Below are 57671 nucleotides of genomic sequence, written 5' to 3'. Positions count from 1 at the left end.
CGCGAACGATGTCGAATGCTGTTTACATTCTTGGAGGAGTTCAAACCGACTTTTCCAGCAATTGGACCCGAAACAATAAGAGCCTGTTCGATTTGTTTTCTGACACAGTCTTGAAAGCATTGGAGGCGACTGATCTCGACGCCAAAGACGTGGACGTTGGACACGTTGGAAATTTCGTCGCCGAGTTGTTTACCGGCCAGGGGATGCTTGGCGGATTCTTTGGGCATGTTCACCCTGATTTCTCGGGCATGCCCGCCTCGCGCCACGAGGGAGCCTGTGCGTCGGGCTCTCTGGCAACCATGGCCGCGATGGCTGACATTGAAAGTGGCCGCTACGGTCTAGCCTGCGTGGCCGGCATCGAGTTGATGCGCAATGTTGACGGCGACCTCGCAGCAGATCATCTCGGCGCCGCAGCCTGGCGCGGGAGAGAGGGTGTAGGCGCAAAATATCTTTGGCCGCGCATGTTTTCGGACCTCGCCGATGTCTATGATGAGCGCTACGGCCTCAAATACGAACACCTGATGGGGATCTCGAAAATCAATTTCGAGAACGGAAAGCGCAATCCGAACTCGCAGGCTCGAAATTGGCAATTCACGGAGAAAAGCTTCACCGAGAATGATGAAGCTAATCCGGTCATTGAAGGCTGGATGCGCCGTCAGGATTGCGGACAAGTAACCGACGGAGCAGCGGTCATCTTCCTAGCCTCCGAAGAGCGCGCCAGACAGTACGCTGAAGATCGCGATATTCCGTTCGAAACCATTCCGCGCATCAAGGGTTGGGGACACACGACCGCACCGATGCTGATGGAAACCAAGCTCGCAGAAAGTCAGGATGGGGAATATGTTTTCCCTTGGGTACGCAAGGCGATCACCGACGCCTATACGCGCGCGGGCATTGTCGGACCTGAAGAACTGGACGCTATCGAAACGCATGATTGTTTCTCCGTCACCGAATACATGGCGATTGAACACTTCGGCATCACAGCCCCCGGAGAAGCCTGGAAGGCTGTTGAAGATGGGCGCATCGCCTTTGACGGATCAATACCAATAAACCCGTCTGGTGGTTTGATCGGACTCGGGCACCCCGTCGGCGCGACCGGCGTACGCATGCTGTTAGATGCCGCCAAACAGACAACGGGCCGGGCTGGTGACTATCAGGTGGAAGGTGCGAAGACCGTCGCGACGTACAATGTTGGCGGGTCTGGCACCACGAACTGCTCCTTCGTCGTGGGTGTGTAAGGCTTAAGGGTTGGGATCCGTCTCCCAGAAAAGTCTAATACGCCCGACGGATTGGAAAGACGGGATAGGCGATCGTTCGCGATTTTCTAAAAGGCCTCGCTGCCGCGGCTCACTCGGCTGACACAAACTCTGCCGTTCGAGGAAATGGCTGCAACATCAAAGTCGGCTGGGACTCGATGGCATCTTCATCAGGACGTGCCAGAATTGCATCCGGCGCCTGCCCGTCTTCGACCCACGTTTCGAGTGCTGAGAGAAAGTCGATCTTACCTGGGCCATCGCCAATCATTTCCCAGCAATGCCCTAAGCCAGGGGCGAGATACAGGCGCGCAAAATCCTGCACCGACCGATCGTTGGGAGCGCCATCCAAAACGTTTTGATAGTAGCTCACCGATTGATCCGGAAGCACGAGTGGGTCTGACAAAGCGTGCCACATTATTAGTTTGCCCCCGGCTGCGTTGAACGCGCTCAAATCAGGGTCTAGCGCATTGTATAATTCACCCATCGCCTGCAGGCGTTGAGGATCGATATCGAAATCAAAGTCAGTCGCGCGATAATTCGGATCATCTTGTTCAAAACCCAGATCTCGCCCGTACCCGGTGGCTAGAAACATTCCGGGCGCCATCGCTTCCCCATTTCCGGTGTACCAGACCCTCCAGTACCGTTCTCCGCCGGGTGGCATCCCGGGAAACAAGCGCTCACCTTGACTGTTATGCGGCCCGCGATACCACGCAGTCACAACTCGTTTCTCCGCGGCGGTCAGGCAGTCGTTTCGCGACTCGTTATCAGCACAGGTCGTGATTAACGATACATCTACGGTGCAATTTCGCGGCGACATGATTAGGCCGTCGAGTTGTCCGTCCAGGTGATCACATTGTTCCTCTACCGCTCGCTCCAGAAAGGCGAGCTTAGAACCGAACTCATGGTCGATAATTGGGCGCCCATCTTCGCCGGAATTCGATTGAGCGATCCACGTTCCCATCAGGCCGCCGGCACGAGAAAGATCGATAACGCTACATCCCGCAACAATGCCATCAAACAACTCAGGATAACGCTGAGCGGCGATCATCGCCATCCGGCCGCCATTCGAACAGCCCGAAAAATAGCTGATTTTCGGAGCATCACCGTATAGGGTTCCAACCAAACGATGGCCTGCCTCAAACGTGAGCGGAACAGCTTTATGCGCATAAAGCTCTTCGGCAGCGCGATTGTCGAACGCCCATTCTGATTCGCCTACGTGCAATGATTGATGCCCACCATCTGTCGTGATCGCAGCATATCCGCGCCGAAGTGCAAAATTGATCGCGTTGGAATAACCGGGTTTGTCCGCCACCACCGTGCCGCAGAATCCACCGCAGCCCGATTGCAGATACTTCCCATTCCAGGAGTTCAGAGGCAAGCGCGCCTCAAATCCAATGGATGGCGCAATCGTCCCGGCCACCTGACAATATGCTGGTAGATCCGAATTCTCGGCGACTGGCCTGGAGACTTGTATGGTGATCTCTGAACCAGTAAGTTGCGAAGCCATTGAGGAGCATCGCTCGACTAAGGATATATCGGCGTCTACTTCCGAAGATACGGTTGAGTTCAAAGACGGAGCCGCGCAGCCGGCCAACATCAGTGAATGTACTGCCAAAATGGCAACTGCTTGCGTCAGCTGATTCAAGTCGCTCTCTCCCGGCAAATGGCCCTATTTGTAAGCTTAGCCTAAAACTCTGCGAGTCAGTTAGTCAATGCAAGTTAGTCGAACATTCTCGTTCATGCATCCACACAGACATTGCGATCCCCGCGCTGCCTCATACGGCCAGCTCAAGTCAAATTTGGCCTTAGAGAACCGTCTTCGAAGACACCAGTCAGTATGGTTATGAAACCCCGTTTGGACGTGATATGAGTTGACATTGCGACGCCAGCAAGCCTGAGCACGGAAATGATGATACAGATTATCCTACTAAATTTTTCTATCGCTACCGTGGCATTCTGTGTGTTGTGGGTTTTGGGCACGTGGCTGCGAAACGTGAGCATAGTCGATATCGCATGGGGGCCGGCTTGCGCGTTACCCGCGGTCACGACCTGGTACCTTCATCCGGTCACCGATCCCCGCGCGACCATCATAACACTCCTCGTAATATGTTGGGCTATTCGCCTGTGCGCACATCTTGCAATCCGCAATATTGGTCATGGCGAGGACTATCGCTATGCGCGCATGCGCGAAAAAGTCGGAGCGTCATTTACATTCTCCAGCATATATCGTGTGTTTGCCTTGCAGCTCGTCATGTCCTTCTTGATCTCACTCCCGGTTCAGGTGGGGCAATTTGGATCGTCGGCGGCATTTGGAACGGGAAGTGGGCAGATCGGCGTATTAGCGTATTTCGGCATCGCCGTTTTCGGGATGGGGATAGTGTTCGAAACTGTCGGCGATGCACAGCTTCAGGCCTTCAAAGCCAATCCGGAGAACCAGGGCAAGCTCATGGATCGCGGTCTGTGGTCGTGGACGCGGCATCCGAACTATTTCGGCGACTTTGCTGTGTGGGTCGGACTGTCTTTGATTGCGCTCGAAAGCGCCTATGGAGTGTTCACACTGTTCAGTCCCGCAATCATGTTTTACGTGCTCTACCGCTTTGCAGGCAAAGCCGTTCTCGAACGGTCTATGGTGCGCAGATATCCGGACTATGAATCCTATAAGCAGCGTGTCAGCGGGTTTTTTCCTCGCCCTCCGCGAGCAATCTCCCGAAAGCCCGACAATTGAATTGCGCGCCCAATGCCAGTTACACCTTTTCGTTGGCCTGAGCGAACCGGTGCGGCCGCCAGTTCGCCTCGTCTTCGCGATAATCTGACGAAAACCAACGAGGAAATCCGTGCACGGTTTGACCACCATCCACACGGATCTCGGCACCCGTGATGTACTCAGATTTCGGGCTGCACAGGAACGCCACCAGTTCTGCAACGTCGCGAGGCTGCCCTAGGCGACCAGCAGGCGTTTCCGCGAGTGCGGTGCCTTTAGTATCTGGATCATCCAGCAGCGATTTGGTCATCGACGTTTCTATGATTCCGGGCAGCACCGTATTCACGCGAATATTGTGGGCGCCGAGCTCCGAAGATAAACTTCTCGCCAACATCGCAATGCCAGCCTTGGATACCGCGTACGCACCCAGGAGGTCGCAAACATGTGTCGCCGCTGTCGACGCGTTGAACACAATAGATCCGCCGCACCCACGTTTGATCATGTCCTGGGCCGCAGCCTGAGCGATCAAGAAACCGCCAGTGAGGTTGATATTCATATGTCGCTGCCATTGACTGAGCGTGATGTCAGCCAATGCACCATATTGACCGTACCCAGCATTGACGAACGCGGCCTGGACGCCGCCGTCGGTTTCGACGCTCGCGAATAGATTTGCTACGGAATCTGGATCGGTTTGGTCACTGGCCACAGCTTTCACCACAAGATCTTCGCGGCGAAGTTGGTCGGCGACGCCTAATAACGCATCTTCGCGTCGATCGCTGAGCAAGACCCTATACCCGTTCTGACCCAATACACGAGCAGTCTCAGCGCCAATATCTCCTGCCGCCCCTGTCACCAGAGCCCATCCTGTCTTCATGTCTCTCAATTCCTCTCTAACGTGCTGATTCTGTGTCCCTTGGTCGGGCTCCATCGTGCCTTTCATTATCAAACTAATCTTGTTCAATTTGACGGCGCCGTCGAGTCAAACACCTCGATGTGCCTGGATGACTAGTAAGCGCGATCGATGAGGGAGCGCACAGCCCCTTTTTTTGGACCGATAGACTGATTGCACCTCGCCGACGAATTGGTGAACTTTACGGCACATGACGCAAGGAGGCCTCTTGGATCACAAACACAGTTCTGTTATGCAATTCACCTTCTGGCTGGCGCACGCGCACGAAATCGCCCGCCTGATGGTCGCGACATCTATTTTATCAACGAACAGAACGAGGCGAGTTTGAGCATCCAACCCATAGATCTGGCCCAACCTTTTTTTTCAGAAATCGCCAAGCGCGCGACAGAATTTGAATCGCAAGGCCACGTCTCTCAAGACCTGGTCGATCGTATCGCCCAAACGGGATTGTATCGAATTTGCAATCCGGCTGAATATGGTGGCCTCAGCGCGCCGCCAAGAGATTATGCGGAGGTGGTTGAGTATATCGCGCGCGCTGATGCGTCCTGCGCCTGGGTACTGTTTATCGGGAATACATCGGCGTTTAGCATCGCCGATCTCAGCGGGGATCTCGGTAAAGAAATAGCTGACGACCGCAACGCCTTCATCGCCGGTGTATTCGCTCCAATGGGGCGTGCGAGCCGGGTAACTCAGAATGGCGTTTCCGGGTATCAGCTGAGTGGGCGTTGGCAGTGGGGCTCAGGAAGTCCGAACTGCCACTATTTGACCGCTGGTGCATTCATTGTTGGTAAGGACGGTGCGCTCGAAACGTTGCCAAATGGGGCGCCACGGCATTGTAGCTTTCTAATCAGCCGAGACGAGCTGGAACTTCTGGATACTTGGCATGTTAGCGGTCTGAAGGGGACCGGCTCGACTGACTTTCAAGTCGAAAACCTGTTCCTCGCCGAAGACCGCCTGATTATCACTGAGGCCCGGCGCAGCGACAAGCCGATCTTCCGGTTTCCATACTTTGGTTTCCTGGCCATCGGTATCGCCGCCGTCGCATTGGGAATCGCGAAAGCGAGCCTCGATCATGTCATCGAACTCGCAGTCACAAAAAAGCCTCAGAGTAGCGCCAAATCTCTCGCTCAAAGGCCCGCTGTGCAAACAAAGATTGCGCGCGCCCACGCACGTTTGCGAGCGGCACGCCTGTTCATGTATGACGCCATCGATAATTGCTGGGGCGACGCGCAGAATGAAGGCGAGCCATCGATCGAGAACCGTGTGGATTTGAGATTATCCCTCACTCACGCGGTTCAATCCTGCGCTGAAATTGTAACAGACCTTTACACCCTCGCAGGTGGCAGCTCGGTCTACGAAAAAAGTCCGCTTCAACGCCATTTCCGCGACATCCACGTCGCCACACAACATATGATGGTTAATGAAGCGACACTGGAGCTAACCGGCCGACTGTTGTTGAAGCAGGAAACGAATATTGGTCAACTGTAGCCCCCGGATCTGGTGGAAAACCTTGTGGCACAGACAAATTCGTCACACTTTCAAACAATCGCATGAGCGCATCCGCAAGTTACTTGCATAAAGAAACTCGTGTGTTACCCATTCCTCTAGCCATTGCAATTTTGGGAGGAAATCAATGCTCAAATCCGTTCATCTGCTAGGTGTGTCTGCAACCGCACTACTGGTGGCGACAGTCCCCGCTCTAGCGCAATCCGAATCATCTGGCGACGATGAGCAAGGCGTTCGCAAGCTGAGCACCGTAACGGTCACCGCTCAAATTCGCGAGGAGTCGCTCCAGGACGTTCCAATCTCGATTTCCGCCGTCAGCGGCGACTTGATTGAAGACCGTTCCATCGATGATCTCGCGAGCCTTTCACAATCCCTTCCAAACGTGTTCATCAACGAAAACCAGATTGACTCGAACATCGGCGTTCGCGGCGTCACCACAGGAAACAATAAAGGGTTTGAACAATCAGTTGGTATGTATTTCGACGGCATATCATATGGCCGCAGCCAGCTCATCCGCACCCCGCTTGTCGACCTGGAACGCATCGAAGTCTTGCGCGGCCCCCAACCAACCCTGTTCGGCAAAAACGCCATCGCTGGTGCCGTAAATGTAGTCTCGGCTAAACCGACAAAAGAATTCGAAGCAAAGCTCTCAACCTCATACGAATTTGAGCACGAGGAGACGCAAGTCCTGGGCGTCGTTTCTGGTCCCCTCACGGATGCATTGAGTGGGCGCCTTACAGCATCCTATCGAGATATGGGCGGCTGGATCGAAAACACGCAGCTGAACAGGTTGGAACCCCAGAAAGAAGAATCCTATATTCGGGGCCAGCTTGCCTGGGATGATGGCGGCCCCCTGACAGTGAACTTCAAGGCCGAATACGCAGACTTTGATTCACTCGGTTACGCGATGGAAAACCTCAACCCGCAAGATGGTTACACCACAGTCTTCGCCGGACCGATCGCCGTAGATGTTACCGTGGATGACCGCCGTGCGAGCGAGGAAGTCTCCAGCACCAATGAACTAAAAAATGCGGTTCTCACCGCTGAGTATGATCTTGGCGGATTCGCCCTGACCTCAACCACGGGTTACGTTGAGTATGACACTGTCGAAATTCTCGACTTGGATTATACCAATCTCGATATCCTGGATGGCACCAATCAAACCGAAAGCTATGAGCAGCTGTCTCAGGAGTTCAGAATAGCTTCTCCAGGCGGCGAACGGTTTGACTACATTGCCGGCATCTATTTTCAATCCAGCGATGTGGATGTGACCGATGAAGTATTTCTCGGAAGTTTTTTAAATCTTGCCGGTCCGCCGGTCTCATTGCTTGTCGATTCCAGATGGGATCGGACATATACACAAAGCTCCGATCTGTACTCAGTGTTCGCGCAAGGCGATTTCGAACTCACTGACCGCCTCACTTTCACCGCTGGTGCGCGTTACTCCAGCGAAGAGAAATCGGGCGCGCGCGAACTGGTAATTCACGGCGCTCCAGGCGGCGCCGTGCCGCAAGCGACATTGGAAGCATTGTGGGCTGCAGTATTGAATGTTGGACCGCACCAAATCTCTGGATCGATCGACGAAGATTCATTCGACCCTCTCCTTCGCTTGCAGTATCAGGCAACGGATAACATCTCTTTTCACACATCCTTTACACAAGGATCGAAAGCGGGTGGCTTTGACATTCGAAGCAACTCAATTCCCGGAACGCCGGGCATCAACAATCCAGGAACGTTCGAATTCGATGGTGAGAAAGCCACGAACATCGAGATCGGAACAAAGATGGCTTGGGATCGCGCACAGATCAATGTGACCGCATTCCAAACCGAATACGAAGACCTGCAGACGAACATCTTTGACGGCGTTCTTGGCTTCCTAGTCCAAAATGCTTCCGAGGCAGAAGTCTCCGGCATTGAAGCCGACGCCCGTTTCTTGATAACCAATAATCTGGAGTTTTACGCCTCTGGTGCCTACAACAACTATGAGTACACGGACTTCCCGCAAAGCCAGTGCGCGTACCAAGAGCCCGCGACGTCCGTCGTAAACGGAGTAAGCTTTTGTGATCGGAGCGGACAAACCGCGCCTTATGCACCAGAGGTCACAACCAATTTTGGGATCAATTATGATCGCGCCCTCACCGACACGCTCAATTTTGACCTCAACCTGAATGTCGATACGGCTTCAAGCTACTTCCTAACCAGCAATCTCGATCGGAACCTCGAAGAGAATGGTTTCACAAAGCTGGGCGCTCAGATCGGAATTGGCAGCGATGATGGCATGTGGAGGCTATCATTAATCGGCGACAACATCACCGATGAACGCATTCGCGTCATCGGTGGCACGCTGCCACTTTCACGTACATTCGTTCAGCTGGCCTCTGGCGGTGCGCTTGATGGCGTGGGTTATGATGCCATCTTTGCCCGCCCGATGAATGTCACGCTAAAGTTGGATCTCAACTTTTAAGACCAAACCGAACCAAAACCGCCCTCACTATTTTATGAGGGCGGGAATGGGGATTGTCAGCGGAAAGTGAGCCTTAGCGGCCCCGCTCTCCGCTTGGCTCATGAACCAGACCCCATTTCGCGACTTCAAAACGTCGCCCGGAGTCATCCCGCTTGCGGTGATGATGTGTGTCCGGTTTCCACTTTCACTGCGCAATGTTGAAGACCTCCTCCGGTCTTGCGGCCGGCGATCCGTCGGCGTGAAATCAAAATTGTCAATCCAGACGGAGTGACGTTGCCAGAGGGCGAAGTGGGTGAGATCTGCGTCAGATCGGACTCCAACATGCGGGGATACAACAAATTACAACAGGCAAATGAGGAAACGCTCGTCGATGGCTGGGTGCGGACGGGTGACGCGGGATATCTCGATCCGGACGGCTATCTGTTCCTCAAGGACAGGATCAAGGACATGGTTGTGAGCGGCGGGGAGAATATCTACCCTGTCGAGGTAGAGAACGCCCTGGCGAAACACCAGGCCATCGCAGATATTGCCGTTATCGGCGTTCCGGATGACAAACGCGGCGAGGCTTTGCTGGCATTCGTTGTTTTGAAAAAAAGCGCATCTCTGACGCTTGACGAAATGATAGAGTTTTCGCGGGACAAACTCGCAGGATACAAAATCCCTCGCCAACTCGAAATTGTTCAGGAACTCCCAAGAAACCCGAGCGGAAAGATCTTAAAGAAAACGCTCCGCGCGCCGTATTGGAAAGACCGCGAGCGCGCCATTTCTTGATGTCGAAGACTTGAGGCGTCTGTCCTGCTAATCCCGATATTCGGAGTCGCGCATTACGTTGGTTTGCCGTCAACATTATCAATCTTCATTTGCCGCACAAATGGACATCATGGTCTGATGGAAGCCAGAGGCCAGGCTGAGCAAGTGAGGTCGGTCGATGTCCGGAGGATCGCCTGATGAAACTAAAAACCGTCGCTGCAACATTCGCCCTTGCGGTCAGCTGCACCGCTCCAACCGCATTTCCTGAGCAACCGAAAAACGTCATCATCATTCTGACCGATAATCAGAGCCCTGGCTTACTCGCAGCTTACGGAAACCCCGACATTCGGACCCCTCATATTGACGCCTTAGCCCGCTCTGGCGTTACCTTTATGTCGGCGCACGCGAGCAGCGGTGTGTGCTCACCAAGCCGAGCAACCTTATTGACCGGCCTTCTTCCGTCGCAAACCGGCGTCCACAATGCCCTGCCATCGCAGCCGGGCCTGGAAAACTGGTCTGCCATAGCCGAGTTTCAAAACTTGCCCGGGCAACTCAGTTTTGAGGGCTACACCACTGCCCTTATTGGGAAATACCATCTGGGGCGACATGATCAGGCGCAACTTGGATTTGACACCTGGGTCACGTTCCCTTCAGGACACACAGAGCGGTTTTTCGACGTCGAGATTATTGAAAACGGTCAAACATATGTGACCGAACAACACCTCACAGATTTTTGGACCGACAAAGCCGTCGAGTTTATCGAATCTGCTGCCGCAGAAGAGGCGCCTTTCTTCCTATTGCTTTCATATAATGGTCCGTATGGCCTGCCGCCCGTGGTCAATGCGGATTACGAAAACAGGTACACTGACTATTACCAAGCGAACCCGCCTCGGCTCCCGCAACGTCCGGTTGGAACAAATCTCAAAAACTGGGCACAGGAAGGCGACCCCGCAACCTATAGTGAGCGCCATGGAATTACGCCCTGGTCCGCCATTGAAGCCCTCAACAACCAAAGGGCTATGACCAATTTGGCGGCCGAAACCAGCATGATTGATGACGGCGTTGGTGACGTCATGGCAGCGCTCGAGCGGAGCGGCGAATTAGACAACACCCTTGTCATTTACACGTCTGATCAAGGCGCTTCGATTGGCCAAAGAGGGCTATGGGGGAACAGTTCCTGGTCTTGGCCGTTCGCGGCTTATGAGGCCAATTCACTGGTCCCGCTGATCGTCTCAGACAATGGCAATTTGATCCGCGAAAACAAAACGGCGGACGCGATTGTTAATCAATATGATGTTTACCCGACCATATTGGACATTCTGGGCCAAGATGCTGAGGTGCCGCGCTCGCCTGGCAAGAGTTTCTTCTCGATGCTGACAGGATCTGGAGACGCCCCTGAAAGCGCATCGGCGATATTCGACTATATGACCGTTCGCAGCATCCGGACCGATCGATTCAGATTTATCAAACGACTTCTCACCGGCGAGGTCGAACTCTACGATCGACACCAAGATGCCGAAGAACTCAACAATGTTGCATCTAATCCCGATTACGCTGATATCCGCGCGGCGCTTGAGAATGATATGGAAGAGTTTTTCACTGAATATGCCGACCCAAAATACGACCTTTGGCGCGGCGGCGCCGCTAAAGCTCGAATGTTGGACGGTGGACGTCTCGATCAGTACCGCTCCCTGTTTCCCGGTTGGGACAAAACTGAACTAGCCCACAGCGAAGCGTATAATTATCAGGCTGGAATTGTCAGCGGAAAGTGAGCTTTAACCGCTCTGCTCTACGCTCGGTTCATGAGCCAGATCCCATTTCGCTATTTCAAAACATCACGTGAGATCATCCAGCTTGCGGTAATGATGTATGTCCGCTTCCCGCTCTCGCTTCGCAACGTTGAAGACCTCCTTCATGAGTGCGGCATAGATATCTGCCATAGAACCGTACGACTCTGGGTGACCCCAGCTGCTGGCCGGATAAGTACCGCCATGCCGTTCGTTGCTAGAGACCGGTTCGCGTTAGACTGGCAGCACCATCACTCGCCCTACGCCTATCGACACGTTATTTCTTTTTTTGCACCTGTTCCTTATATTGTCACACTGGACGCTAGTTTTGGGAGCGCGATTTGACGAAATCATCGCAACAAAAGAATCCTTTTCCGACGATCGAGCCGGACACGAATGATGGGCGCAGATTACGCAGCGGCCGAAGCCGGAGACGCATCATTGAAGCGATGTTCGAGCTGCTCCAGGAAGGCAATATGACGCCGAGCGCTGTAGCGGTCGCCGAGCGCGCCGATGTCGGCATGCGGACGGTGTTTCGCCATTTCGAAGACATGGACAGCATCTACGACGAAATGGCGCAGGAAGTCAGCAATGCAGCTATGCCTATGCTTGTTGCGCCTTTTGAAGCCACCACTTGGCGCGAACGCTTGCTCGAATGCGTCGATAAACGCGCAGAATTGTATGAGACGGTCTTTCCGATGAAGATGTGCGTCACCGTGCGGCGGTTCAAGTCAGATTTTCTGGGCAAGCAACATGAGAGCGACGTCGCCTATTTCCGGTCGGCGCTTAAGAGCATTCTACCCAAGGAAATCACGTCCAATCGAGAATTGTTCGGCGCGATGGAAGTGGCGCTGGATTTCTCCACCTGGCGGCAGCTGAGACAAGATCAAAAGCGCTCAGTCGAAAGTGCAAAAAAGTCAATCAGACTTATCTTGGAATCGCTTGTCGCCGGCATCGATGCGGATTGAGGCCACACATTTCGACGACCCCGACGAGGATCTCAGGAACTACCCAACACGCAATCCACCTGCCTCGCATTTCAGATTAGCTCATCACGTTCCGCATAGGCCCGTAGCCTTTCGATGTCAGGGATTTCGATCTTGCGATACGCTCGAACGATGAGCGACTTTTCTTCTAACACGGTGAGGTGCCGGTTGACCGCTTGCCTGCCAAACCCGCAGAGACTGGCGAGATCGGCCTGGCTGCACGTCAAGCAGTAGTTCCCCGTGCGCAATTTTGAGGGCAGCATTTGCACGATCAGTTTTGCGATTTTCTCGTCGTCTGAGCTCAGATGAAACGTCCAGACCCAGCGCAATATGCCCTGCACCATTCGCCCAGTATCCAAGAAAGCATTGTGATAGATTTGCGGCCAAACTTCCGCAATTTCCAAAAGTGCCGCCTTTGGAAACGCGATATATTCGGTGCCTGCGGACGCCCAGTGATCTTTATCTACTTTCAAAGACGAGAACACGAGTATCCAACCAAACCACCGCCCTTCTCCGGTTCGCACCAATTGCAACTCCCGGCCATCCTTCGACTCGCCGCGGAGGAAGCCATAGCCCGTGCGCACATAGCGGGCAAAGGATGTGGACTCTCCAGATCGAATAACCACTGATGGAGAATCATAGCGCTCGAAAATCGCGGTATCTGCGAGTTTTTCCACCAGTGTTTCAGGCATGCTCTCAAAGACTGGCGAACTTGCGATCGCACGGCGCGCTTCTGAGACAAGGGTCCTTTGATCCACGTTGCTCTCTATAATTTTGAGATTGTCGCCTCGGCGACAGTCTCTTTTCCGAAACCATGATTGAAACCCAGAATAACTAATGGCGTGCAATATGCCAGTATTTTCTTGGGAGGAAGAATATGAAACGAGTAAGTGCAAGAGCGTTATCCCTCAGCGTCGCGGCGCTGGCGCTGACGACACATTTTGGGGTGCACGCTCAAACTGCAGACAATGATGAGGCTGCGGAAGCGGATACCCGTCGCCTCGGATCCATCACCGTGACCGCGCAAAAGCGCGAAGAGAACGTACAAGACGTTCCGATTTCGATCACCGCGTTGACGGGTGAAGATCTCGAAGTGCGCGGCATCACCGACATGTCGGACATCGCTCAATCTGTTCCGAATTTCGACTTGCCGACCTCGAACACCGCTCGCAACGTTTCGGTGCGCATTCGCGGCATTGGTTCAAGCGGCACCAATCCAGGCATCGAATCCAGCGTCGGTTTGTTTCTAGACGGTATTTATCAGCCCACCGGCGCCATGGCGTTTGGCGAGCTCGGTGACATTCAATCGGTGGAAATTCTGCGCGGTCCGCAAGGCACGCTATACGGACGCAACACACCTGTTGGTGCATTGAATGTCACGACACGCAAGCCATCTTATGAGACCGAGTCCATGCTCCGCCTCGGTGTGGGCGACTATGATCAAAAATGGATCAATGGCTTCGTGGGCGGCACCCTCGCAGAAGACAAACTGGCGGGTCGTATCACAGCGTATTACCGCGACCGGAGCGGCTTTGAAGATAATACTCTCACTGGAAATGACATAAACGATAGCTCTGAAAAAGGTATTCGCGGTCGTCTGCTTTTCGAACCGAGTGATAATTTGGAATTCAACTTCATCGCCCACTATAGCGAAATCGATAAGGCCTGCTGCGTTGCTGAACAGATTGATCCAACCGGCCCATTCGGAATTGCCACGCCTGGCTTCCTTGCGGCCCAGGCAGCGGCTGGATTTCCATTTAACAATGCCAGCGATAGCGATCACGTCGTCAATGCAGACGATGCCCCGAACGACCAAACTGAGTCCAAGGGGGTGTCAGCTCAAATTGACTGGGATCTGTCGAACGGTCTGACACTTACGTCGATCACTGGATATCAGGAATGGCTCAATGACGTGTTCATCGCGTCTGACTCCTTGGCAAATCCCGTGCTGGATATCGATCAGATTCAAGAAAACAAAGTTACCAGCCAGGAGTTTCGCATCACCTCGCCTGTCGGTGAGAAATTTGAGTATCTGGGCGGCTTATTCCTGTACAACCAGAAAACCACGTTCGATCAGTTTGCGGTCGCTCAGGTCGGTGCAAACCGCGTGTTCGCAGTCCCCAACCCCGCGCTGCCCTGTCTGCCGCCTGTCGGTTGCGGATTTAATGTCGGCGACACCCTGACCTCTAATTTCGAACAGGAAACCAACTCTGTCGCGATCTATGGGAACGCCACTTTCCATCTCACCGACCGTTGGGACATTACCGGCGGCCTGCGTTGGAGCGAGGATGAAAAGGATGTCGAGGTTAATCACTTCAACGCTCCGACCAATTCTTTCGCGGCAAACTTCCTCGTCTTTCCACCAGTGAACCCGCCGGACCAAACCCGCAAAGAGGACAGCGTGACTTGGTCAGCGAATACACGTTACAATGTCACGGATGACGTGATGTTATTCGCGACAGCCTCCACAGGCTTCAAGTCTGGGGGCTTCAATTCACGGCGTCTGCCCGCGGGATCCGCACTGGAATTCGAGAACGAAGACTCAATCACTTATGAAGGCGGCATCAAGTCTACGTTTGCTGACGGACGTGTCCTGATTAACGCGACAGCTTATCACACGACGATCGAGGATTTTCAGGAGGCAACCCTCGCCGCAACCGGATCTGGCTTCATTGTCGGCAATGCCGGTGAACAGGAAGTCAAAGGGGTCGAAGCCGATTTTGCGTTCCTGCCAACTGACGCTCTGACAATCAATGGATCGCTGGCGTACCTAGATTCTCAGTACACTGACTTCCCCGATGCGCAATGCGGCCTGGGTGAGACACCAACAGATTTTGGCCCAACACCAAGTCCAAATGACGATACCTGTAGCCGAAATGGTCAAACGCCATCTTTCGCTCCTGAGTGGCAATACTCGATCGGCGCGCAGTGGCTGCACCCTGTGACGGAGACTCTCAATCTGAAGCTTCGTGCAGACTATAATTGGCGCGACGATCAGAACCTCATCCGCGTGACCCAAGACTCGCCTGGTGATCAAGATGCCTACGGTCTTCTCGACCTAAGAGCGGGAATTCAAAGCCGGTCTGGAAAATGGGAGCTTGAAGTGTTCGGCAAGAACGTCACTGACGAGACCTATTTCATTCAAGCGGCACGACAGCCCCTGGGCGCCTTGATTTCTGCCGGTGGCTTTGCTGGCGCTGGCGGGGTGGTCGGCTGGTACGGCGCGCCTGCAACCTATGGCGTTCAGCTGACGATACGTCCTGGAAACTAACTCCGTGTGGCCTGTTTGGTCACCCTTCCTAACTGCCGGAGTTGCACGCGTTGGAACTCCGGCATTTTTCTCCAGAGCATATCGTGACGTCTCATAGTTTAGCACTTCAACGCCCTTGGCAGTCCATCCAGGCCGAGCTCGGCATCCAGCCACCGGTTTTCGACCAAGGATTGTTCGGCGCGCAACTTGAGCGCCGAGCCGCTGAAATTCCTGACGCCGTCGCACTCAAATATCTAGAGAGAGATTTTACCTTCTCGGCCTTCGATGCGGAAGCCAGTCGTCTGGCCAACGCCTTGGATGACCTGGTCGAACCCGGTGATGTGGTCGGTCTGCATATGCCCAACATTCCGCAGTATTGTTTCGCGCTCGCCGCTGTGTGCAAGCTCGGAGCGACCGTGACTGGTGTGTCTCCCCTCCTCACCAGCACAGAGATCATCCACCAGATTTCCGACGCCCGCATCAAGGTCTTGATTTCGCTTACCGACCTGGCGCCAAGCTTGACCGGCATTCAGAAATTTCCCGAATGCCTGACGGATATCGTTTTCACGGGTTCACTCGACAGCATCGATGACGCCATCACCGAAGCACCCGAGATCGTTGGGGTAAAAGTCCAGACCTATCGCGATCTCGTCTGCGATCACAGCCCGGTGTTTCACCAGCGAATAGTAGACCCCGCGCAGACATTCGTCATTCAATACACTGGCGGCACAACCGGCCCACCAAAAGGCGCTGAAATCAGCCATTATGGCATCAATGCCGGCATTCAGATGTTCAACGCGTCTGCTCCGCCACCGGTTCCGGGCAAGGAAGTTTTCGGGTCCGCCTTCCCCCTTTTCCATATCGCAGGCCTGACCTTGATCCTGACCTGCGTGCATTCTGGCGCAACGTGTTTCCTGTTCCCGAATGCCCGCGACACCGACGCGATTTGCGCGGCGTTTAGGAAAACACCCCCGACCCGCCTGTTCGCGGTCCCCGCGCTTTATGAAATGCTGCTCGCGAATCCCGCGTTCCGGGAACTAGACTTCGAGCCTCTGCTTTTGGCAATCTCGGGCGCTGCCCCGCTCTCAAGCGCGACTTTCAAGGCGTTGGATTCAGTCCTGGGCGCAGGAAAAATCTCAGAGGCGTATGGGATGACCGAGACTGGGGGCACAACGTCCAACAATCCGCCCACACGTGCCAAGCCGGGATCTGTCGGCATGCCCATGCCGGGCTCATCGGTGTTGATCATGGACGCCGAAACTGGCGAAGGCCCCTTGGCAAGCGGCGAGGTTGGTGAGCTGTGGGTGAGCGGGCCGCATATAATGAAAGGATATCTCAGACGCCCTGATGCGACCGCGGACGCTTTGAAATCCTTTGCTGGCGAAACCTGGATGCGCACGGGCGATGTCGGATATATGGACGACGAGGGGTACATCTACATCAGCGATCGCGCCAAGGACATGCTAATCGTTGGCGGCTACAAAGTGTTCTCCGTCGAAGTTGAAGACAAGCTCTCCAAACTGCCCGAAATAAGATCTTGCGCCGTCGTAGGCGCACCGGATCCACGACGTCCCGGCAATGACATTGTGAACGTGTTTGTCGAGGCGAGCGAACAGGGCGAGGCGATTGGCGGCGACGCTTTGATGGCGAGAATCCTGACCTTCTGCCAAGAAAACATGGCCGCATACAAGATCCCAAAAGCGATTCACTTCGTCAGCACCATTCCGCTGACGCCTGTGGGAAAGATCGATAAGAAACAGCTGAGGAGCAAGCTATGATGCGAGCCAAAAAGCCCTCTGCGATTAGTCGCAGTAAACTGATTATTGCGGCGAGCGCCATGATGATATCAACGCTCGCAGGGTGCTCCCTGTCGGAGCAGGAAGCGCCCCAAAATCCGATATCAGCGCCGAAGGCTCAGTCGGCAACCGCAAACACAATTGCACCGAACAAACCGATCGCCTGGCAACAAGGTCCGGAAACCGCGACGCAGCCGCCGTCGGAGCGTCCGCCAAACATTGTTTTTATCCTGATTGATGATCTTGGCATCAATGATCTTTCGACATTCGGGGGCGGCGTTGCAGGGGGACGCGCGCCGACGCCGAATATTGACCGATTGGCCGCGCAAGGCGCAATCTTCACCCAAGCCTATGCCGGTCAGGGCACATGCGCGCCGTCACGTGCAATGTTGATGACGGGCCGATATCCAACGCGCACAGGATTCGAGTATACACCCACGCGCCCCAGATTCAGTCCTATGGTCGCAAAGCTCGGCAATGAAATGGACAACAATCTGCCGGAATATTTGTATGATGCTGAGGCTGCGAACACGCGCCCGGATTACAACGCACAGGGACTTCCGGCGAGCGAGGTCACAATCGCAGAAGTCTTGAAAGAGGTAGATTACCATACGGTCCATATCGGAAAATGGCACCTCGGGTCCGTCGGTGAATTTCATCCCACCGCGCAAGGCTTTGACGAAAGTCTGCTCATGGAAAACCTGCTCTTCCTGCCGGAAGACGACCCAAATGTCGTCAACGCAAAACTCGACTTCGATCCGATCGACAAGACGCTCTGGGCGATCTCCAAATTCGCCACGTCTTATAATGGCGGTGAGCTGTTTGAACCCGGCGGCTATTTGACCGATTACTGGACCGATGAAAGCCTGAAAGTCATCGAAGCGAACAAGAATCGTCCATTCTTCCTCTACCTCGCTCATTGGGGCGTGCACACGCCGCTACAGGCGACAAAGGCTGATTTTGAAGCGGTTGGCGATATCGAGCCGCATCGGCTGCGCGTCTATGCGGCCATGCTTCGTGCGATTGATCGCAGCGTCGGCCGTGTGATGGACAAACTCGAACAAGAAGGTCTCGCAGACAACACGATCATTATCCTCTCCAGCGACAATGGCGGCGCCGGCTATCTGGGTCTTCCCGAGGTCAACACCCCCTATCGCGGCTGGAAGATTACGCTGTTTGAAGGCGGGATTCGGGTGCCTGTCTTTATCAAATGGCCCCAGCGCATCGCGCCAGGAACCACGATCGACACACCGGTGGCGCACATAGACTTGATGCCGACCATGGCCGCCGGTGCGGGTGCGCCTCTGCCAGAAGATGTCATAATCGATGGGCACAATCTGATGCCGTTGGCGGAAGGGACGGGAGAGATCGTCCGGGAAAACGATGCCATTTTCTGGAATGCCGGGCATTATAAAGTCGTTCGCGCCGGTGATTGGAAACTGCAGGTCAATGATCGGATCGACTATGACTGGCTCTTCAACCTCGCCGAAGATCCGACTGAACAAGTCAATCTCGCAGAGGCACGCCCGGACAAGCTGGCAGAGCTGAAGGCAATCCTTGACGCTCACCACGCCAACCGGGTGCCGCCGCTCTACGTTGCCGCCTCAGAGAGCCCGATCATGATCGACAAGACCTTGGCCGAGCGGTTCGAGGACGGCGACGAATATATTTATTGGCCAAATTAAACCTCTGACGGGAGTTTTATCATGCTCAAGTTCAAGATTGGCTGGGCCGCCATTCTCGCCCTCTTCTTTCTCGGGTTCTCTGCCTGGTATGGCGGGAATGGAAAGCCAATCACGCCTGAAGAAGGCGAACGGCTCATCCAGGAGCTTCGAGCCTTTCATGGCAGTTCCGGATCCGCGCGGCGCGGCTTCGTCGACAATCTCGCGGAGATGATCCCGCGCGATGACGGCAAGGAATTCTATGCGGTAAACCTGGAAAACCTAAAGGAGGGCGAGGCGGCGCGCATCTCTGGCGAGACATATGGCAGTATCGTCATGCCCGAGCTCTTTAAACGCGGAGGCCACCCTGTGTTTGATAGCGAGCGCGTCGGCCTGATGTTGGGTGAGTATGGCAACGAGGTGGATCGCGTCATCGTCGTGCGTTACCGGTCGCTGCGGGACCTGATCGACATGAGCATGGCCCCAGCGATGAAAGAAGGGCGCGTCTACAAGTATGGCGCCTTGGACCATACGGAAGTGTTCATCACCCGCCCGACAATCACATTCGTACATGTCCGGATCACACTGGCATTGCTGCTCTTGCTGATCGGATGGCTGGGCTGGCGCGGCTTGGATTGGGTTTCCGGGCGGACGCAAAAATCACCGGACTGATCGGTGAGCAACGATCTCGATCAGACGCCCATCTGTTCTAATAGTATCTTCATCCAGGGCAGGTCTTTCGACCAATCTTGCAGCACCGTTTCGATATTCAACTGACCGGCCAATCCGGCCGCACGGTGCACGCCAGCGGCCTGCCACTCTTCTGAACTCGACATTTTCATCATAGCCGCGCGCTCCAGATAAACTGCAATAGCGATTTCATCCCATAAGTCTTCCACCTGCCCAAGCGCCAGGAATGTAGCATCGGCGGCAAAGAAAAATCTGCCGCCGAATTTTGGCAATATGCCTGCCACTAACTCGCTATAAAGGCCGTACGCCTCTCGCCCAGAGAGACTTGTTTCGCGGCCGTCCTGATACTCCGCTTTGTCTTTAAACTTGAGGAGATTGACCATGAAGATCGGCCCGGCTGGCCCTTGTTCCATCATCTCGCGGATGCGATCCGGATCAGATGGCATCACCTCGTTGATTACTTTCATGGGCTTATTCCTATCTTCCAAAGAGCTACAAATTTACGGTCGATCCAAGTGGCCTCTTAAGACTCCAAACCCGTCAGGTGCTTGAGCACGGCGTCGCTGTAGGCGTCCGGAATGTCTTCCAACAAAAAGTGGCTGCCGCCTTCCAAAATCACCGGCTCGTAGGCCGCTGCTCCAGGGATGAAGGGATGTACCGACTTATACCCTTCTGGCGCGACAATATCCTTATCGGAATAGACGCACAGGAACGGTTTCTCGAACGATTTCATCTTCTCCAGCGCCCGCCAATTGTCCTCAAGCATCGGGTTGTCGTTCTGTGTCGGTAGCATCAGCGCGAACTTGCGGTTGGCGACCACATAGGATGGATCTGGGCACGGCGCAGCAAAACCGGCTTTGACAGAGTCCGTCATGTCGGACAGCGTGATCGCCGAGACTTGCTCCCAATGCGGCCACTCTTCGGTTTGCCGCACCATTTCCTGGAATGGCCGCAGGACTTCGGTTCCGGGCCGGATCATTTCCTTGATTTCCTTCCCGGGTTCCCAGGTCGGGAATCCGGTATTGGAATAGATCACACTGGCGACGTGTTCTTGATTGTTCGCAACGACGCGTAGACCGACAATCCCGCCCCAATCGTGCAGAATGAAATGCGCATTTGTGAGACCAAGCCCATCGATCACCCCAGCCGCGAGCCAAGCCTCGTGCCGCGCGATCGAATAGTCATCCAGGGAGGCCGGCTTGTCTGACCGGCCCATACCAATCATGTCTACAGCGATGGCGCGGTACCCTGCTTCTGCCAAAACAGGAATGAGCGAGCGCCACATACAGGACCATGTCGGATTGCCATGAACCATCACCACCGGCTGTCCGTCACGCGGCCCTTCATCGACATAGTGCATGCGCAAGGAACCACCTTCGCCGTCTGGGACATCAATATAGTTTGGCTCAAACGGATATCCGTCGAGATTCTCGAAGCGATCGTCCGGGGTTCTCAGCACTTCCATTTCTATCTTGCTCCCACGAATTTCCTTGTACACCACTCTCTCTAATGGCATACAACATGCCATTACAAGGCGAAAACGCGGGAGTCGCAAAGAATGACGCAGATATTGAAAACGCTTTTCCCGAAGGAAATCACCAATCGGTATCCGGGTCAGAAAATTGCGCTCTTCGTGTTCATACCACTGACACTGATGCTCATCTTCCGCAGCTGTGTACATCTCATCGCCCCGGATGGTGGCGCTCAGAGTATCGCGACCATTCCCCTGGACAGTTTTTCAGACGCCGCCGCCGCCAATGTCATCGCCATATTCGGCCAATGGGGTTTATCCCAGCTCTTGCTCGCTGGATTGTTCCTACTCGTGTTGGTTCGCTACAGGTCGCTGATTCCACTTTTTTATCTTGTCTTCGTTTTGGAATGGAGCGGTCGCATGGCCGTGGCACACTTCAAACCCACGGTGACGCTCGAGACCTCACCTGGCGCGGCCTCCAGCCTGCCCTTCCTCGCAATCGCGCTTGTGATGCTCGTCCTCAGCCTCATCCCAGCGAAACAAAAGAACGAAAAGACAGCATGAGTCAGCTGACGTCATCGCTCGAAGACTTGATGAAGGCGGCGACTCCAGAAAGCGGACGACAGCTCGCGGGAGGGCGCGGCTTGTTTATGGAAATCGTGGACACCCAGACCCAGCAAGTCTGGGGCGCCACATCCGCTATCCAACCGCAAGACTGGGCACAGCTCTCCCCCGAGCCGCCGTTTGTCAAAGCCTCGATGGGTATCGTCACCCCGGATGCAACGGCGTTTCGGCACGCGCCTCACTCATCCGGTGTCCCTGTGGAAGAAAAAACAATCTGCGGGCACCAATTCCTACAAATCGCGATCGGCGGACGGCCAACGCTTCCCGCTCAGCCAGGTGAGCCCATGGAGATCATGGTCACGAAGGCGCACACGATTGGCTTTAAAAGCGGGCGAACTGTGAGCATTATGACACTTGGCGACGAGTGCTTTATTGAACTCATCGGCACCGCGGAGGGTGATCAGAACCTAGTCTTGCCTCACGGCGGCGCGTTATCGCAGATCACTCTTGACCAGCCTTGGATTGTCGAACTGCCATCACCCACACGCTGCTTCATCTGGAACTGGGGCAAGAACCCTCGGAGCTTTCAGGGCCCAGTTCAACTTCCCAACCTTTAGGAACATTATGACCAAACAATACACGCTCTACGGTATGGCGGCGTCGCTCTACACCGGCAAAGTGCGCGCTTACATGCGCCGCAATCACGTTCCATTCCGCGAAGAAAAGGCAGGCAGTGCGCGCTTCAACTCGCTGGTCGCAGAAACCTTTGGCCGCTGGATCATTCCGGTCATTGAAACGCCAGATGGCGAGTATGTTCAAGATGGCACTGACATTCTCGACCATTTTGAAAACCAAGGGTTCTCACAAACGTCTATCTATCCCGAAGATCCCAAGCTGCGTGTGATTGCGCATCTTTTCGAGCTGTTCGGCGGCGAAGGCATCTTACGCGCGGCCATGCATTATCGCTGGAATTTCGACGAGACCAATTTGAACTTCCTGCGCATGGCATTTGAGGATGTTCTGCCTGATGGCCTGACGGCCGAAGAGCGCGAACCAATCTTCTTGCACGCCAGCGGTCGTATGCGGAAGGCCGCCGTCGCGTTTGGGGTCATGCCTGAAACCTATGAGACAATTGAATCGACCTATGCGGAGCTCTTGAGACTTTTCAACGCCCACCTCGAAAGCTGGCCGTACTTGTTTGGCGGTGCGCCCACGCTCGGTGATTATGGTCTATTCAGCCCGCTTTACGCGCACCTCGCACGAGATCCGAAACCCTTGCACCTGATGCAGACAACCGCGCCGCGCGTGTTCCGCTGGACAGAGCGTATGAACATGCCGGAAACCTTCCAGGATGAAGTGGTCTCAAAAGCCGGCCCGGACCTCTATGCCTTCGATGCTGTGCCGGAAACGCTCAAAGCGCTGATGGCGTTCATTGCCGAAGACTATCTGCCGGAGATCACGGCCCATATCGATTTTGCGAATGATTGGCTGAAAGGACAAGACGCGCCGGCGATGAAACCGGCTGCACTTGGCCGCGGGATCGGTATGGCGACATTTGACTGGCGCGGGCACTCCATTTCTACGGCTGTGATGCCGTATCGGTTCTACCTCTTGCAGCGGCTCACAGACGCCTTTGAGGCGCTCAATGAATCGGACAAGACTGCCATTGAAAGCCTGTTTAAAGAAACGGGGCTAACCCCTATTCTCCGCTTAAAAGCGAGTCGGCGCGTGATCCGAGAAAACCATTTGGAAGGTTGGGCCTAACTGGTCAGTTCAGACGCCGCCAAAGTGCCCTCGCCCCGATCACCACGCCAGTGATTGCGGCTAGCACTAGGAGCAGGCCAAGGACAATCCAGCCCCAATAATATTGCAAAAGCTTGCCGACGACATTTCGTCCAATCGCGCGCTCGACTTGATAACCTTCAGGCAGCTCGAGAATGCCGACCTGGTTCGCATAGACGCGGTAAGCCTGCATAAGCTCCGCCAACAGCTCCGGGCGCTCGGGCGCAAGATCGGTCGTCTCGCCCGGGTCATCGACAATATCAAACACGCGCCAGATGCCATCACCATGCGGTGCGATATTTCTGACGAGTTTGTATTGCCCTTTGTAGAGCGCAGCCTGGCCTGACGTTTCGAAACCGATGGTATCGCTGTCTGCGTAAACACGCTCGGCTTCACCCGACAGAACCGGCTGGAGCGATCGCCCGGTCATTGGATTAGCATTCGGGTGATCGTGATCGGCGCCCACCAAATCGAGCAAAGTCGGCGCAATGTCGGTCATCACTGACAGACTGTCGACCGCTTTGCCTGGTTCAATCCCGGGTCCTGCCATCAACATCGGCACACGTAATCCGCCCTCCGCGGCGTGGAACTTGAACAAGTGCGACGGACCAGCATTGGCGCTCGCACCGCCTGCCCCGAGAGCGACATAGCTTCCTCTCTCGCCAAGCGTGTCATAATCGCGCGAATAGCCCTGAAGCTTGAACCACCATTGCGCGCTCCCTCCCCATGGATCGCCTGCTTCCGGCCCATTGTCGGAAGTTACAACGAAGATTGTGTTCTCATACTCTCCGATGGATTCGATATAATCGATCAGACCTCCAAGCTCAGCATCCATCGCTTCCAGTGCGCCGGCATTCACCGCCATGCTCTTGGCTGCGAGCTTTTGCTCTTGCGCGCTGAGATCCTGCCATCGCGGGATGGTTTCTGGCTGTGGCGCGAGGGGGGCGCCTTCGCGAACTAGCCCTAAGTCCTGCGCACGCTGCCAGCGCTGCTCACGGATCGCGTTCCAGCCCGCTTCATAGGTCTCGATATATTTCTCAGTGAATTCGCGCGGCGCTTGCACCGGAATATGGACAGCCAGAAAGGCGACATAAGCGAAGAAAGGTTCGGCTAACTCTGCATCCTGCTCGAGATAGGCCTGCATTTGGTCAGCAATGAACGTGGAGGAGTAAAAATCCTCTGGAAGAATCGCCTTTTCGCGACCCTCAAACCAGGGTGCGTCACGATAGTACGGCATGTAGGGTTTGTTTTCCCAATGATCCGCCCCCGACGCATCAAGAATGAAGGATCGGTCAAACCCATGGTCGATTGGCAGCTCGCCATCGCCATGCCCGAGATGCCACTTGCCGGTCATATAAGTGCGGTAGCCAGCGCGCTTTAGCTTGGTGGCAATCGTCTCCACGCCTGGTTCGAGCGCCATCGTATAGCCGGGCTGGCCACGATGTTCCGGAGGTAGCACTTCGCGAATGGTGCCGAGCCCAGCGAGATGATTGTCCATGCCCGTGAGCAGCATCGCCCGTGATGGCGCGCAGAAAGGCGTCGCGCGGTGCTGTCGGAAGAGCGTTCCGCGCGCCGCGAGTTCATCAATGTTCGGCGTATGCGCCTCGCCGCCAAACGCGCCGAAATCCATCAAGGCAGCATCGTCCACGAGCACCATAACAATGTTAGGCTTCGTTTCGGCGTATGCGGTCAAGCCTGCAAGCGCGAAACAGACCGCGAGGCACCACCGCATCATGAGGTCGGCTCGCCGCCCGTCTCACCCGCAAGAACTTGCATCATCTTTACGGCTGTCTCGGTCGCGCTGTTTTGATTTTGCCCCGTGACGATGCGACCATCAATAACGACATTCGTGGCGAACAAATCTCTGAATTTTGACTCCGCCTCGAAGACAACACCTGCGGCCCGCAAATCCCGCTCTGGGTGCATCGGCGTGTGCGTGATCCCAAGCTCGGTGATCTGTTTGTCGGTGACGGCAGAAATACGCCGACCTTCAACGATCAGCTTTCCATCATCACCATAGGCCTGCAAAAGCCCTAAAGGACCATGGCAAACCCCACCAATCACGGCCTCATTCGAATAAGCCACGGCGACTTTCTCGCCGAGCTCAGCGGACTGGCCGAAATCATAAGCCGCCCCCCATCCGCCAGCCAGAAAGACAATGTCGTACTCAGACGTATCCACCTGATCGATCTGATAAGACCGCGACACTTTTGACTGAAACATGGGGTCTTTCAGGTAGCGTTTATCGGCAGCTGAAGCCACCGGCCATTTAAGTGACTGGGGCTCGATCGGGATCTGCCCACCCTGAATACTCGCCACATCGACCTCCATCCCGGAGTCGAGAAACGCGTAATAAGGAGCGGTCATCTCAGAAGCAAAAACGCCGGTCGCCTTGCCTGTATCGCCAAGCGTGCCCTGGCTGGTTGTCACAATCAAGGCACGTTTCCCAGATAGGTCCATTTCCGGCACTTCGTAGTGAGGGTGCAAGCCCAATCCGGTGAGCAAATGCGGCAGGCCCAACCGACCAATCACCAGCACGAGCACCAGACCTATCGCGCCGTATTTCAAGATTTTCATCAGCATAATTCGCTCCTCCGCGATCATCCATTTCCGATCGAGACGAGAAGACCTCGGCTCGGTGATATCTGATTGTCGAGCATCGCTTTCCAGACATTGGCGGCCTCGGATGCGCCGGTGATCATCTCGACAGACATTTCACTCGAAACTTTCTTGGCGATCTCCGCGCCGGCTTCGCTTCCCTTGTCCCATAGAACGCCAGGACCCCATTCCTGATCGCGCTTGGCGATTTGCCCAGGTGCGAAAAAGAAAGTTGGCTTTGCGCCCGGCAGGTCTTTCGTCCGCCCTCTGGCCTCCCAATGGGTCGCGCCGACCATGCAGCTTTCCACCATATTCTCGCCAAGCAAAGTGTGCAGCGTTTCGGTCAGCTTCGCATTGCCGGACATATCGACATATGCCGTTGGAACGGACGTATCGATGTCCCGCTCGTTTCCATAAACGAGCACTTTATCACAACAGTTCAGCGCCTCAACGAAAGCAAGATTACCGGCAGACGTCATGCCGATAACTCGCTTTTCCCCGTCTTGTTTGAGCAGCTCAGCAAGTCCAAACCCAGTCTTGGAGGATACGGACCCGATGACCACCTGCTCCGCACCGAAATAGTTATTGTCTACGAGATAATCGTAAAGCACGAACGAGGTGACGAAGAGCGGAAATAAAAGGCAGCGCTCTGCTTCCATCGCTTGCAAGAAATCAGGATCGGCTTTGGTGCGCCGATATTGATTGTACAGGGCTGGCAGCTCCACGCGGTGCGGGGTCACATCCATGAAAGCATGCGGCTGCACATTTCCGGCAGTGAGGATAACTTCGCTCGCCATCGGAAAGAACCCATAGAGCCGTTCACCGACAACGATTTCGTCCGTATTGGATTCGACAACCTCGCCAATCCCCCAAACCGGAACTTTGCCCCACGGATTGTCTGCTGGGTAATAGTTCCAATAGCCGATCATGTCGCCGCTAACCGCGTAACTGACATTGTTGGATGTCAGGCCGAACTTGTCGATCCGCACACGGATCTCACCATCCCCGAGCGCGCGGGCGGCCACTTCAACGGTTTTCGTTTCGCGGTAATTTTCTCGATTGACCCAAAGTTCTGTGACCGTCGACATCGCGTGCTCCAATTCGATTTTTCTACCTCAATGATCGCCGCGAAGGTCGATCAAAAGCTTTCCGTGATTTCTACCATCGAAGAGCATCTCATACGCATCCGGGAAGGTCTCGAGCCCCTCCAAAATATGCTCGCGAAACTTCAAGCTGCCGTCGGCATGCCCCCGCGCCAGCACTTCCAGGGCCTCCGGCACGCGATGCATGTAATCGCGCATCGTAAAGCCCTGCATTTTCAGACTATGCGTGACCACCCGCATACAGCCCGCTGGGCCGCGCGCCGCGGCGAAATCTGCATATTGCGAGATACTGCCGCAGACGACGATCCGTCCGCGATAATTCATCCGCTCTAGCACAGCATCGAGCGTATCGCCGCCAACATTGTCGAAATACAAATCAATGCCGTCGGGGGCGGCCGCATCGAAGGCCGCGCCGATATCCCCTGCCTTATAGTCAATGGCGGCATCGAGCCCGAGCGCGTCTGTCAGATAGGCACATTTGATGGGCCCACCGGCGACTCCGATAACGCGCGCCCCAGCCTGCTTTGCGAGTTGTGCCGCAATGCTGCCGACCGCCCCCGACGCAGCTGAGACGACAACTGTGTCGCCTTCTTGCGGCTGGCCAATATCCATCATGCCGAAATAGGCAGTGTAGCCGGTCATACCCAGCCCGGATAGAAAAAGCTGCGGCGGTGCAAGGCGGGTGTCGATTTTCCGCACGGCCTTTTCCGAGAAAACGCCTTCTGTTTGCAGACCAAGAAACCCGGTGACCCAATCCCCGATTTGGAAACGCTCTGATCGAGTATCGACCACTTCCCCGACACCAAAAGCACGCATCACCTCGCTCGGTTTCACGGGCGGCATATAGCTCGGCTTATCCGTGATCCAGCCGGACATGCCGGGATCAACAGACACCCAATCAATGCGAACTTTGATTTGGTTTTCGTCGAGAGCTGGGAGCGTTTCGCTGGAGAACGACCAAAAGCCCCGGGCCGCCTGCCCAGCTGGATAGTCAATGAGACGAACCTGTTTGACCATTTCAGCGACTCCACAACCGATCAAGCATACCAATTGTTTTGGCATCTGGCTTGCCATTACTGAAAAAACTAGATTATGACAAGACGTGATTTGAGCGATTGGAAGGAATTCTCGCCATGTTGAAACTGCACTTCGCACCAAACTCTCGCGCGGGCCGAATTGTCTGGCTGCTGGAAGAGTTAGACCTGCCTTACGAGCTCAATCGTATGGACTTTCACCCCAAAGACTTGAAGTCAGATGCTCACCGCGCACGCCACCCATTGGGCCGCGTGCCGGTTCTCGAGGATGGCGACGTTTCGATCTTCGAGTCGGGGGCGATCGTAGAATACGTGCTTGAACGCCACAAGAATGGTGGCTTGAAGCCGCCTGTCGATGCGCCCAGTTTTCCGGACTATTTGCAATGGTTTCACTATTGCGAGGGCATGGTGATGCCGCCGATCAATATCATCGTCGTCAACACGCTGCTTCTACCCCCAGATCGGCAGGATCAGAACGCGCTGGCGCAAGCCAAGCGCCTACTCGCAAAAGCATTGGCGCCAGTCGACGCGGCGCTCGAAGGCAAGAACTATCTGATTGGTGACTTCTCAGCCGCGGACATCATGCTCGGTCATGCCTGCTTCATGAGCAACCGCGTCGGCGCGGTGAGCGATGAAATGCCGAACCTCAAAGCATATATAGAACGGGTTGAGCAGCGCCCCGCCTTCCAAAAAGCGATCACCCTGTAATCATCGACTCGCAAAAATTGGACACGCCCCACATGAGCCCAAAAAAATTCTTCATCCATGGCGTTCCAGACTGCCCGAAGATCTGGACCCCTCTGATCCAAGAGCTCGGCCTGCCGGACACGGACTATTTCGCGCCCGCATTGCCAGGCTTTGAGACCGCGCCTCCAAACGGCTTTAAGCGCACAAAAGATAACTATGTCGACTTTCTCGTTCAGCAAATTGAGGACGTCGTCAGAACTTCAGGCCCGGTCGACCTGGTTGGGCATGATTGGGGCGCACTCCTGACCCTGCGCATTGCCGGTTTGCGCCCCGACCTGGTGCGAACATGGGCGGTAGCAAACGCCGTTTATGCCCCCAAGCGCACTGGACATAGCGCGGCGAAAACGTGGGCGACGCCGGTGCTAGGTGAGTTGTCTATGCTGGTGACGACGCCGAAGCGGCTCAAAGCGACGCTCGTCAAAGCCGACATGCCGCTGGAAATGGTCGAAACCTCGGTCGACCTCTGGAAACGCGGCCATATCAAGAAGAGCATTATCGGTCTCTACCGATCAGCAAACGGCCTGAACTGGATCAATAGCCCGTGGGTGGACACGCTGCGGTCCTTACCAAAACGCGGTCTCTTGATGTGGGGCGTGAATGATCCGTTTGGCTCAGTCGATGGCGGCCAATCATGGGCAGATACCTATGGCTTCCCCTTCGTCCGAATAGAAGATGCCGGCCACTGGGTCATCGCGGAAAAACCCGGAGCCATCGCGGCCTCCCTTGTCGAGCACTGGCAGGCGGCTGAGTGAAGTTATGATGCTGGAGACGGGTTTGTATGAGCCGGACAGCTCCCGTCACGGCCTTTGAGACATTTAATGTGTCTTGCAAAATGGCCGGACATAAACGCAATGGCCCCAGATCGTTGGAGGGTCGATCTGGGGCCAGGACGTCTTATGGGTGAATTAGACTAAAAGTCGTAGCGGAGTTCTACACCATAAGTTTGGGGACGGGCCTGGAAGGCCAGATCAAAAGGGGCGCCTGCATATTCGCTAGGGTTGAAGTCGGCATAGTATTCTTCATCGAGAAGATTTCGACCCCACACAGCAAGTGTCCAGTTTTCACCCTCAATCGCGGCACGAAGAGAGAGCAGATTGATGGGATCGCGGACGTCCATATTGTCGATTTGCCAGAATTTATCGCCCTGATACTCATAGTCGGCGCGAAACAAGAGATTGAGACCATTCTCGAGTGGCTGAACATACTGGCCGCCAATATTGAATGTCAGATCGGTGGTTTTCGGACTGCTCGCTCCGACTACACGTCCGATATCTACACCCGAACTGGTCAAGAAGGTTTCGAGATCTGTATTGCCGATTGATTTGATCTCTGAGTCAGTGACACCGAGGCCAGCGTACACCGTCAGATCATCAGTTGCTTGAAACTGCACGTCCGCGTCGAACCCGGCAATGTCGACTTCATCTAAGTTCGCGATGATCTGCGAAACGGTGCTGACATCAACAAAGAAAAACTGGAACCCATCGCTTTGCGACATGAACGCCGCAGCATTGAACACCCCTCGCCCGTCTGCGAACTCTGATTTGAGGCCGACTTCATAATTCGTAAGTGTCTCATCATCAAACCGAGTGAGAACGACCCCCGGCGCATTGAAGCCGCCTGAGCGAAACCCTGTACTATAAGTTGCGTAGGCCATCACATCGGGGGTTAAGTCGTAGCTGAGCGTAACTTTTGGCTGGAACGAGTCGAATGTCTCACTGCGGTCGGAGCCAGCTGTGCCCGGATTGGTCTGATTGCGCTCGTCTTCATCATAACGTGCACCCAATTGCAGGGTTGCGCGATCGTTCAAGTCAAACTCTACCTGTCCAAACAAAGCCCAGGCGGTGTTCTCATTCGCTTCGTCTCTCGAGATGATGATCACGCCATCATCGAATTGGCTGAGTTGACCATTGAGGTCCAGGAAGCCGCGGGTCAGCAAATCTCTCTTGGTGTCGAGATAATAAGCGCCACCGAGCCAACGGAAAGCGCGGTCATCCGGCGATACGAACCTCAATTCATGGCTCGTGAGTTCGACGTCGAGATTTTGACCCTGACCCAATTCCCCAAATGGACCAAACGTGCCCTGCGTCGCGTTGGAAAAATCTAGATCCGCACGGTATTCTTCCGCAAGGTCTGTGTAGCCAAGTATATAGGTCGCCGTCGCGCCACCAAGATCCCACTCCGCCTTAGCCGTGAGCTCGGTGGTCTCGGCATCCGTCACACCCGCCAAATTGGCGGTTGGATCGAAAATCTGGTTCGCATCATTGCCGCTTCTGAATGTTGGATTGAGCACACTGTTGACGATTGTGTCATAACTCGATCCGGCCTCGACCTCATTGTACGCGGCTCTCAGGTCCAGAGAAAATCGGTCATTCGGCACATAAGCCAGCTTGCCTCGCACCGACAAATCTTGGTCAACAAAGTCAACTTCCTGCCCAAGGAAGGCGTTCTCGATCAGGCCGTCGGTTTGATAATAACTCCCAGACAGACGATACAGGAGTTTATCCTCGACGATCGGACCGCTGACGCCGCCTTGGATCCGGTAGCCGCCGCCATTCGCGGCTTCCGCGCTGACAAAGCCTTCCACTTCATTGCTGGGCTGCGCCGTCACGATATTGATCGCGCCGCCGATTGCATTGCGTCCGTAAAGCGAGCCTTGCGGGCCTTTCAAGACCTCGATCTGCTCGACATCGAAGAGCGGCATTTTGAATTGTTTCTGATTATTCTGTGGCACCCCATCAACGATAATCGCGACCGGGGAGTCCGCATTGTTGATCTGTGTCACGCCGCGCACCACAACGAAACTGTTGAGATAAGTAAATGAGTCATCAAAAGTGACGTTCGGGGTGAGCGCGATAAAGTCCTCGGTTGAGCGAATGCCTGCATCCTGGATTGTTTCTGCCGTGAAGGCTGTAACAGCATTCGGAACCTCTTGAAGCGATTGCTCACGAAACTGCGCTGTGACCGTTACCGTGCCAAGCCGTTTATCCTCATCTACCGCTGCATCATCACCGGTCTGCGCGAGCGCCGTTTGAGAGACGGACAGAGCGAACCCGGCAGCGCAAGCTGATTTGAGAAGTGTTGATTTGATGTGTGTTCCCATAATTGGGTCCTCCTGATCAATTTTCCGGCCCTGTGCCACTCTTTGGCATGGGTAGGGATTCAATGGGTGTGTAGTCTTCATCGAGGCCAAAGCAGCGCGGATGAATAAATTTAAGGGCCGCCTCAGTGCGCAGAAGCTTCGGCGCAGCTGCTGCGATTACTTTCACGCGCTGGCCATAGCGGAGCGCTTCGGTGGGAATAGGTTCAGCCGTTTCGCGGTCAATCACGGTGATGAGATCCGGGACAATCGCAAGAACCGTCTCGCCTTCTTTCGCGGCGAGATTCTCATTCTGAAAGTTCAGATCCAGCGTCCGACTGGGATTTTCGATAGAGTTGATCTTGCAGTGGCCAATCGAGAAGCCGCCTGTCGTTTCTCGCCGCAAGTCGACAATTTTGCCATCGAAGAGTTCGCGCCCATGACCGTAAATTTTCGACGCTGATAGGTATTGCACAAGCGCACCAGCGGCGTCTCCAGTCCTGCGTCCCGCCTCAATCGCCCGGCCAATATTCACCGCCTCAGTAAGCGTGTCATGGATCGTGGCTCGCTTCACATCCGCGCCGGTCATCGGATACCCCGCAACGATACAACTGAGCCCCATATGGACGGCCAGAGTTCGAACAAAACTCTCGGCAGTAGAAGCGTCGGCCGTCTCAACAATGGTCGAATTCAAATGCTCATCTACGATCACGAACGGTGTTGCAGACAAGCCTTCAAAATTCATCACCACCATTTGGATTTCTGGAAAGGCGCGCCCCATCCCGTCAGCGTTTAGCAATGGAAGACCAAGCCGCGCGGCAGCAACAATGGGCAGCGTCGAATTCACGCCGCCAATCTCTGCCGGCATCAGCGCATCAATCGGCTGCCCAATTCGTTGGGTCAGGCGCTGGATCGCTAGATCAATATCTTCACCAGAGGCCGCCTTTTCGTTCAGTACCGTCGGCGCGCCCAGCATTGCGATGAACGCAACGGTGGCATCATCCGCGAGTTCAGAAGGATGTATAATCTGAGGGTGCCCGTATTCGCGGATCGCGGCCTGGGCCATCAAGCGACCGATATAGGGATCGCCGCCGCCACCTGTACCTAAAAATGCGGCGCCCCGCGCAAAATCATGCAGATCGGCTTCTGTGAGGGTAAGGCGTTCTGGGTTAGCAGGGTTGTTCGCTGGAGTATTCCTGGAAAACGGAAGCTTTAGTCCCATCACACCGCTCCCTTCGAATGAGACAAGTCACCTGCGACTTTGACCCGCAAGCGGACAGCCCCGCCTGGAATACAGGCCAGCGGCACTTCATCCATATCCATAATCTCAACACTGTCTGGTATCGCGCCGGCAGCGATTGCTTCTCGCTTAGCTTCACTCGTCGCGCGCTCGATTGCGGTTTCGCGCCCGATCTCATCATAGGCGAAAACCTTATCGACCTCACCGCCAACCTGAGCGATTGAGGCGCCAATCGCGTTCGCCACTCCGGCTTGCTCCTGGACAAGGGTCTCTGAAACGCCCTTCAAATCGCGATTGATCAGGATTGCGCCACCGCCGACAAGAATAAGTGGCGTGCCATCGCCACTGGTTTTCATTCGGTCGATGCCGTCTTCAACCAAGCGATGTATCTCGTTGACGCTGGCATCAACGAGGGCGCGGTCCAGTGATTTAACCCGGCCGGGGTCGCCAATTTCAGCATAGCCCGCGGCCACGGCGATATCGGTCGTGGTTATCGTATCGCCGCCAAAAACCATCGCTTTTTGCGCCAGCTCAAATCCCACTGAATCGGGTCCGATCGAAACACGGCCATCGGCGTTTTGACGAACAATACTGCCGCCGCCGAGACCGAGGGCGGTCACATCTGGCATTCTGAAATTTGTCCGTACCCCGCCAATATCAACCTGAATGGAGGATTCTCTGGGGAACCCCGCTCTCAACACGCCAATATCGGTCGTGGTGCCGCCAATATCAGCGACCATGGCGTCTTCTAATCCGGCTAAGAATGCGGCGCCACGCATGGAATTGGTTGGCCCCGAAGCAAAGGTGAGCACCGGGTAGGCTTTGACGGTTCCCGCATTCATGAGCGTGCCATCATTTTGCGACACGAAAAATGGAGCGGTGATGCCAAGCTTAGCCAGTGCTTTTTCAAAACCGGTCACAGTTTCTGTTGCCAGCGTCGTCAGGCTGGCATTCATCAACCCGGCATTTTCGCGTTCCAGAAGCCCAATTCTGCCGATCTTTGAAGACAGGGTAACCGCCGCATCTGGATGTTCCTGTTTGATGATTTCGTGGGCGCGGATTTCCATATCATCATTGATCGGAGCAAACAGTGCCGACAGTGCAATTGCGTTGATACCTTCGTTTCGATAGGTCCGCGCCGCGGCGGCAATCGCGGCTTCATCCAATTCGGAATTGACCCGACCATCATAATGATACCCGCCACGCACTGAAACGGCGTGATTGCCGAGTGCTGTGCATATGTCGTCCGGCCAATCCGAATAAGGGGGCAAGGCTTGTGCAGCGGGCTTAGCAATTCGAATAGCGCCGACTCTATCTAGTCGCTTACGTTGGACAAAAGCGTTTGTGAAATGCGTCGTGCCGATACTCACAGCGGTCACCGCAGGTGCCTCAATTCCGGCTTCTGCGAGAATCAACGACAAGGCAGCAATTATTCCGTCTTCGACCCGTTCAGTCGTTGGCGATTTAACTTTAGCGACCACCTGGTTGCCGTTCATGAGCACTGCGTCAGTGTTCGTTCCGCCAACATCTACCCCTATTCGCACGCGCTCAGCTCCCTAACTTCGATACAAGCTAGGCTTGGCAAGAGTGCGAGCGCTTCGGAACACCCACCCGGGTAGGTGGCAGAACATAACCGGGTAGGCCGCTCCGATTTTGTGTCGAAATCGCGCTCTTGCGACTTTTAAATCACATCCGAACGTAAGCAGGCGCTGATCGCTTCCGCTCGACTTGAGACCGATAGTTTTTGGAAAACATTCTTCAGATGGAATTTGACCGTGTTTTGCGAGATCGACAATGCGTTCGCAATTTCTCGGTTGGTGCGCCCAGACAAGACTTGCCGCATAACATCCGCCTCTCGATGGCTGAGAATGGAACGCGCGTCAGAACGATGGGGATCTTGGGTATTTATGTCCGAGATGAGCTCTGCGAGGAATCTATCTCGTAGTCTCTTGACGCCCGTCTCATTGGACTCCGCCGAGACATTTTTGATCAAAACCGCCGCTGCGTCGCCCTCTTCAATGATCGTACGCTTGAACCCTTCAAACCGCGCAAATGACAGAACCGTTTCAAATGCGGCGGCAGCGTCGGCAATCGCCCCCTGGTTGTGTCTTGCGATTCCCTCAAGCAGCTTGAGTTTGATGAAGCCTCGAATGAGGTTCTTTTGCTTATGAATGTCAGCCCAGCCGCCGAAATGCTCGGCCGCATCCCTTAACCGTCCTAAGCGCAGCAAGTTGCGACCTTCCGCAAGGAGTCGCGAATAATCACTAAGATCGAAATCACGCAGCGAAATGGGGCTTTCTAGCAATCCCAAATCCATCTCCCCCACCCGCTCATTATATCGCAATTGCAGGTCCATCGCGGTCGCTACGACAAATCGTTCGAGACGGGGCAATTGCCTTATCTTGGCCACCCGTTGTGCGCGAGTAACCGTATCCTCAACGCGCTGCCAGTCGCCCCGCGAAGCAGCAATCGCTAGATCCGTTTCATAGGCAACGAAATAGACTTCAATCCAAGCATCGCATTGCTCTATGGTCGGAAACGCTTCCACTAGATAAGCCTGCGCCAGAATGAGGTCATTTTCTTCATAAGCAATCGCAGCCGCATAAGCGGCGCCGAGAGCATACAATTCGGCGCCTTTGCCATAATGCTCCTGTATCAGCTCCATGCCCTGCATTAATGTGGATTTAGCGTCGCGGAGACGGCCGGTGACATACAGCGCAAAACACTGGTGCAAATACAGAAACACTTCACCATACAGCGCGTTCAGGGCTCTATAATGGCGAATAGAAGCATCCCCCTCCCTGAGTGCGCTTTGGAACTGATTGGTGCGATTATGCAGGCCACAGAGCAAGTTGAGACGCGTTGATTGCAAGAAGTGATCGTCACGGCGAGACGTCAGCTCCAACTCCTCTAACTGTTGGATCGCCTCGGTGGTTTTCTGACCCAGATCAAAATATACCGTGATCAAGCCATCGAAAATTATCAACTCACTTCGAAAGACCGGATCATCCTGATCCAACGGTTTGTGGAGGCTTGCGAGCCGTGCATACGATCTCCAAGCATCGGCCCATTGGCCATTTTTGAGCTTTAGGTAAATATCCGCCATCCAAACGCGCGGATACAAATGCAGCTGGGTCGAGGCAATAACCTGCAGCGCTCGAATGACTGCCGACATGTCTCCGGTGACGGCTTGTCGCCACCCGCCAATCGCCTCCAGCGTTGTCGCGACCAAATCAGCGTCCCGGCTCCGCAAAGCATATTCGAGCGCGTCGCTTTCATAGCTATTGTCCAGCGACCATTTCGACGCGCGCCTATGAATCTCAGTGAAATCGTAACGCGTGTCTCTGCGCGCACGCTCAGTCAGAAACTCGGCGAATAATCGATGATACCGAAACCAGCTGCGGTCTTCGCTGAGGCAGGTGACAAACAGCTCATGACGTTCGAGTTTCTCCAAGAGAGCCCAGGATGAACTGGTTTCACACACAGCGTCTGCCAGATCGCCGTTGACGCGGTCAAAGCTCGCGGTTTGGAGCAACAGATCTTTTTCTTCGTCCGATAATAGCGAGAAGACGCGCTCCATAAAATAATCTGACAGAACCGCGCTTCGCCCTGAAGCTTGCGTCAAAGCGTCTTCTAGAGGCACCCCGTCGCGCAGCAAAGTACGTGTAGCGAATAAGGCAATTGGCCACCCCTCCGTGCGTTTCAATAGAGTTTCGGTGAGAGAGTCTGCCGAAGTTCCGCCGACAAAATCTCTGAAATAGCTTTCAGTTTCGGATTTTGTGAATCGCAAGTCGCGTTGGGAAATTTCCAAGCATCGCCCTCGGCTACGCAAATCCGCCAAGCCCAGCTCGCGCGGTGTCGACCGAGTTGAAATCACAAGTGTCGTTGACGTCAGCGTTTCCAATAGTCTGCGAATGAACCGGCAATTCTCCTCGTTCGCCGCCAAGTGAAAATCGTCTAAAAAAATGAAACGCGGTAGCGTCTTGCGCGAGAGTTTCTTCATCATCGCACCAAAAACGACACCATGCTCCAGGTTCGAGAGCACGTTCGGATGGTGCGGCAATTCATAATCTATATTGCAGCCTGCAATCTTCAGAGACGCCATGAGATTGCAAAGAAACGTGAAGGGATCAGAATCCTCTTCATCGAGTGAGACCCAAGCCGAGATTTCAGATTGCACCTGCGGGGACGTAAACCATTGCGCAAGCACGGAGGTCTTTCCGTAACCAGCGGCGGCCTGAACCAAAACCAGTTGTCGATCATTTTGATCCAACCGGCCGAGGATCGTGTCGCGCTCCAATAGTCTGTGCAACACAATGTTCGGCCGAAGTTTTTCCGGTTTGATCCAGCTTGGCTGCTCCATAGCCGCACCCTACCCATGCATGGGTAGTTTGCAAGCTACCTAGCTTTTTTAAGCTAATTTCGATCAAGGCGGAAGCGCTTGGATCCACGCTCCCAATAACTGAGAATTAGGTCTCTGGCACGCCGATAAATCCTGAAGACTCGTGCGCTTTAGAGAACGGAATCTAAGGACCCGACGACAGGTTTGCTCGCGCCCCGGCACCTTTACCAGCGATCGGACTGAAAGTCAGAAAGGTGCGTCGTACGAATCACAGACCCATCGGGCGCCAATTGTTCGACGAGCGCGCCGTCTGGCGAATAGAGGTGAAAAATGACGAGTGCACCTTCTGGTCCGGCTTTTTCCATGTGAACGTGGCCGGGCGCACCGTGCGAATAGTCCCCGGCGCGGCGGATCTTTCGGCCGACTTCTTTGCCGTCTTTGTAGTCAATGACCTCAAGCTCGCCTTGCAGAATCGTCGATTGCGTACTCGAACCGCTCGTCTCCTGTGAAGCGGTTCCACTTAAGGTCTTCAGTATTGAACAAATCCATCTTTTTGGCCTTTCTTGTTTACTGGCTGATGGCGCGCCCTGTTTTGGCATAAGCGGCACGTTGCAAGTCGCGTTCTTTGCCTGGATGCATTCGCTCCTGATCTGCCAACATGCTCCCCAACAACCAATCTGGGAAGGCTTTTGCAAGTTTGGTAGAACCTAGCACTTTGATATTGCCCTTGGATATCTCGTCCCGGAGCGAAACAAAGCCACGCCATGCATAAGTCAGTGAGCGAACCTTTGCGATCACGCGCAAGTCCTCATCGAAACCGGGATGTTTAAGGCAGGCTTGAACGCGCTTGTTTTCCGACACGATCCAGAAGTATCTTTTATTCGCCGGTTGATCCGCAAATTCGAAAGCAATTGTCGTGCGTCTCAGTGGCATAATTTCAGTATTCATCCGCATATGCATACTCCAAATGAGATGTTCTGGATCGAGATCATCGATCGCGAGGTCGCGCCCCCAGCGATGCCCCCAACGCCCAAGATCGAGCACGATTTCGCCAAGCTCATCCCCAGCCGGCGTCAAATAATAGAGTGGTTTCTCGTCCTTTGCGCCCGGCCGCCTCTCGACCACGCCAGCGCTCTCGAGGCTTTTCAATCTCACGCTCAAGGTTGATGCCGAAATCCTCGGCAAAGCCCGCTCCAACTCTGAGAAGCGATGAAATCCATCTGCTAGAACCAATACAACGAGAATGGTCCAGCGCTCTCCCAGGATCTCTGTAGCCAGCGATACTGGGCAATATTGTCCATACTTGCTTTTCATCATCGCAGTGTGGCCGGGCGCGTGTGAAAATCAACTTCGAAAATCGTAGTAGATTTGTTTTGGCGAACCTGAGAGGTTTAACCAGACCTGAGTGAGGAGGCTGGCAATGACGCAATCCCTGACCGATCCCGTGGAGCTCTTGCTGCCAGTCATCGCAGCCCAGCGCGCGCAAGCTGACAAGAACAGGCAGCTTTCTGAAGACGTCCACTCCGCCATCCGCGAGAGTGGGCTGCTCGGAATGCCCATCGCAGAGACGCATGGCGGGCTAGGCACGCCACTGCCCGAAATTTTGAAAATCTTTAAAGCCATCGCCTATGAAGATGCGGCGGTCAGTTGGGTGATGTGGAATGCCGGGCTGATTGGATTTTACGCCCGCTTTATGCCGCAAGCCCTCAAAGAGGAGTTATTTGCGGGTCGCAACAAGCTTATTTGCCAATCCACAATTCCGGCAGGAGAACTTCACCAGGACGGCGGCGAGGCTGTGGTGCGTGGTCGCTGGCCGCTCATGTCCGGAAGCCCTGGTGCAGATTGGGCGGTCTTGAGCTGCAGATTGTTCAATAACGGTCAGCCGGTCCTGGATGAGGCTGGGACGCCGGAGGTTGTGATGGCGGCGGTCCCTCGAGATGATTTCAAGATCATCGATACCTGGCACACGAGCGGCCTACGCGGGACGGGTAGTCATGACATAGAACTGGAAAACGTCGCCGTACCAGCGCATCGCGTTTTCTCTTTCGCTAATGAGGTTGTTATCACAGGAGCGTCCGATCGAGTTCCAATCTTTGCGTGCGTGTCTGCGATCTTTGCAGCCCAGCTCCTCGGTCTCGGAAACGCTGTTTATGACCACGCTTTAGAGCGCGGAAAATCTCAAATCACACCCGGACCGATGCCTGATCCGCGCGATCGACCCGATTATCAAATCGCCATTGCTAAGCACGGCGAAGCATTGGATGTGGCGGGCGAGCGTCTGACGGCAAAAGCGGAATCTGTTTGGGAACAAGCGACCCAGGGAAGTCCGCCTGATCCAGAGATGACAACGGCGCTATACGCGGCTGGGTTTCAAGTCATTGATACTGTAAAGAGTGCAGTCGAAGCGCTGCATGATCTTAGCGGCTCATCAGCCCTTTATGAAACCTCACCCATTGAAAAACGAATGCGCGATCTACGCGCCATGCTCAGGCACATAGTCGCGCAACCGATGATGCAAGCGGACGTCGGGCGCGCAAAACTGGGACTTCAGCCTGATTGGCCGCTCTTCTTTTTGTAAAAGTTTCCGATACATCCGCGTGTGGTGAAAGAGCATTGCAAAACGACTGTATTTGCCCGCCTGCTATTATTACGGAGCTCAACAATGCGCTGAACGGAGAGCCGGCGTTTACCAGATGAGAAAACGGACGTCGAAAAAACCTAAGCGCGTCAACGATAAAGGCCGTATTTTGTAGTCCTCATGCAAGGCAAAAAACCGTCATTATACCCTCACCTCTGCCAACATTTTCCGGGCGACGCGTTCAGCGACCATGACACAGCCAAGATAGGTGTTGCCGGATGGGATGGTCGGCATGATCGACGCGTCGGCGACCCGCAAGCCGTCAATCCCTAAGACTCGGCAGTCAGAATCGAGCACCGCGCCCATTGGGCATGTACTGGTCATGTGGCCATAGCTGATCGTGAACTGTTCTCTGGCGCGTTGCGGGGCATCAGGCGCGCTCAGATCAATCGGATCGATTTGCGCGCAACCGAGTGCCTTTGCGGCGTCCGACTGCTCCCATTCTGCGATCCGTTTGAACGCGTGCTGCAAACGATCATTGGCGTCATCCGGAAGCGGCGGCGCGGTGACGACGGGACCATGTTCCGGATTGTCGCCAAGCCGCACGCTACCTCTACCGGACGACTGCAACAAGAACACCGCCATGACAAATTCAGTGTCTCCGTCGCGCGGCGGCGGCGCAATCGGAAAGGCGTGATAATCGATGTCCACACCATTGGAGGCGCCAATCAAAAGCGACTGAGCCGGTCCTGCCGTTCCGCCCCGCACTCCGGCATGGAGGTAGCGTATACCGGGGCCGATATGATCGCTCATCGTCTCACCAACCGGCAGATCCGCGTGGAGCGCGATCCCATGTTCAGCGAGATGAGCGGCAGGTCCAATGCCCGACCGCATCAACAAATGCGGGGTCCACAAGGCACCGGCCGTGACCACGACCTCGTCAGCCTCGAGGGCTTCGCCTGTCGATAGCTGAACCCCAACGGCGCGACCACTCTCGATGACCAGGGACGTAACTTCGGCACCAGTTCGGAGAGAGAAATTTTCGCGAGCGCGCACGGCACTCGTGAGATACGCTCGGCTGGTGCTAACGCGTTTTGCGCGAGCATCAATCGTCACAGGAAACACGCCCAGGCCGGGCAGTTGCGAACGGTCATTGATGTCATCCACGGTTTTGGTACCCAGCGCCCGCATCCCGTCATAGAAAGCAAGTTGGGCGCGGCCCATTTCCTCGCGCCGCCAACGGCGAACGGTGAGCGGTCCGCGATCCCCGTGAATATCGGACGCCCCGAAATCTTGATCTGTTTCAGCCGCGATGAACGTGTCGATCACGTCTTGCCAGCCCCAACCTTCATGCCCGGCGGCGGCCCAACCATCATAATCCTCTGGTAAACCGCGCAGGGTAGCGAGCCCATTGACCGCAGACGTGCCGCCGAGCAATCGCCCCTGGATCATCGGGATCACACCCTCGCCATTCAACATAGGCGTCATTGCAACCGGTTGGAGGCCGAGCCAAGCTTCCGGCGCGCGGGTCGGGTCAAGAATGCCGTCACTATAAGTGTCGTCATCCGGGCCAATTTCTAACAGCGTAACCGAGAGCGACGGATCCTCACTCAGTCGCGCGGCAAGAACCGATCCTGATGTCCCGCCGCCAACAATGATAATTCGCCTCGAGGTCTTTGGCATGCTCTGGCTCCATTGCCCTAGATTAGGTTGATCAACCTATTTTTAGGTTATACAACCTATGTCGTCAAGAACACGAGTATTAATACGCGATAGATCGGCACGCCATGGGGTCACGAACAAACACGCCAAAGCGAATCCTGGAGGCCAGCCGCAAGCTGTTTAATGAGAAGGGTTATGTGGCGACCTCTTTGAGCGAGATCGCGGCCAGCATTGGAATTTCGCAAGGCAATCTAACCTACCACTTTCCGTCCAAAAGCAATTTGGCGCTTGCGATCGTTCAGGAGCTCAGGACGCAAATGAATGACCGCCGCGATGCTGCACAGCCCGGCCCGGTGGCTGACGATTATGTCGATCACTTACTCTTTGCTATGAGCCTAGTCTGGGACAACCGTTTCTTGCTCCGGGATCGAATTCATTTCGCTGATAAGATCGGTTCTATCGAGTCCCAATCGATAGCCGACTATGAAGAATTACATGGATTGATGATGCGCATACAAGCCCAAGGCATGTTCCGCGCAAACACGGTTGATGATCTCTCTTTGCTGACACGATCTATTTGGGTGATGAGCCGCTATTGGATGGATCATGTGAGCGAGTTTGAAGGCCGAAAAGACATTACATGGGCAGATCAGGTCCGCGGGATCGAACACCACTTTGCCCTGCTTCTTCCCTGTTTAAGGCGATCAGCACAAAAAGAATTCCGTGTCGCCCTCGATCGTGCGATCGCCAGACAGAATGCGTCTCAACCGAACAAAGAAATGACCAGCGAGGCGACTGTCTAGATTGCCCGAAGATCCGAACGCCCCTGTCCCAAAAGCTCGGTCGATCAGAACCATAATATTCCGGTTCGGCAATGCCCGGCTTCGGATCGCCTGTTTCCAAGCGAAGTGAATCACATACCCACCAAACGCTCAACCGCCCAGTATGTACCAGACACGCCGACCAAATAGGCCGCGGCAAGTTTGACTTTGTTTACGCCCAGTTTTGACAGATGGCTCAAGCTCCATCCAATGGCAAATATCGCAATTACAAAGCAGATTTGACCAATCTCAACCCCAAGATTGAATAAAAGCAGCGCCCAAACTTCTAAACTTGTGGGCAGGCCGATATCTGCCAGCGCACCGGCAAATCCGAACCCGTGGATAAGGCCAAAGCCAAAGGCGACGCCCCAAGGGTATTGGCTGGTCAAAGACTGCCCCCCGCGATGTACCGTGACATATTCGGCAGCCAAGAGAATGAGGCTTAAGGCGATCGTGATTTCCACCGGTGTGCCGGGGAGGCTTATCCCCGCCATTGTTGACAGAGCCAGAGTGATGGAGTGCGCGATGGTGAAAGCAGTGATGGTGAGAAGCAGCTGACGCAGACGCACCAATAAGCAGAGCCCTAAAACAAACAGCAAATGGTCATAGCCGAAGATGATATGGTCTATACCGATGCGAAAATACGCCCAGAGCGGTGCGGAAGTGGCGGGAGCATCGAGTGAGAGAAGGTTTGCACTTGGTCTCAGCACCGATGAAACCGCCCTTCCATCTAGAAAGTTCACCTTTACGAAAACGTCTGTCAGCGTACGCTCGAGTCCCTCGATCCGAATGTCCCCTTGGCTCAGGTCACACCGAATCTGCCAGGTCTCGATGACCGCGCCATTGCTAAATCGCGTGCCGAAATTCTGGCGTTCGCAACCGTCCGGAAAAGTTGGCGTCAGTCTGAGACGGCGACCGTCCTTGAGGGGTTGTTTCCAAACGACTTGAAAGGATTCAGGCGCCCGTTCACTCGCCTCTAAATAGGCGGGATTCACCTCGTGGGCGCTCACGCTCGATAAGGACAGAACGGTAAGCCAGACCAAAATGATCGCGCGCATGAAAAGGGTCACTGAGGAGTCTCGATTTCGACATCATACTGCGCGATGATTTCATCGATGGCGGCCCGTGAGAGTTCGCGACTTCTCTCCTGTTGCCATCGATCCATCACACGGTCTCTGATAGTATCTAGCTCGGGCAGTGAACTGTCTCGGACCTCAAGGATCTGAACCAAATGCAGACCCAAAGCTGACTCGAATGGCCCTTGCCATACATCAGTTTCACCTGGCGCGGTTGCCAAACTTGCCGCGAACTCTGCACCGAAGAGACGAGCGATCTCGCGAACGGGCAGATTTGTGTAAGTCCGCTGCAACATAAAAGGGTCACCAAAGGTGGGCCAAGTGTTTGGCGCTTGCGACAGGTTTTGCAGCGTCGTGTCGACCCGTTCTGGATCCGCCTCTGCGAAGAAAACGTGGCGAAATGAGATGCGCTGGGGGTCTTCGAAATCTTGCTGGTTCTCGGCGAACCAGCTCTCCAATTCTCCGGGTGCGGGGGTGGTTACCTCCTCCATATCCGAGATCATGAAGGTCATTTTCTGCGCTAAGCGGCGCTCGATGACTGTGTCGCCCTCTGCCAATCCTAAGCGGCGCGCTTCCCGGACCAGCGCTTTTTGCTCGACATAGTCGCTGATCATCGCCCTCATATCCTGTTGGCTCGGCAATGTGCCGGCTTCGGCCGCGTAAAGGGCTGCTAAGCGATCTTGTTCAGACGCTGATACACGGATCGTTGCCTCTTCATGCGCGCGCACTTGAGATAACCAATGATTGATCGCAAAAACGAGCGCTGCGAGTACGACGAAATGAACCAGCGGTTCACGAATAAGGCGTCTCATCTATTGGCTGCGTGCGTACCAGATGGGAGACGTATAGGCTCGTTCTTGCAGCGTTTTCGAACGATCGGGGCGCGCGGGAACGTCGGCGGCAAGCGCCTCCCACGTTGTCCAACGACACGTCGGATTCTCCAATACTCGCACATAATAGGCGGCATTCTGATCGGCTGAAAATTCCGGATCGGACCAAAGCGCTTTTAGCTCCGCGGCACCTTCTCCAATTGTCTCACAGGTTTGCAAATCAACGCTGGCGCCATTGTCCGAGCAGCGATGTGTTTCCGGGTCGGGTTCGCCTTGGTGGCAGGCAACATCGAAAACGGCCTCGCCTGAACTGGTGACTTTGACGACCTGCGCGCGCTGGAGGGCGGCAGCATTTGCGTCGCGTTGCGCCCAAATAAGAAAACGAGGGGCGCGACCATCGCCGGCGAGGTCTCCGCCCATGCTAGTACCGTTCGCATAGGCCTGTTCCACCAGGTCCGGCGCATCAACTGAAAGGGTCTCAAAGTCTAGGCTCGCGAAGAACCGAACTTTCATGCGTGGACCTGTGGTCGCGAACGTTTCCTTCCGGCGAAAGGCATCAAAAATGGCTTCACGCGTGTTTTCTTCTGCCCACACGCCTGTTAGCCCTGAAGCGGACCAGCGCGAGAACCACTCGTTGGCATTCATGACAGTGCCGATTTCGGGTTGGTCATCCCAGCTCGTACCTGCTTTCAAAGAAAAAGCGTCGGTTGGATCGGCATCTGGAGCGATCGGGACAGAGCCGCGATTGATGGGCCGGCCATCGATGATGCCAACTTTTGACCAATAATCGTCTTCGGCATACGCCCCGCCGACGACGTGGCTGTCTGACGCGGCCACTAAGCCGAACTTGAATGGGTTGAACCCTTCACTCTCCAACAGATCGAGACCACGGCCATAGGCTTCACGCACATAACCGCCGGAAGTCGCTGAGACTTGATAAGAACCAAGCAACCGGTCGTAGAGTTCAAAATCCGCCCATTCGTCATTGGGGGAAAGCTCCGGGTGCGTTTCAGAGGTACCTTTCACTTGGGTGACTTCCACCAAGGGCTCATTCCGCATCCGCTGTTCCGCATATTCCGCGCTCAGGGCACCGCCATCATATGTTTCTAGTTTAAACATCTGGCCGTCGGAGACATTTGAGTTGTGCGGGATCGCAATCGCTTCGAAACCTAATTCTCGCTGCTCATCCATCCAATCCCAAAGATCTTCTGGATTGGTCGAGTCAAGCGTTGAGAAAGCGCGCCCAGGGGCGGCCCCTTTGAAGAAGACATTGCGATGCAGATTTCCGCCGCCAAATGTTCCTTCTTCGTCGTTTACGGTCACCGATGTGTACTCATAGGCTGAAAATGTGGTAAAAACGCCAGGTTCATTATGGCGCTCAGCGGCGTCTATATTCTCTAACCAGACCGAATTGATCAAAGGCTGGTCAATCATCTCTTCAATCGCCTCGCCAGATCGGACAGACGCCCCGACACCTTGAAAAGCTGCGGTGATTTTGTCTGGATCAGTTGAGAACATATCCTTCGCGCGCGGCAATTCGCTGAGGGCGGATCCGGGCGTGTTCATCGATGGTAAGATGCCCAAATATTCCGCGTGATCCGTGACGGCATAGAAATCCAATGGACCCCCGGAAATGGTCATATCGAACCCGGATGGGTGTTGGACCGTCTCCCCCTTAGCAAAGCGATAGGCATCGTCCGCGGTGCGTCTGACATTGAAAATATAAGCATCAAAACTGTTGCGCGTGTGAATATGCAGATCGCCAAAATAGGCGTTACGAGTCTCTGCAAAATTGTCGGTGCGTTCAATTTCTTCCGCGGGTCCGTCTGAGACATTGGACTCAGTTGAATTCGATGGAGCGTCATCGGTCGCTGCGCCGCATCCAGCCAGCGCCAAGGCGAGGACGAATGTCGAAATGGTCTCTTTTAAATGCATTTAGATCTCCCGTGCTGAGTCCAATCAGCAAATATTTTGACTCTTTGATAGCAGGGAGGCTTGGCTAAGAATGTCAAAAATGCGACATTTTGGGATGACCGATTTCGCTCAATATCGCGCCAAGCCGTTCTTAGACTTCTTAACGAGTGAGCAGATCGCCACGCTCAGAACCATCGGCCATGTGCGACACTATTCAAATGGTCGCTTCATACAAAGTCGTGGAGATGCAGACTCAGGACTTTCAATTGTTCAATCAGGCGCGGCGCAGGCAGGCATTTATTCATCCGATGGGGGCTTCATCCTGACATCGTTTCTTGGGCCGGGTCAGACCTTTGGCGAGTTTACCGTGTTCACGGACCTGCCGCGCACTCACGATCTTGCCGCGATCGGATCCACTCAACTCCTGCACATTCCAGCGAAGCGCTTTTTGAGTCTGTGCGATGAGGATCCGTCTTATTTGCTGGCGATTACGCGAGCGACCCTTTTGCGCTCATTTATTGCCTTAGAGATGCTTCACGCTCTGCGAATTCTGCCGCTTCTGCCTCGCGTGGCGAAATACTTGCTGATCTTATCACCCGATCCACCGGCCGAACCCGAATTGCGGTTTCGGCAATCAGATTTGGCGGCCACGCTGGGTGTATCGCGAGCGTCGATGAATCGCGCTCTATCGGATCTCGAAGATTTAGGTCTAATCAGCCGAGGATACGCCACCATTCGGATCATCTGCATGACTAGATTGAGCGACTGGCTCGAAGCAAGGACCGGCGACGGCAAGCAGATTAATTTCGCACCTGAATAAACGAAGACCGCATGTGCGCATGGCTCGACTGTCCGCAATCAAAGGACACTAGAAAGCAGTGGCTCTCCATCTATGAAGTTCTCAATGTTTGATTGCGCCAATTGCGCTTGCGTGAAGAGCGTTTCGAACGTCGCGCCCCCTTGATGTGGGGTCAAAATGACATTTGGAACGCCGGCCCAACGAGCGCTATTGGTCGGCTCAGGCTCAAACACATCGAGGCCCGCGCCACCAAGCCGGTTCGACTTTAGCGCCTCAATCAGTGCGATTTCATCTACCACACTGCCCCGCGAAACGTTCACAAGAACGCCATCGGGACCAAGCGTGTTGAGGATTTTTTCGTTGATAAGATGGCGCGTCGTTTCATCCGGTCTGCAACAGACGACTAGGCCTCGACATTGATCCGCCAAGTCTTCGAGAGAGTCGATATATGGGATCTCGATATCCGGTTTGGGACGAGGCCCCCACCATTTAAGATCGACGCCAAAAGGCTTCAGTCTTGCGAGGACTTCTTTGCCGATCGACCCAAGCCCCACAATGCCAACCGGCATTTCGCGGATCGAGTGTCGCAGCGGCGGCGCGGCGGCCACCCACTGGTCCGTCATGATATAGTCTTGAGTTTGCGGAATGCGCAGGAGCAGCGATGTCATCATCGCGACGGCAAGATCGGCCACATCACCCGAATTCATTCCTGGGGCATTGGTGACTGCAATTCCGCGCGAGCGACATTCGTCGAGATCGATATTGCTGAACCCCGCGGAGACCGATGCGACCATCTTGAGATTCGGGAACCGAGACAGCATCGCCTTGTCGAGCTTCTCGATGCTGGCCGATAGCAGAATATCCACCTCCGCCCCGTGGTTCGTGATGGTGGCCTCGACCTCTCCTTTGGTGTCCAACCAGTTCCATCTTTTGGGACGGTTTGGAAACAGTGTGTGCATTTCGGAATGCATGGCGAGCACGGTAGCGGCGTGGGTCATAAACGCAGTCTCATCTGGAGATAATTAAGAGGACTGCGCACTCGCCTCGGTTCCTGGTCTGGAGCGCGCAGTTTGGATCGGCGGATCGAATTAGATGCTCAGATCGAGCGCATTGTAATCGTGCAGCGAGGCTTTCGCTTCTTCATTCCACTCATAGGATAAGCCCTGCTCGATAAAGGGTTGATACTCGTAGGGCTTTTCATTCGGGAAACGCTTCCTCCGAGCATCAATGCCAAAGCCAATCACCTCAGAGCGTTTGGCGATGAGGTCTGCGTCGAAAACTTGGACGGCGCTGTGCGTCCCGGCACCGGTCACGCCGAGGACGGAACTGCGGCGATGGAAACCCATATTTACAGTTATGCGGGGCTCAAAACCGGTATTGGCAAAAGAGCCATGCACCAATTGGCGATTACACATGACAACATCGCCTGCATCACAGACCAGCGGCACAGTGTCGGCAATCCGTTCGCTGCCTGATTCCTCAACCAGTTTCTTGATGTCGACTTTGCCAAGCTTGTGGCTGCCCGGCAAAACCCAGACGCCATTTACCGCCGTACTTCCATAGACTTGCGCCATAAAATTGAAGCCGTGAATGCCATCATCAAAGTCTTCGCTATCCCAATGCGTCGTTCCGTCCTGATGCCACGAGACAGCCGCACCAATCCCGGGTTCTTTGATAAACAGGCTCTCATTGAAAGGCGCGAAATCTTTGCCATTGATATCTTCCGCCACTTTCAACAATTGCGGATGACCATAGACGCGCAAACACGTTTCGGAGAATTGCAAGGAACCCAAAAGGATGAAAGGCGCAGCGTCTGGTGCATCATCGGCGGCTTTAGGTTCGAGGAGTTTCACCTGATGACGTCCATTCGCGAGCGCCGAACCGCCTAGCGGATCGCCCAATGGCTTTGACCAGACGAGTGTTGTCGTTTTGCAATCCGCACCAAGAGCGGGAGCGCCATCGGCGGTTAGCGCCTCGCCCGGACCGGCTGGGAAGCGCTTTTTCATTTCTGCCAGGTCTTGCTTGATATCATCCAGCTCTTCCTCATGCAGAACGCCGGTAAATACGTAGAACCCATATCTCTTGTAAGCGTCGACGATATGGCGCTCGAGATTGCCATCCGTGTCAAATTCGATGGGGCCGCGATTATCCAAAGCCATCGCGCGCTTGTGCCCAGAGATCAGATAGTCCCGCATCGCGTCAGAATCATCACCATAATGCGCTGCGCAGGCGTCGATGGAATCCATATAATGAGGGTCAGACATGAGGAATCCTTTTCGCTTTAACAGTGTTTAAATTTAAACGGTGTTTAATTCTTGTGTCAATCCAAAAATCGACTTAAGGGTTCTCTATGACTGTCGAGACGCTTGCCTCACGCGAAACCACACGCTCAAAGAATATGGCGAAGCGACGGGAGAATATCCTACGCGAAGCCCGTATTCTCATTGCAGATGAGGGCTTTGAAGCTTTGAAAATTCGAGACCTCGCCGCGCGCGCCGGTCTAACCGTGCCCACGATTTACAATCTGGTGGGCGGCAAGAATGAAATCCTCACCGTCATCATTGATGAAATGGTCACGCAATTGCGCGTGATCCAAGATCAAGCCGGAACAGGTCCGGTTGAGGATTCGTTTGCAAAACTGATCAATGATTTGGCGGACCATTTCGCGACCAATGAAGCGTTCTTCCGCGCCGCTTTTATCGCCGGAGATCGCAGTGGATTGTTCGAGCAAAGCTCAGATCAGGGCATCTTCGCGCACTTCGTTCAGCAACCGATCGACGCATGTGCGCGCGCCGTCGAAGCGGGACTTTTGCGAGGGAAGATTGCGCCGGAAGTGCTGGGGCCGCAAATCTATGGTTGTTATCGCCTGGCGCGACAGGACTGGGCGAATGGATATTTCGATTTAAGCGGGTTCAGAAATCAGGCCCTCATCGGCGTATTCCTATGCCTTGCCTCCGACGCGAAGCCAGCCTTTCGCGATCGGCTCGTCATCAAGATATCGAACCTTTCGGGCGATTAGCTAAGCCATTTCAATATTCCAGAAAACGGGATGCTTCTTTAGAGGCGAGATCCGGAAAACAATACCGGTGGGTGGCTAAAACAACATCCTGAAGACCCTTTGGCTCACCACAAAAGTAATCAATGCTTCGAGACCAATACTCGGCGGTTCTAATTTAGGCACCTCAATTAAACCGAATATAAACAACCCAGGGTTATATTTCTCCTAAATACAATTTGGGGTGTAGCGTGCAAATACCGTTTGATTCAGCTCTGATAGACGAAACAAGACAGGCCGACTTTCAGCGTAAACAGAAACTGCTATCTCGTATGGCGCTTTCATTTTGCGCTATTCTCATTGTGTTCACGGCGGTTATTTTCATGGTGCTGCCTGGCATTCGCCCGGGCAAGATCATCTCAATATTTGCGGTTTTAGGTTTCGCGGCAATTAGCCGGTTCAGTCTGCGCCCCAATTTATTTGTGCCAAGCGCTGTCGCGATGGTCGTGCTCACCCTCGCAGCGAGTTTTGCGGGCAGCGTCGTCAATGGCGGCCTGGAAGGCTATGTTGCGCCGATCATGATCACGTCGCCAATCGCCGCGGCTTTGTTTTTAGGGACTCGCGCGACGATTATTTCCGCCGTGTCCGTTGTGCTGGCCTATGCCGCGATGCTGGCCATGCAGCCCCATGGCTTAATACGGCCAGAGCCATACCCAGACGATATTACCTCTATCGCGGCGTTGGCATTGCTCGCCACTGCCACGGCATTTTGCGCCGCCGGCCTTGCCTATTTTGCAAGCGACTCAAAAGAAAAGATCACCTCTCTTGCTGACGCCCAGACAAAGCTGATCGAAGCGTCTGAAAAACTCCGCCATGCCGCTCTTCACGATACGCTTACTGGCATCGCCAATCGCCAAAACCTGCAACAGCACATCGATGATGCGCTTCGCTGTTCCCATCCGACAGATGACCAGATTTGTGTCATCCATATCGACCTCGATCATTTCAAAGAGGTCAATGATGCACACGGGCATCCGATTGGAGATGGCGTCTTACGTAAAGCTGCAGAGCGGATGCAGAATGCGTGTGGGCCAGATGATTTGGTCGCCCGGATCGGCGGCGATGAATTCGTGATCGTCACGACGAAGTCCTCCAGCGTCCCCGCTCAGCATATTCAGGACCTGTGCGAGACGATTATCCAGCAAATCAAACGCCCGATCTTTGTGAATGGCATCGAGTGTCACGTCGGCGCGAGTGTCGGTTATATTATTTCCGATCGAGCCTGTAGCTCAACAGAGTCCCTCATTACCAACGCCGATGTCGCACTCTATGAATCGAAACGCGCAGGACGCGGGATCGCGCGCCAATTTACCGGCGCCATGCGCGAAGACGTGCACTCGCAACGCACATTGATAAATGATCTGAAACTCGCATTTGAAGAAGACCGGATCACGTGCGTGTTGCAGCCTCAAATCTCTCTTTCCACCGGAGCCTTGCTCGGCATGGAGGCGCTCGGACGGATCAGACGCTCTGACGGCGATGGCCTGATGGTTCCGGTAGAGTTTCTAGACACGATGGAAAGCGTTGGCTTGATCCATGATTTTGACGAGCGGGTTATGTGTAAAGCCCTCGACGCCCTGATCGAATTGCGCGCTCAGGGATTTGAAATTCCAAGTGTGTCCATCAATGCATCAGCAAAATCGCTTCGATCAAAACACTATGTCGAAATCATTGAGCGGGAACTTGCGGCCCGATCGTTGTCTCATGATTGCCTTGTGGTCGAGGTTTTGGAGTCAATTCTAATCGAAAACCGAAACGACCTCGCAGCTAAGACAATTGAGAAGCTGAGCAATGTCGGCATCAAAACGGTGATCGATGATTTTGGGTCCGGACATACATCAATGTGGGCATTGCTGGAGCTGCAACTCGATGGCGTCAAAATCGACCGATCGCTCATCGCCAACATTGAATGTCATCGCGCGCGGACGGTTGTCGAAGCGATATTAAAGCTCTCCCAAGGTCTCGAATTGCCGGCCATTGTTGAAGGCATAGAAACCCCTCAGCAATACGCCACCATGCAATCGCTCGGCTGCGATGCTGCGCAAGGGTATTGGATCTGCAAGCCCGCGGAGCTGCCCGAATTTGGCGATTGGTTGAGAGAATTTGGGAGATCGGAAGTCGAGCGGCTGCAAGAATCTATTCGCCAAGCGGGTTTGAAGTAACGCCCGCCAAACCTGCGGATGACGCATCTATTCGGCGATTTCAGCAGCTCAGACCGACCTGTTCTGCTTTTTCACGCCGGGACATTTTCGACACAGACCTGTTCAGTCTCTGCCGGCGCGAGCGGCAAGCGAAGGAGTTTGCAAAAGCCGCCGTCTCCCCGCGGGTCAAAATGCTGACAGGTTTTGCAAACGCCAAACGGCTTAAAACCATTGGATCGCAGCGAGGTGTTCAGCACGACCTGCAGCGAGCGCTCTAATTGACCCAGCTCTTTCGCCGAAAGGTCTGTGAAAGCGCGGCTCAATGCGCTCGAATTTGTAAGTACTTTACGGCCCTTAGGCGTCAGATCGTAGGAAAGAGATCTGCGATCGGTCTCAGACCGCAATTCCGAAATCAGTCTCTTTTCACGCAATGTCTTGAGTGTTTGAGATATCGTCCCGCGTGTTGAGCCCATGTACTCCGCGACGTGAGAGGGTTGCCTGGAGAATCTGTTCGCGCGTGCGAGATATTCCAGCGCCATCCTTTGTGCCGGGTTCAAACCCTGCCCCCGCCCCGCGTCCGCATCGAGTCGCGCGAGACGTGAAATCAACTGTCTTGCCAAATCTGTGTCGGTCATTCGTCACCTCTCCAATCGCCTATGTAGGACACAATGCGCATGCCAGAAAGTAGCGAGTCGAAATTAATACATTGACATAGTATCGACTCGAAACTACCTGATCCTTCGTCAACTTTTGGTAAGGATCATACCCATGCGAATTCTCACTTGTTCAGCAATTGCCCTATCCTTGATGGCTGGATCAGCGTCAGCCCATAACGGTCACAGCAACGGACCCGATCAGCAAACTGGAATAGAGTCTCCCATCGACCAGGCGAAAGTCGAAGCCCTCGATATCGTCTTCACGCACGCACATACGAATGGAAACATCGTTACGTTCCATATGACGACCAATGGCGTCGCAGGCTCTGAAACACCGGAGCCGGTTGGCGAACTCGGAGGCGCCCCTGCTTACGCCTATGTCTGGCCCACATCGCTGGACCCTTCGACGGTGGGGTTCGATCAAGGCGCTGGCATCCTCGCATTAGCGGCAGCCATACATCCAGATTTTGATGATACGCCATTGTTTGATGAAAACCGAGATGGAGACGCCAGCAATGATGGCCAAACCTGGCATAGTCACTGGGTCGTCTTGAGCCCAACAGAGGCGTGTGGCCCGGGTGCGCTGGCCGTCAAAGATATCCCCGAAGGCAGCCAGCCGAACCTTCCGGCGACCTGGCCGGGCCTGCCGATCTTACTAGACAGCCCTGGCTTTACCCCGCTTTTCGATGGGCCTCAGGTCAAAATAAACGTCGCCTTTCCCCACGGTCTGGATGTCAGCGACATGTCTTATGACGGTGTGACCGCCGCCTTGCGCGTAAATGCCAACATCCACTCGCCGCTCTTTTGCGTGACCGATGTGTTCGATATTGCGTCTGGCGATCTCAGTCTTCCCGGCCAATTGAACTAGGCACGGTCCAGAGCGGAGCAACAGTATGAACCTTCTACGCGCTAAACCACTTGAGACTGTCGGCTGGCTCAATTCACCTGATCCTGTATCGCTACAAAGCCTACTAGGAAAAGTGGTGCTCATCGAGGCTTTCCAGATGTTGTGCCCAGGCTGTGTGTCCAATGCATTGCCTCAGGCGATGAGAGTGCGGCAACTGTTCAACCCAGAGGAAGTCGCCGTTATCGGCCTCCACACCGTATTCGAGCATCACAGCGCGCAAGGAACGAAAGCGGCTTTAGAAGCTTTTTTGCACGAATATCGGATTTCGTTTCCTGTTGGGATTGATGCGCCGTCTGATCAAGGCCCGCTGCCGAAGACAATGACAGCTTATCAAATGCGGGGAACTCCGACATCGATCCTCATCGATCGAAATGGCTTTGTTCGAAAACACAAATTTGGCGCGCAGGAGGACATGGTTTTAGGCGCAGAGATAATGTCTCTACTCCGTCAACCGAACTCGGCGATGATCAATAAACCGTCTTCAGACCCTACGGATTCCGGATGCACGGATGAGGGGTGTTTGGTCGATCGATAGAGTCTAAAAGCCTCAGCGCCGCAGGGAATTTACTCTGCGGCGCTATTGTCTCGACTTTGGCGTCGTAAGCCTAGAACCTGAACGTGACCCCGGCCCAACCTTCGTGTTCGGTGAAGTTTTCGCCTCTGGTCGTGTCATAGCGGATGTGGCCGTAAATCCTGTCAGAGAAATAGACTTTCGCATCGGCGCCGGCGGCAACCCGATTTTTATCCAAGTCTGAGGAGGTTGGTTCAAACACCGCGCCATCAACCGCCAGCGAGGCCCAGCCCGAAATCGCTCTGTCGCCAGAGACATTCTCGACCAGCACGCGGAAGCCCGTGTCGACGACCGTGTTGCCGAATAGGGTCGCCGCATAATGCGCCTCGGCCCCTGCCCCAAGCACGGTTTGTTGCGCGGTTTCTGTCTCATAGGTCAGATTCAAGATCCCGGTCCCGGTCTCTTTGAACCGGTTGAACGTGCCCGTGGACAGATCGGCTGTGACCAGCGGACCGAAGCCTAAGCCTTGCCTCTCTCCATCAGACCAGAGCAGATCATAATAGGCTTCGGTCTTGAAGCTTGAGGCTTTGCCTTCGGTTTCTGACAGCGCAACCGCCGGTCCGTTTTGGACAACAAAGACGCGTTGGATGTCGTAATCCTGCCAAGCATGGGTCGCTGCACCAGCAACAAAGAGTGCGCCAAATTCGGCATTCACAAAGCCGCCCAGATGCACGCTGTCGACTTTGCCGTGCGACACCGAACTGTCGAGATCGGCCTCTGAAAAGCCCGTCGACAAGCCGAACAAGATCGGCGCGCCTTTATGGGTGAACAAGTGTTGGGCGCCGAAACTGAAGCCGGTGGTACCGCCTTCCTAGCCCGACTGGGTGTCAGAATTACCGACATCGTATTGGCCGCCAAGCGCCGCGGTCCAGAAGCTCCAATCACCGTCTTGCATGCGCTCTCCGCGGCGTTGGAGGAGACTGTCAGCGAACAGATCATCAGCAAACATGCCAGCCATCAAGGCTGAGGGCACAATCTCTTTTGGAGACAGCAGAGGCTGTTCAGGCGTGACCGGGTCCACCGGATCGACCGGTTCTTCGCCGCCTGGCTCAGGCATCGGATCTGGGTCTGGTGTTGGGTCTGGGTCTGGCATCGGATCGGGATCCGGCATTGGATCGGGATTTGGGTCTGGGTTTGGATCTGGACCAGGCGGCGGAGGAGGAGGTGGTGGAGGAGGTGGAGGTGGAGGTGGAGGTGGAGGCGATGCAGCGACGAAGTTCAGCACCACTTCCGTCGGATCATATGTCGGGGCGAAATCGAGATCTGGGATCAAGTCTCTAATCCGGTCGAACGCCCCCGAAACCGAATTTCCTGAAATGATCGAGAAGGGCTGACTCGTCGACGGGGACATCCCGTTTAGCACGCTCACGCGCAATTCGCCTCCCAATGTGACGTCCCCGGTGACAATCAATTGGTCATGGTCACCGCCCTCAAACTCGATCGGCAGGATACCATCTGACCCTTGCGCAAAATTGCCATTGATCGTGAATTCGCCAGGCGACGAACCGATATTCAGGGTGCCATTATTGGTGAGATTGCCGGTAAAGACAGAACCATTGCGCGCATTGAGGACGGCCTTCATGGCGATCATGCCGGTGGCCGCTTCGAGCGTGGTATTCTCAGCCAGAATGGTCGTGCCCATGTTGAAATTGGCATTGCTCCAGCCCGTGTGGGTGCCAGCCAAAGTGAAATTATCGCCATTGAAATTGATGATCTCAAATTCTTGGATCGAGTCATTCGTGCCGCCAGAACCAGTCAGCGTTTTGGCCGTCATGCTGGTAACGTTGACGATATCAGTGCCATCGCCGCCAAACACTGTTGCGTTCTGTCTCGTTCGATCGATACGCCCACCAAAATTGAACGTATCATTGCCCGTGCCCATCAAGACGTCAGACTCCATCACACCATTGAGTGTCAGTGTGTCATCGGTCGCAAACGTTCCACCAAAGCCATCACCGGTGCCCTCAAATTCAATCGCTGTTCCGCCCGAGCCATAGACAGAACCGCCAGTTTCCACCGTAACCGTGCTGCCTGCTTGGCTTTTGGTGACAATTCCAATGCCGTCTGATGAATACGAAGCGACGCGTCCTTCTACCGTGATCGACGTTGTCCCGTTATAGTATGTATAGGTATCGATGGCGACACGGTCTGCTCCACCTCTAACCGTAACATCACTAACCGAAATCGTAATGTCGCCGCCATTGGCTTGGGTGTAGATCCCAATTCCATTTTCAACATCGATCGCCCCGTCGACATTGACGCCAATGTCCCCGCCAGAACTATAAGCCCGAATCCCATAAGCGTCGGTATGGATCTCGCCGATCGCAGTCTTTCCTGTCGTGCCGCCGATTGAGATATTGCCGCCGCCACTGTCTGCGCGAATGCCGCCATTACTGACATTTGCACTTCCGATCTGCGGTATGGCGACGTTCTCGATCGTGATTTGACCGCTGCCACTGTCGGCCCAGATGGCCGCGGGCAAGTTACCGACGACGCTTGTAATATCTCGAATTGTGATACTGCCACCACGAGATCGCGCCCTTATTCCATAACCGTTCCCTTGAACGCTCGCTAGATTTTGTACCGTAATATCACCCTCTACTGTCGATAAGTAGAGACCGTCCCCCGCGCCCGAAATAGATCCGGTGATCCGCGCAGAATCCATTGGGTCGACAAAACCTTCAACCACGATTTTTGCACCGTCGCCGGAATTCGCGAGATTCGCGCCATCACCATTTTGGCCCGTAATTTCTCCGAACTCGCCAAGGGTCAGCGTGGTCGTGCCGCTCCCGGCATTGCGGCCGTAAACCCCATTCGCGTTTGCATCGATTTTATTGTTTACCCCAATGGTCATATTCGAGGCCGTCATACCGCCGAGCGCGGCATCAATGCCGTGGCTTCCGCGGGTCACAATTTGACCGTCCACGAGCACGTCGATCGCGCCGCC

The 57671-nt window shown here is 54.6% G+C and carries 46 protein-coding genes and 3 pseudogenes (1 of these 49 only partly in view); 25 read left to right on the top strand and 24 right to left on the bottom strand.

Features of this window, described 5'->3' with window-relative positions; translation table 11 throughout:
* Nucleotides 1-8: 8 nt before the first annotated feature.
* Nucleotides 9-1238 carry an acetyl-CoA acetyltransferase gene (locus tag MY069_RS17150; protein ID WP_482795006.1) on the top strand — a complete coding sequence of 410 codons (1230 nt, stop codon included), beginning with the start codon at nucleotides 9-11 and terminating at the stop codon, nucleotides 1236-1238.
* Between the two features lie 109 nt (nucleotides 1239-1347).
* On the opposite strand, the gene MY069_RS17145 is transcribed toward MY069_RS17150, so the two are convergent.
* Nucleotides 1348-2763, bottom strand: coding sequence for a tannase/feruloyl esterase family alpha/beta hydrolase (locus MY069_RS17145; protein WP_482795005.1), 1416 nt, complete (start codon nucleotides 2761-2763; stop codon nucleotides 1348-1350).
* 399 nt (nucleotides 2764-3162) lie between these two features.
* Between MY069_RS17145 and MY069_RS17140 the strand changes: the two genes are divergently transcribed.
* Nucleotides 3163-3981, top strand: coding sequence for a DUF1295 domain-containing protein (locus MY069_RS17140; protein WP_482795004.1), 819 nt, complete (start codon nucleotides 3163-3165; stop codon nucleotides 3979-3981).
* A gap of 19 nt (nucleotides 3982-4000) precedes the next feature.
* Here MY069_RS17140 and MY069_RS17135 read toward each other — a convergent pair whose 3' ends face one another.
* On the bottom strand, nucleotides 4001-4831 hold the full coding sequence (locus MY069_RS17135) for an SDR family NAD(P)-dependent oxidoreductase (RefSeq protein ID WP_482795003.1): 831 nt from the start codon (nucleotides 4829-4831) through the stop codon (nucleotides 4001-4003).
* Nucleotides 4832-5191: 360 nt separating this feature from the next.
* On the opposite strand from MY069_RS17135, the gene MY069_RS17130 reads away from it, so the two are divergent.
* The 7 genes and pseudogenes from MY069_RS17130 (at nucleotide 5192) to MY069_RS17100 (ending at nucleotide 12342) form a co-directional block, all read left to right on the top strand.
* On the top strand, nucleotides 5192-6355 hold the full coding sequence (locus tag MY069_RS17130; RefSeq protein ID WP_482795002.1) for an acyl-CoA dehydrogenase family protein: 1164 nt from the start codon (nucleotides 5192-5194) through the stop codon (nucleotides 6353-6355).
* Nucleotides 6356-6500: 145 nt separating this feature from the next.
* A complete protein-coding gene (locus MY069_RS17125) occupies nucleotides 6501-8837 on the top strand; it encodes a TonB-dependent receptor (RefSeq protein WP_482795001.1) in 2337 nt (778 codons plus the stop codon).
* 100 nt (nucleotides 8838-8937) lie between these two features.
* Nucleotides 8938-9060, top strand: a pseudogene (locus MY069_RS17120) (IS6 family transposase); the annotation flags it as partial.
* Between the two features lie 98 nt (nucleotides 9061-9158).
* On the top strand, nucleotides 9159-9608 hold the full coding sequence (locus tag MY069_RS17115) for an AMP-binding enzyme (RefSeq protein WP_482795000.1): 450 nt from the start codon (nucleotides 9159-9161) through the stop codon (nucleotides 9606-9608).
* Between the two features lie 176 nt (nucleotides 9609-9784).
* Nucleotides 9785-11359: a sulfatase family protein gene (locus tag MY069_RS17110; RefSeq protein ID WP_482794999.1), complete on the top strand. Its 1575-nt coding sequence runs from the start codon at nucleotides 9785-9787 to the stop codon at nucleotides 11357-11359.
* A 30-nt stretch (nucleotides 11360-11389) separates the two neighbouring features.
* Nucleotides 11390-11545: pseudogene (locus MY069_RS17105) on the top strand (IS6 family transposase); the annotation flags it as partial.
* Nucleotides 11546-11715: 170 nt separating this feature from the next.
* Nucleotides 11716-12342, top strand: coding sequence for a TetR/AcrR family transcriptional regulator (locus MY069_RS17100; protein WP_482794998.1), 627 nt, complete (start codon nucleotides 11716-11718; stop codon nucleotides 12340-12342).
* A gap of 71 nt (nucleotides 12343-12413) precedes the next feature.
* Here MY069_RS17100 and MY069_RS17095 read toward each other — a convergent pair whose 3' ends face one another.
* A complete protein-coding gene (locus MY069_RS17095) occupies nucleotides 12414-13118 on the bottom strand; it encodes a Crp/Fnr family transcriptional regulator (RefSeq protein WP_482794997.1) in 705 nt (234 codons plus the stop codon).
* Between the two features lie 119 nt (nucleotides 13119-13237).
* Here MY069_RS17095 and MY069_RS17090 point away from each other — a divergent pair, with 119 nt between their 5' ends.
* The 4 genes from MY069_RS17090 to MY069_RS17075 all read left to right on the top strand — a co-directional run bounded on the left by MY069_RS17090 (nucleotide 13238) and on the right by MY069_RS17075 (nucleotide 19739).
* Nucleotides 13238-15631: a TonB-dependent receptor gene (locus MY069_RS17090; RefSeq protein ID WP_482794996.1), complete on the top strand. Its 2394-nt coding sequence runs from the start codon at nucleotides 13238-13240 to the stop codon at nucleotides 15629-15631.
* 83 nt (nucleotides 15632-15714) lie between these two features.
* On the top strand, nucleotides 15715-17388 hold the full coding sequence (locus MY069_RS17085) for a class I adenylate-forming enzyme family protein (protein ID WP_482794995.1): 1674 nt from the start codon (nucleotides 15715-15717) through the stop codon (nucleotides 17386-17388).
* On the top strand, nucleotides 17385-19091 hold the full coding sequence (locus MY069_RS17080) for a sulfatase (RefSeq protein ID WP_482794994.1): 1707 nt from the start codon (nucleotides 17385-17387) through the stop codon (nucleotides 19089-19091). The genes MY069_RS17085 and MY069_RS17080 overlap by 4 nt, the downstream gene beginning before the upstream one ends.
* Nucleotides 19092-19112: 21 nt before the next feature.
* Nucleotides 19113-19739 carry a hypothetical protein gene (locus MY069_RS17075; RefSeq protein ID WP_482794993.1) on the top strand — a complete coding sequence of 209 codons (627 nt, stop codon included), beginning with the start codon at nucleotides 19113-19115 and terminating at the stop codon, nucleotides 19737-19739.
* 20 nt (nucleotides 19740-19759) lie between these two features.
* Here MY069_RS17075 and MY069_RS17070 read toward each other — a convergent pair whose 3' ends face one another.
* Together MY069_RS17070 and MY069_RS17065 are read right to left on the bottom strand one after the other, a co-directional pair.
* Entirely contained in the window at nucleotides 19760-20224 is a 465-nt protein-coding gene (locus MY069_RS17070; RefSeq protein ID WP_482794992.1) for a DUF1330 domain-containing protein, read from the bottom strand.
* A 56-nt stretch (nucleotides 20225-20280) separates the two neighbouring features.
* Nucleotides 20281-21222, bottom strand: a complete 942-nt coding sequence (locus MY069_RS17065; protein ID WP_482794991.1) for a haloalkane dehalogenase — start codon at nucleotides 21220-21222, stop codon at nucleotides 20281-20283.
* 93 nt (nucleotides 21223-21315) lie between these two features.
* Between MY069_RS17065 and MY069_RS17060 the strand changes: the two genes are divergently transcribed.
* Genes MY069_RS17060 through MY069_RS17050 form a run of 3 tightly spaced genes read left to right on the top strand, consistent with a single transcriptional unit; the run spans nucleotide 21316 to nucleotide 23556 of the window.
* Entirely contained in the window at nucleotides 21316-21792 is a 477-nt protein-coding gene (locus MY069_RS17060) for a hypothetical protein (protein WP_482794990.1), read from the top strand.
* Nucleotides 21789-22409 carry a hypothetical protein gene (locus MY069_RS17055; protein WP_482794989.1) on the top strand — a complete coding sequence of 207 codons (621 nt, stop codon included), beginning with the start codon at nucleotides 21789-21791 and terminating at the stop codon, nucleotides 22407-22409. The genes MY069_RS17060 and MY069_RS17055 overlap by 4 nt, the downstream gene beginning before the upstream one ends.
* Nucleotides 22410-22416: 7 nt before the next feature.
* On the top strand, nucleotides 22417-23556 hold the full coding sequence (locus MY069_RS17050) for a glutathione S-transferase C-terminal domain-containing protein (RefSeq protein WP_482794988.1): 1140 nt from the start codon (nucleotides 22417-22419) through the stop codon (nucleotides 23554-23556).
* A 4-nt stretch (nucleotides 23557-23560) separates the two neighbouring features.
* Here MY069_RS17050 and MY069_RS17045 read toward each other — a convergent pair whose 3' ends face one another.
* The 4 genes from MY069_RS17045 to MY069_RS17030 are packed head-to-tail and all read right to left on the bottom strand — an operon-like array spanning nucleotide 23561 to nucleotide 28292.
* Complete coding sequence (locus tag MY069_RS17045) at nucleotides 23561-25309, bottom strand: sulfatase-like hydrolase/transferase (RefSeq protein ID WP_482794987.1); 1749 nt, start codon at nucleotides 25307-25309, stop codon at nucleotides 23561-23563.
* Nucleotides 25306-26157, bottom strand: a complete 852-nt coding sequence (locus MY069_RS17040) for a type 1 glutamine amidotransferase domain-containing protein (protein ID WP_482794986.1) — start codon at nucleotides 26155-26157, stop codon at nucleotides 25306-25308. Before MY069_RS17040 ends, MY069_RS17045 begins: the two co-directional genes overlap by 4 nt.
* A 17-nt stretch (nucleotides 26158-26174) precedes the next feature.
* Nucleotides 26175-27260 carry a DUF2855 family protein gene (locus MY069_RS17035; protein ID WP_482794985.1) on the bottom strand — a complete coding sequence of 362 codons (1086 nt, stop codon included), beginning with the start codon at nucleotides 27258-27260 and terminating at the stop codon, nucleotides 26175-26177.
* Between the two features lie 27 nt (nucleotides 27261-27287).
* Nucleotides 27288-28292: an NADP-dependent oxidoreductase gene (locus MY069_RS17030; protein WP_482794984.1), complete on the bottom strand. Its 1005-nt coding sequence runs from the start codon at nucleotides 28290-28292 to the stop codon at nucleotides 27288-27290.
* A gap of 116 nt (nucleotides 28293-28408) precedes the next feature.
* Between MY069_RS17030 and MY069_RS17025 the strand changes: the two genes are divergently transcribed.
* Nucleotides 28409-29017, top strand: coding sequence for a glutathione S-transferase family protein (locus MY069_RS17025; protein WP_482794983.1), 609 nt, complete (start codon nucleotides 28409-28411; stop codon nucleotides 29015-29017).
* Nucleotides 29018-29049: 32 nt separating this feature from the next.
* Nucleotides 29050-29808, top strand: coding sequence for an alpha/beta fold hydrolase (locus MY069_RS17020; RefSeq protein WP_482794982.1), 759 nt, complete (start codon nucleotides 29050-29052; stop codon nucleotides 29806-29808).
* Between the two features lie 158 nt (nucleotides 29809-29966).
* On the opposite strand, the gene MY069_RS17015 is transcribed toward MY069_RS17020, so the two are convergent.
* The 6 genes from MY069_RS17015 to MY069_RS16990 form a co-directional block, all read right to left on the bottom strand.
* Complete coding sequence (locus MY069_RS17015) at nucleotides 29967-32156, bottom strand: TonB-dependent receptor (RefSeq protein WP_482794981.1); 2190 nt, start codon at nucleotides 32154-32156, stop codon at nucleotides 29967-29969.
* 16 nt (nucleotides 32157-32172) lie between these two features.
* On the bottom strand, nucleotides 32173-33354 hold the full coding sequence (locus tag MY069_RS17010; RefSeq protein ID WP_482794980.1) for a DUF917 domain-containing protein: 1182 nt from the start codon (nucleotides 33352-33354) through the stop codon (nucleotides 32173-32175).
* The gene (locus tag MY069_RS17005) at nucleotides 33354-34916 is read right to left on the bottom strand and encodes a hydantoinase/oxoprolinase N-terminal domain-containing protein (RefSeq protein WP_482794979.1); all 1563 of its coding nucleotides are present in this window, start codon (nucleotides 34914-34916) and stop codon (nucleotides 33354-33356) included. The genes MY069_RS17010 and MY069_RS17005 overlap by 1 nt, the downstream gene beginning before the upstream one ends.
* 137 nt (nucleotides 34917-35053) lie before the next feature.
* Nucleotides 35054-37735 (bottom strand): winged helix-turn-helix domain-containing protein, encoded by a 2682-nt coding sequence (locus tag MY069_RS17000; protein WP_482794978.1) that lies wholly within the window; start codon nucleotides 37733-37735, stop codon nucleotides 35054-35056.
* 203 nt (nucleotides 37736-37938) lie between these two features.
* A complete protein-coding gene (locus MY069_RS16995; RefSeq protein WP_482794977.1) occupies nucleotides 37939-38313 on the bottom strand; it encodes a hypothetical protein in 375 nt (124 codons plus the stop codon).
* The gene (locus tag MY069_RS16990; protein ID WP_482794976.1) at nucleotides 38282-39031 is read right to left on the bottom strand and encodes a winged helix-turn-helix transcriptional regulator; all 750 of its coding nucleotides are present in this window, start codon (nucleotides 39029-39031) and stop codon (nucleotides 38282-38284) included. Before MY069_RS16990 ends, MY069_RS16995 begins: the two co-directional genes overlap by 32 nt.
* A 103-nt stretch (nucleotides 39032-39134) precedes the next feature.
* Between MY069_RS16990 and MY069_RS16985 the strand changes: the two genes are divergently transcribed.
* The gene (locus MY069_RS16985) at nucleotides 39135-40292 is read left to right on the top strand and encodes an acyl-CoA dehydrogenase family protein (protein ID WP_482794975.1); all 1158 of its coding nucleotides are present in this window, start codon (nucleotides 39135-39137) and stop codon (nucleotides 40290-40292) included.
* A 201-nt stretch (nucleotides 40293-40493) separates the two neighbouring features.
* Here MY069_RS16985 and MY069_RS16980 read toward each other — a convergent pair whose 3' ends face one another.
* The gene (locus MY069_RS16980) at nucleotides 40494-41975 is read right to left on the bottom strand and encodes a GMC family oxidoreductase (RefSeq protein WP_482794974.1); all 1482 of its coding nucleotides are present in this window, start codon (nucleotides 41973-41975) and stop codon (nucleotides 40494-40496) included.
* Between the two features lie 104 nt (nucleotides 41976-42079).
* Here MY069_RS16980 and MY069_RS16975 point away from each other — a divergent pair, with 104 nt between their 5' ends.
* The gene (locus tag MY069_RS16975; RefSeq protein ID WP_482794973.1) at nucleotides 42080-42757 is read left to right on the top strand and encodes a TetR/AcrR family transcriptional regulator; all 678 of its coding nucleotides are present in this window, start codon (nucleotides 42080-42082) and stop codon (nucleotides 42755-42757) included.
* Between the two features lie 110 nt (nucleotides 42758-42867).
* Here MY069_RS16975 and MY069_RS16970 read toward each other — a convergent pair whose 3' ends face one another.
* The 3 genes from MY069_RS16970 to MY069_RS16960 are packed head-to-tail and all read right to left on the bottom strand — an operon-like array spanning nucleotide 42868 to nucleotide 46616.
* The gene (locus MY069_RS16970) at nucleotides 42868-43833 is read right to left on the bottom strand and encodes a HupE/UreJ family protein (RefSeq protein ID WP_482794972.1); all 966 of its coding nucleotides are present in this window, start codon (nucleotides 43831-43833) and stop codon (nucleotides 42868-42870) included.
* Nucleotides 43834-43841: 8 nt separating this feature from the next.
* The gene (locus tag MY069_RS16965; RefSeq protein WP_482794971.1) at nucleotides 43842-44663 is read right to left on the bottom strand and encodes a peptidyl-prolyl cis-trans isomerase; all 822 of its coding nucleotides are present in this window, start codon (nucleotides 44661-44663) and stop codon (nucleotides 43842-43844) included.
* Nucleotides 44664-46616 (bottom strand): DUF3604 domain-containing protein, encoded by a 1953-nt coding sequence (locus tag MY069_RS16960; protein WP_482794970.1) that lies wholly within the window; start codon nucleotides 46614-46616, stop codon nucleotides 44664-44666.
* A 70-nt stretch (nucleotides 46617-46686) separates the two neighbouring features.
* On the opposite strand from MY069_RS16960, the gene MY069_RS16955 reads away from it, so the two are divergent.
* Nucleotides 46687-47415 carry a Crp/Fnr family transcriptional regulator gene (locus tag MY069_RS16955; RefSeq protein ID WP_482794969.1) on the top strand — a complete coding sequence of 243 codons (729 nt, stop codon included), beginning with the start codon at nucleotides 46687-46689 and terminating at the stop codon, nucleotides 47413-47415.
* A 38-nt stretch (nucleotides 47416-47453) separates the two neighbouring features.
* Here MY069_RS16955 and MY069_RS16950 read toward each other — a convergent pair whose 3' ends face one another.
* Together MY069_RS16950 and MY069_RS16945 are read right to left on the bottom strand one after the other, a co-directional pair.
* Complete coding sequence (locus MY069_RS16950) at nucleotides 47454-48392, bottom strand: 2-hydroxyacid dehydrogenase (protein ID WP_482794968.1); 939 nt, start codon at nucleotides 48390-48392, stop codon at nucleotides 47454-47456.
* A gap of 90 nt (nucleotides 48393-48482) precedes the next feature.
* On the bottom strand, nucleotides 48483-49658 hold the full coding sequence (locus MY069_RS16945; protein WP_482794967.1) for a phytanoyl-CoA dioxygenase family protein: 1176 nt from the start codon (nucleotides 49656-49658) through the stop codon (nucleotides 48483-48485).
* 86 nt (nucleotides 49659-49744) lie between these two features.
* On the opposite strand from MY069_RS16945, the gene MY069_RS16940 reads away from it, so the two are divergent.
* Together MY069_RS16940 and MY069_RS16935 are read left to right on the top strand one after the other, a co-directional pair.
* On the top strand, nucleotides 49745-50413 hold the full coding sequence (locus MY069_RS16940) for a TetR/AcrR family transcriptional regulator (protein ID WP_482794966.1): 669 nt from the start codon (nucleotides 49745-49747) through the stop codon (nucleotides 50411-50413).
* A 227-nt stretch (nucleotides 50414-50640) separates the two neighbouring features.
* Complete coding sequence (locus MY069_RS16935; RefSeq protein ID WP_482794965.1) at nucleotides 50641-52611, top strand: putative bifunctional diguanylate cyclase/phosphodiesterase; 1971 nt, start codon at nucleotides 50641-50643, stop codon at nucleotides 52609-52611.
* 71 nt (nucleotides 52612-52682) lie between these two features.
* Here the strand turns inward: MY069_RS16935 and MY069_RS16930 are convergent, their stop codons facing one another.
* Nucleotides 52683-53225, bottom strand: coding sequence for a MarR family winged helix-turn-helix transcriptional regulator (locus MY069_RS16930; protein ID WP_482794964.1), 543 nt, complete (start codon nucleotides 53223-53225; stop codon nucleotides 52683-52685).
* A 133-nt stretch (nucleotides 53226-53358) separates the two neighbouring features.
* On the opposite strand from MY069_RS16930, the gene MY069_RS16925 reads away from it, so the two are divergent.
* Both MY069_RS16925 and MY069_RS16920 read left to right on the top strand, forming a co-directional pair.
* Nucleotides 53359-54114, top strand: coding sequence for a hypothetical protein (locus MY069_RS16925; RefSeq protein WP_482794963.1), 756 nt, complete (start codon nucleotides 53359-53361; stop codon nucleotides 54112-54114).
* Between the two features lie 25 nt (nucleotides 54115-54139).
* A complete protein-coding gene (locus tag MY069_RS16920; RefSeq protein ID WP_482794962.1) occupies nucleotides 54140-54688 on the top strand; it encodes a TlpA disulfide reductase family protein in 549 nt (182 codons plus the stop codon).
* Nucleotides 54689-54758: 70 nt separating this feature from the next.
* Here MY069_RS16920 and MY069_RS16915 read toward each other — a convergent pair.
* Both MY069_RS16915 and MY069_RS16910 read right to left on the bottom strand, forming a co-directional pair.
* Nucleotides 54759-55517, bottom strand: a pseudogene (locus tag MY069_RS16915) (autotransporter outer membrane beta-barrel domain-containing protein); the annotation flags it as partial.
* 18 nt (nucleotides 55518-55535) lie between these two features.
* A protein-coding gene (locus MY069_RS16910) for a beta strand repeat-containing protein (protein WP_482794961.1) crosses the window boundary here: on the bottom strand, nucleotides 55536-57671 show its end. 2805 nt of this gene lie beyond the right edge of the window; 2136 of the gene's 4941 nt are visible here — the last part of the coding sequence; its start codon lies off the right edge, out of view; it ends in the stop codon at nucleotides 55536-55538.

The sequence above is a fragment of the Hyphomonas sp. ske169 genome, from assembly GCF_056850855.1.
Note: the sequence above shows the minus strand (reverse complement) of the source record. Positions and strands in the feature narration are given on the sequence as shown.

Excerpts from the sequence above, each read along its gene's own strand:
- MY069_RS16960 (WP_482794970.1), bottom strand. The coding sequence starts at position 46,616 with ATGCATTTAAAAGAGACCATTTCGACATTCGTCCTCGCCTTGGCGCTG.
- MY069_RS17060 (WP_482794990.1), top strand. The coding sequence starts at position 21,316 with ATGACGCAGATATTGAAAACGCTTTTCCCGAAGGAAATCACCAATCGG.
- MY069_RS16930 (WP_482794964.1), bottom strand. The coding sequence starts at position 53,225 with ATGACCGACACAGATTTGGCAAGACAGTTGATTTCACGTCTCGCGCGA.
- MY069_RS17045 (WP_482794987.1), bottom strand. The coding sequence starts at position 25,309 with ATGATGCGGTGGTGCCTCGCGGTCTGTTTCGCGCTTGCAGGCTTGACC.
- MY069_RS16950 (WP_482794968.1), bottom strand. The coding sequence starts at position 48,392 with ATGACCCACGCCGCTACCGTGCTCGCCATGCATTCCGAAATGCACACA.
- MY069_RS17015 (WP_482794981.1), bottom strand. The coding sequence starts at position 32,156 with ATGGGAACACACATCAAATCAACACTTCTCAAATCAGCTTGCGCTGCC.
- MY069_RS16970 (WP_482794972.1), bottom strand. The coding sequence starts at position 43,833 with ATGCGCGCGATCATTTTGGTCTGGCTTACCGTTCTGTCCTTATCGAGC.
- MY069_RS16995 (WP_482794977.1), bottom strand. The coding sequence starts at position 38,313 with ATGCCAAAACAGGGCGCGCCATCAGCCAGTAAACAAGAAAGGCCAAAA.
- MY069_RS17140 (WP_482795004.1), top strand. The coding sequence starts at position 3,163 with ATGATGATACAGATTATCCTACTAAATTTTTCTATCGCTACCGTGGCA.
- MY069_RS17065 (WP_482794991.1), bottom strand. The coding sequence starts at position 21,222 with ATGGAAGTGCTGAGAACCCCGGACGATCGCTTCGAGAATCTCGACGGA.
- MY069_RS17110 (WP_482794999.1), top strand. The coding sequence starts at position 9,785 with ATGAAACTAAAAACCGTCGCTGCAACATTCGCCCTTGCGGTCAGCTGC.
- MY069_RS17125 (WP_482795001.1), top strand. The coding sequence starts at position 6,501 with ATGCTCAAATCCGTTCATCTGCTAGGTGTGTCTGCAACCGCACTACTG.
- MY069_RS17030 (WP_482794984.1), bottom strand. The coding sequence starts at position 28,292 with ATGGTCAAACAGGTTCGTCTCATTGACTATCCAGCTGGGCAGGCGGCC.
- MY069_RS17150 (WP_482795006.1), top strand. The coding sequence starts at position 9 with ATGTCGAATGCTGTTTACATTCTTGGAGGAGTTCAAACCGACTTTTCC.
- MY069_RS17055 (WP_482794989.1), top strand. The coding sequence starts at position 21,789 with ATGAGTCAGCTGACGTCATCGCTCGAAGACTTGATGAAGGCGGCGACT.
- MY069_RS17040 (WP_482794986.1), bottom strand. The coding sequence starts at position 26,157 with ATGCTGATGAAAATCTTGAAATACGGCGCGATAGGTCTGGTGCTCGTG.
- MY069_RS17075 (WP_482794993.1), top strand. The coding sequence starts at position 19,113 with ATGCTCAAGTTCAAGATTGGCTGGGCCGCCATTCTCGCCCTCTTCTTT.
- MY069_RS16925 (WP_482794963.1), top strand. The coding sequence starts at position 53,359 with ATGCGAATTCTCACTTGTTCAGCAATTGCCCTATCCTTGATGGCTGGA.
- MY069_RS17025 (WP_482794983.1), top strand. The coding sequence starts at position 28,409 with ATGTTGAAACTGCACTTCGCACCAAACTCTCGCGCGGGCCGAATTGTC.
- MY069_RS16965 (WP_482794971.1), bottom strand. The coding sequence starts at position 44,663 with ATGAGACGCCTTATTCGTGAACCGCTGGTTCATTTCGTCGTACTCGCA.
- MY069_RS17115 (WP_482795000.1), top strand. The coding sequence starts at position 9,159 with ATGCGGGGATACAACAAATTACAACAGGCAAATGAGGAAACGCTCGTC.
- MY069_RS16990 (WP_482794976.1), bottom strand. The coding sequence starts at position 39,031 with ATGATGAAAAGCAAGTATGGACAATATTGCCCAGTATCGCTGGCTACA.
- MY069_RS16980 (WP_482794974.1), bottom strand. The coding sequence starts at position 41,975 with ATGCCAAAGACCTCGAGGCGAATTATCATTGTTGGCGGCGGGACATCA.
- MY069_RS17145 (WP_482795005.1), bottom strand. The coding sequence starts at position 2,763 with ATGGCTTCGCAACTTACTGGTTCAGAGATCACCATACAAGTCTCCAGG.
- MY069_RS17080 (WP_482794994.1), top strand. The coding sequence starts at position 17,385 with ATGATGCGAGCCAAAAAGCCCTCTGCGATTAGTCGCAGTAAACTGATT.
- MY069_RS16955 (WP_482794969.1), top strand. The coding sequence starts at position 46,687 with ATGTCAAAAATGCGACATTTTGGGATGACCGATTTCGCTCAATATCGC.
- MY069_RS17035 (WP_482794985.1), bottom strand. The coding sequence starts at position 27,260 with ATGTCGACGGTCACAGAACTTTGGGTCAATCGAGAAAATTACCGCGAA.
- MY069_RS16985 (WP_482794975.1), top strand. The coding sequence starts at position 39,135 with ATGACGCAATCCCTGACCGATCCCGTGGAGCTCTTGCTGCCAGTCATC.
- MY069_RS16920 (WP_482794962.1), top strand. The coding sequence starts at position 54,140 with ATGAACCTTCTACGCGCTAAACCACTTGAGACTGTCGGCTGGCTCAAT.
- MY069_RS17000 (WP_482794978.1), bottom strand. The coding sequence starts at position 37,735 with ATGGAGCAGCCAAGCTGGATCAAACCGGAAAAACTTCGGCCGAACATT.
- MY069_RS16975 (WP_482794973.1), top strand. The coding sequence starts at position 42,080 with ATGGGGTCACGAACAAACACGCCAAAGCGAATCCTGGAGGCCAGCCGC.
- MY069_RS17070 (WP_482794992.1), bottom strand. The coding sequence starts at position 20,224 with ATGAAAGTAATCAACGAGGTGATGCCATCTGATCCGGATCGCATCCGC.
- MY069_RS17050 (WP_482794988.1), top strand. The coding sequence starts at position 22,417 with ATGACCAAACAATACACGCTCTACGGTATGGCGGCGTCGCTCTACACC.
- MY069_RS16940 (WP_482794966.1), top strand. The coding sequence starts at position 49,745 with ATGACTGTCGAGACGCTTGCCTCACGCGAAACCACACGCTCAAAGAAT.
- MY069_RS17135 (WP_482795003.1), bottom strand. The coding sequence starts at position 4,831 with ATGAAGACAGGATGGGCTCTGGTGACAGGGGCGGCAGGAGATATTGGC.
- MY069_RS16945 (WP_482794967.1), bottom strand. The coding sequence starts at position 49,658 with ATGTCTGACCCTCATTATATGGATTCCATCGACGCCTGCGCAGCGCAT.
- MY069_RS17010 (WP_482794980.1), bottom strand. The coding sequence starts at position 33,354 with ATGGGACTAAAGCTTCCGTTTTCCAGGAATACTCCAGCGAACAACCCT.
- MY069_RS17020 (WP_482794982.1), top strand. The coding sequence starts at position 29,050 with ATGAGCCCAAAAAAATTCTTCATCCATGGCGTTCCAGACTGCCCGAAG.
- MY069_RS17090 (WP_482794996.1), top strand. The coding sequence starts at position 13,238 with ATGAAACGAGTAAGTGCAAGAGCGTTATCCCTCAGCGTCGCGGCGCTG.